This window comes from Paractinoplanes atraurantiacus (genome assembly GCF_900215205.1).
In the GTDB taxonomy this organism is placed as follows: domain Bacteria; phylum Actinomycetota; class Actinomycetes; order Mycobacteriales; family Micromonosporaceae; genus Actinoplanes; species Actinoplanes atraurantiacus.
In genome coordinates, this window is record NZ_OBDY01000017.1 from 69,381 (window position 1) to 126,177 (window position 56,797).

Sequence of the window (56,797 nt, forward strand, 5' to 3'; positions counted from 1 at the left end):
GACTTCGGATCCGGGCCGCTTCCTGGTCGGCACGGGCAGGACGGTGACTTCGGGTCCGGGCCTCTTCCGGGAGCGGCCGGGCGGCATGGGCAGGACGGGGACGACGACTTCGGGACCGGGCGGCGCAGCCGTCATGGGCAGGAGGACTTCGACCCTGAGGCTTCGGGTGAGCTGCCGCGTGGGCGCGGTGGGCGTGGGCCTGGTGAGCGCAGCCTGTCGCCAGGGCGCAAGCTCGGGCCGGGTGGTGGCTCAGGAGCATTCGCCGGCGGCGCGGCGGCCGGTGCCGCATCAGTGGGCCGGCCAGGTGGCCCCGTGCCGCGGGGTGGGCCGGCGGCCGGCTCCGCCTCGGTCGGCGGGCCGAAAACGGGTTCCGCCCCTGTGGGCGGTCCGGCGACCGGCGCTGCCTCGGTAGGCGGCCCGGGCGCGGCCCCTCGCGGCGGCCCGGCAGCGGGTTCAGCATCCGTGGGTGGCCCGGCGACTGGCGCTGCCTCGGTGGGTGGCCCGGCGACTGGTGGTTCCTCGGTGGGCGGCCCCGCGACTGGTGGTTCCTCGGTGGGCGGCCCCGCGACTGGCGCTGCCTCGGTAGGCGGCCCGGCGACCGGCGCCGCGCCGGTGGGCGGCCCGGCAGCGGGTTCGGCTTCCGTCGGAGGGCGGGCGTCCGCATCGGTGGGTGCCGCGTCTGTGGGTGCCGCGTCTGTGGGTGCCGCGTCTGTGGGGGCTGCGTCCGTGGGGGCCGCCTCCGTGGGGGCTGCTTCTGTGGGGGCGGCGCGCGTGGGCGGCGCCCCTTCCGACGTGCGGGCCGGGGCTCCGGGCGTACGTCAGACGGGTGAAGATGGAGCGCCGCAAGGCGCGAGAGTCAGTCCGGTTGTCGGTGCTCGGGCTGGGGCGGCCAAGGCCGCTGGGGTCGTGACGGCCGACGAGGACGACGGTGACGACGCCAAGGGCGGGTTCCTCGAGAAGCTGCGGACCCAGCGGCGCCTTCGGGTGGTGACTCTGGTCTCTCTGGCCGCCGTCGTGCTTCTTGTGCTGCCCGCCTTCTTCGGGCTCCGGGCCGCCGGCAACGATCCGGTCTTCGGGTCGCTGAACGCGCTCGACGTTCCGTCCTGGGCGGCGGAGAAGGTGGACGATCAGAGCAGCGGCAGCCGCTGGTGCTTCATGGACTGCACCTTCCGGGAGCGGATCGCCCAGTCGGCCAAGCCGTTCCAGGAGACCACCCAGGCCTACACCGCCGCGCTGAGCGCCGCCGGCTGGCAGCCGTGGAAGGTCGCCGAGTGTCCTGAGCAGCCCGTCGGCAAGGACGACGGCACGTACAGCTGCTGGAAGCGAGACGAGTTCACTTTGGACCTGTGGGTGCGGCTGCCCGAATGCCAGGTGGACCAGGTCGCCGCTCAGGAGACGGGCACCGAGCCGGTCGATCCGAAGAACTGCACCGGGTCAACGGTGAGCATCAAGGTGCAGAACGCGATCGCCGACACCCGGGGCGAGCCGGAAGTGCAGGAGAGCCCGCTCGTGGGCGAGACGCCGGACCCGGTTCTGTCGAATGATCCGCTCTTGGAGCCGACACCCTCGGCGTCGTGACGCGGCCCGCGGTCACGGACGGTAGGGTCTGCTCGTTGACTCGCCACCCGTGACCACGTAAGGGAGAAGCGCCTCATGGACGCCGGAGAAATCGCAGGCCTGATCGCGGCGGGCGCCTTCTTGATGCTCGTCATCGTGCTGGCCGTGCCGATCCTCAAGCTGGGCCGCACCGTCGACGCCGCCACCCGGGCGATCAATGACCTGACCGACCGGACCGGGCCGCTGCTCGGTGACGTCAACGACACGGTGCGTAACGTGAACTCGGCGCTCGGCCAGGTCCAGGTCTCTTTGGACGGTGTCAACGTCCAGCTGGCCAAGGTCGACACGATCACCGAGCACGCCGCGCACGTGACCGCCAATGTGGCCAACCTGTCCACGGTCGTCGCCGCGGCCGCCGCGAACCCGCTCGTCAAGGTGGCCTCGTTCGGGTACGGCCTGCGCAAGGCCGCCGCCGCGCGCCGCCGGGCCGACGAGGACCGCGCCGTGCGTACCGAGCTCAAGACCCGCCGCAAGGCCAACCGCTGAAGCCCGTCCCACCCACTCGGAGGAAAAAGCCATGAAGCGCCTGCTCTGGCTGGGCGTCGGCTTGGCCGTCGGCGCCATCGTCGTTCGCAAGCTCACGCAGAAGGCGAACGAGTACACCCCGTCCGGCATCGCCACCTCGCTGTCGCAATCCGCTGGCGGCCTGGTCGAGTCGATGCGTAGCTTCGTGGATGACGTCCGCGAAGGCATGGCCGAGCGGGAGCAGCAGATCCACCAGGCGTTCGCCGAGGGTGAGCTGTACGAGGACGAGCCGGACGAGGCTCAGGAGGGGAACCGATGAAGACGGCGGAGATCAAGCGGCGCTATCTGGCGCATTTCGAGGCCAACGGGCACACGGTCGTGCCGAGTGCCCCGCTGCCGGCCATCGACGACCCGAACCTGCTGTTCATCAACGCCGGCATGGTCCAGTTCGTGCCGTACTTCCTGGGCCAGCAGACGCCCGCGTTCAAGCGCGCGGTGTCGGTGCAGAAATGCATCCGGACGCCGGACATCGACGAGGTCGGCAAGACGTCCCGGCACGGCACGTTCTTCCAGATGAACGGCAACTTCTCGTTCGGCGACTACTTCAAAGAGGGCGCGATCAAGCTCGCCTGGGAGCTGTCGACGAAGTCGCAGGCCGAGGGCGGCTACGGGCTCGACCCCGAGCGCATCTGGCCGACGGTCTACCACGACGACGACGAGGCGTTCTCGTTGTGGCGCCAGATCGGCGTGCCTGAAAAGAGAATTGTCCGCCGGGGCAAGAAGGACAACTACTGGTCGATGGGCATCCCGGGTCCGGCCGGCCCCTGCTCCGAGCTCTTTTATGACCGGGGTCCGGAGTACGGCAACGACGGCGGCCCCGAGGTCGACGAGGACCGGTTCATGGAGTACTGGAACCTGGTCTTCATGCAGTACGAGATCACCGATGTGAAGTCGAAGACCGACTTCACGATCGTCTCCGAGCTGCCGAACAAGAACATCGACACCGGCATGGGCCTGGAGCGGATCGCCTCGATCCTGCAGGGCGTCGACAACCTGTACGAGATCGACGAGGTCCGCCCGATCCTGGCGCGCGCGGCCGAGATGACCGGCAAGCGCTACGGCGCCCACTCCGGTCACGTCGCGGGCGAGTCGCACCCCGATGACGTGCGCCTGCGGGTGATCGCCGACCACGTCCGTACGGCCCTGATGTTGATCGGTGATGGGGTCACCCCGTCGAACGAGGGCCGGGGCTACGTGCTGCGGCGCATCATGCGGCGGGCGATCCGGGCGATCCGCCTGCTGGGCTGGCAGGAGCGGGCGCTGCCCGAGCTGCTGCCGATCGCGCGGGACTGCATGGCGCCGTCGTACCCGGAGCTCGAGAAGGACTTCGAGCGGATCTCCACGTACGCGTACGCGGAGGAGGACGCGTTCCTGTCCACCCTGCGCGCGGGCACGACGATCCTGGACACCCACATCGCCGAGACGCGTAAATCGGGACAAAACGCGCTCAGTGGCGCTCAGGCGTTCCAGCTCCACGACACGTACGGCTTCCCCATCGATCTGACCCTGGAGATCGCGCAGGAGCAGGGTCTGGACGTCGACCAGGACGGCTTCCGGCGTCTGATGGCCGACCAGCGGGCCCGCGCGAAGGCGGACGCGGCGGCGCGCAAGACCGGCCACGCCGACCTGTCGGCGTACCGCAACGCGCTCGACGCCGGCGGCCCGGTCGAGTTCACGGGATATCAGGAGGTCTCCCGCGAGTCGCGGGTCCGCTCGATCATCGGTGGCGGCGGCTCGGTCGAGGTGGCCGGCGAGGGTGAGTTCGTCGAGCTGGTCCTCGACACGACCCCGTTCTACGCCGAGGGCGGTGGCCAGCAGGCCGACACCGGCATCATCAACGTCGGCGGCGGGCGGGTCGAGGTCGTCGACGTGCAGCAGCCCATCCCCGGCCTCATCGTGCACAAGGCCAGGATCATCCAGGGCGAGGTCCGTACGGGCGAGACGGGTTTCGCCGAGATCGACGTGACCCGCCGCAAGGCGATCTCGCGCTCGCACACCGCGACCCACCTGGTCCACCAGACCATGCGGGCGTTCCTCGGCGAGTCGGCGACCCAGGCCGGTTCGCTGAACGCGCCAGGCCGGCTGCGCTTCGACTTCAACACGCCCGGGGCCGTCTCGCCCGCGGTGCTGCACGACGTCGAGCAGCAGGTCAACGAGGTGCTGCTGCGTGACCTCGAGGTCCACTGGTTCCTCACCTCACAGGAGGAAGCGCGCCGGCTGGGCGCGATGGCGCTGTTCGGTGAGAAGTACGGCGATGAGGTCCGTGTGGTTGAAGTGGGCGACTATGCGCGTGAGCTCTGTGGTGGCACGCACGTCGACCGCTCGGGCCAGCTGGGCCTGGTGAAGATCCTCAACGAGCAGTCGATCGGTTCCGGTGTACGCCGGGTGGAGGCGCTCGTCGGCATCGACGCGTTCGGCTTCCTGGCCAAGGAGCACCTGCTGGTCTCGCGGCTCGCGGAGCTGTTCCGGGTGCCCGGCGACCAGGTCGCCGACCGGGTCGAGCAGACCGTGACGGCGCTGCGCGACGCCGAGAAGGAGCTCGAGAAGCTGCGGGCGCAGATGGTGCTGGGCGGTGCTTCGACGCTCGCGTCGCAGGCCAAGGACCTGCGCGGTGTGGCGTACGTCGGCACGGAGGCTCCCGAGGGCGCGGCCGGCAACGACGTGCGTACGCTGGCTCAGGAGATCCGCGGCAAGATCGACGCGGCTCGTCCCGCGGTCGTCGCGGTGGCGGCCCGGTCGAACGGCAAGGCGTCGCTGATCGTGGCGCTGAACAGCGCGGCCAAGGGCCGTGGCCTGTCGGCGGCGGATCTGGTCAAGGGCGCCCTGTCCGGCCGGGGTGGCGGAAACGCCGACCTCGCGCAGGGTGGCGGTCTCCCGGCCGACCAGGTTCCGGCGCTGCTCGCGGCCGTGGAAAAGGCGGTGGGTGACACCGCTTCGTAGTCGACAAATACGGGGAGTGGTCAGGTGAGCGCACTGTCGCGGGGTAGGCGGCTGGGCGTCGATGTCGGTAAGGTGCGCGTCGGGGTCGCGATCAGCGACCCTGACGGGATCCTGGCCACCCCCCTGGTCACGGTGCCCCGTGACATGGGCGCGGCAGACGATGCCGTGCCCGCTGACATTGCTGAGCTTGTCCGTCTCGTGGGGGAACACGAGGTGGTGCAGATCGTGGTGGGGCTCCCGGTTCGCCTGAACGGGGCCGAGGGACCTGCCGCCATCGACATTCGTGCGTACGCTGGGCGACTGGTGGAGGCGGTCGGTAGTGTGCCGGTCGTCCTGGCGGACGAGAGGATGTCGACCGTGGTCGCGACCCGCAGGCTCGCCGAGCGAGGCGTACGCGGCAAACGGCAGCGGGCAGTCGTCGACCAGGCGGCCGCGGTGGAGATCCTGCAGGGCTGGCTGGAAGCTCAGCGGAGGCAGAGATGATCGACGAGCTGGACCTCGCGTTCGACGAGAACGCCGAAAAAGGGAGACCCCGACATCGCCGGGGCTCTCGAGGCGGGAAGAAAAGCGGCGGTAAGTCCGGTGTCGCCTTTTTGATGGCCTTCGTCCTGCTCGCCGTCCTCGGTGGCGGCGTCTGGTTCGGCTACACCAAGGTCAAGGACTTCTTCGTCGCCGCCGACTACGACGGCGCCGGCGGCGCGGCCGTGCAGATCGACATCGCCAAGAACTCGACGCTCACCGACATCGGCAACGTCCTGGTCGACAAGGACGTCGTCAAGAGCACCAAGGCCTTCGTGAACGCGGCGGACGCGAACCCCAAGGGCAAGAACATCCAGTCGGGCACGTACAACATGAAGAAGCAGATGTCGGCCGAGAACGCCGTCACCCTGCTGCTCGACCCCAAATCGCGCGTCTCCAAGGGCGTCACCATCCCCGAGGGCAAGACCGCCAACCAGGTGTACGACATCCTGGCCAAGGCGACCGGCAAAAAGGTCGACGATTTCAAGGCGGCCGCCAAGGATCCCGAAGCGCTCGGCGTGCAGGACTTCTGGTTCAACCGCAGCAACAACGTGAAGGCGACGAAGTCGATCGAGGGCTTCCTGTTCCCCGACACGTACGAGTTCGACCCCAAGGCGTCGGCCGCTGACATGCTGACGACGATGGTCAGCCACTTCAACACGGTGGCCGAGGAGACGGGCTTCGTCGACAAGTCGCAGAGCGCCCGCAACCTGACACCGAACGAGGTGCTGACCGTGGCGTCGCTCGCGCAGGCCGAGGCGGGCAACAAGGACGACCTGGGCAAGGTCGCGCGTGTCGCGTACAACCGCCTTTACGTCGGCACACCCGAGATCGCCTGCGGCTGCCTCGAGTTCGACGTCGGCATCAACTACTACTACCAGCTCACCGGCCGGCCGACGAAGCCGTCCGGCAAGATGACGACCGCCGAGCTGAACGACCCGAAGAACCCGTACCGCCTGCACGGCAAGAAGGGCCTGACCCCGACGCCGATCAACAACCCGGGCAAGGCGGCCATGGAGGCGGCGCTGAATCCGCCGAAGGGCGACTATTTCTTCTTCGTGGCGATCGACAAGCAGGGCCATTCGGCCTTCGCGAAGACGTACGCCGAGCACCAGAAGAACATCGACAAGGCCAAGAAGGCCGGCGTCCTCTAGGGTCTTTAGCCGTGCAACGACCACGCCGGGCCGCCGTCTGCGGCAAGCCGATCGCCCATTCGCTCTCGCCGGTCATCCACACGGCGGGCTTCCAGGCGGCCGGCCTGACGAACTGGCGGTACACGTCGTTCGAGGTCGACGAGCTCGGGCTGCCCGAGCTCGTCGACTCCCTCGGTCCGGAGTGGGCGGGCCTGTCGCTGACCATGCCGCTGAAGGAGACAGCGCTTCGCCTGGCGGCGGAGGCGTCGCCGCTCGCGGTGGCGACGGGTGCGGCAAACACTCTCGTACGGCGTGAGGACGGCTCCTGGTACGCGGACAACACCGACGCGACCGGCATGATCCGGGTGCTCCGTGAGGCGGGGGCCGTGGCCCCGCGGTCGCTGACGGTGCTCGGCGGCGGAGGCACGGCCCGGGCGGCGCTCGCGGCGGCGGCGTCGCTGGGGGTGCCCGAGGTGGCGGTGGTGACCCGGCGGTCTTCGGCACAGCTCGAGCTGGCGCCCGCGGCGGAGGCTTTGGGTGTACGGCTGGTGGGGCGCGCCTGGGAGGACGCGGCGGCGGCCTTGACGGCGGACGCGGTGATCTCGACGGTCCCCAAGGGCGCGGCCGACCATTTGGCGATCGAGGCGGAGTGGCGGCCGGGCACGGTGCTGTTCGACGCGATCTACGACCCGTGGCCGACCCCGCTGGCGGCTTCGGCCGTGGCCCGCGGCCTCGCGGTGATCTCGGGGCTCGACCTGCTGCTGGCCCAGGCGTACTCGCAGTTCACGCAGTTCACAAAGGTCTCGCCGGCGCCCGAGACCGCTATGCGGGAGGCGCTTTTCACGGCCGCGGCGGCCCGCTGACGGCTCATGTGCCGCAGGTCACAGTGAAACCGCCAACCTTTTCCCGGCTCGCGCGTCCTCCCAGGCGACAGTGCACCGACTGACAGTGCTGGAGCTTGAGATGCGCAGATCCACCCGGGCCTTCGCGGTCGCCGCCGGAGCCGTGGCCGTCGTCGCCATCGGCGGGGTGGCCGCCGCCGCGGCCTTCGCCGACGACGCGACCCCCGCCCCGGCCCCGACGACATCACCGACCGCCGCGACCTCACCGGCGGGACCGGCCCCCTCCGCGTCCGCCCCCGGGCCGACGACCTCGGCCTCCGCCGGAAAGGCGACCGCTGCGCCGGCCCCCTCAGCCTCCACGAAGGCGACCGCTGCGCCCGCCCTCTCGGCTTCCGCAAAGGCGACCGTTGCGCCGACCCCGGAAAAGGCGACCACCGCAGTGCCGGCTTCGCCCGCGTCGGGCCGGAAGCCCACTGCTGTGCCGGCTTCGCCCGCGTCCGGCCAGAAAACCACCGCGAAGGCGACTTCGTCCGAGTCCGGGTGGAAGCCCGCCGCGGGGCCGGTCTCCACCGCACCGGCTCCTGCCGCAACGGGACGGAAGCCGGCCCGGGCCGCTTCCTGAGGTCTCGCGCGCCGGCCTCGTCGGCCGGCGCGCGACCGGTCCGCCCGCCCCACCTACCCACACCGCGAGGCCCTTTGTGATCTTCGTGCTGCCGATGCCCAGGTCGCTGCTGCGCTGGCGGCGAGGGGCCGCCGCCGGCCCGGTGGTGGCGGCGCCCGCCGCGCCCGCGATCGACGATCTGTATCGGGAGCGCCGCCTGCCGCTGGTCCGGCTGGCCGTGCTCATGGTCGACGACCTGCACACGGCCGAGGACATCGTCCAGGACGTCTTCACCCGCCTGTACCGCCGTCACGGCACCGGCCTGGACGCCGTCACCGACCCGGAGGCGTACCTCGTCTCCGCCGTCATGAACGCGGCCAGATCGGCCCTGCGCCGCCGCCGCATCGCCCGGGCCTACCTGCCGCCACGCCCGGCCCCGGCCCCCGCCGCCGAGGACGAGGCCCTGCTCGGAACGGCCGACGGCGACGTGATCCGGGCCTTGAGCCGGCTCACCATCCGCCAGCGCCAGGTCATCGTCCTGCGCTACTGGTCCGGCCTCTCCGAACGGGAGATCGCCGGCACCCTGCGAATCACCACGGGCACCGTCAAGTCGACCGCACACCGCGCGCTGACCCTGCTCCGAGCCCAGCTGGAGGAGAGATGACCGAAGCCGACCTGGAACGGCGCCTCCGCGAGGCCCTGTCCGCCCGAGCCGCCGCCGTGACAACCCAGGACCTGCGCCCCACCCCGGCTCCGTCCCGCCACCGATCAGCGGCCGCCCGCTGGTGGCTGCCCCTGACCGCCGGAATCGCCGCCGCCGCGGTATCGATCGTCGCCTTCGCCCTGCTCAGGCCGGCAAACCCAGACCCCGCACCGCCGGCCTCACCGGCAGTCCCCGCCTCACCGGCTTCACCCGCTTCCTCGACGATCCCCGCTTCGCCGACCTCTACCGCCATCCCCGCTTCACCGACCGCCCCGGCCTCGGCGAGCGGATCCGCATCGCCCACCTCGCCACCGGAAACCCCATCAACCGTCACCTCGCCCGGTCCTTCCATCTCATCGTCCAAGCCCGAGTCGACCCCTACCGCGTCCCATGGAAAGGCACCCGCCACGCCCGAAGGAAAACGGATGGTTGGTCCTATTTCGCGCTGAAAGGGCGGACAAAGTAGACGCGGATGGTTGAGGCCATTCCGCGCTGAAAGGGGCGGACTGGGGCACCCGGGCGGTTGGCTCGGTCCGGGGGCGGCGTGGGCCAGGTGGGCGGTTGCTCTCGGCTGGGGCGGAGCGGGAGACCCGGCGCGGTTGGGCTCGGTCTGCGGTGGAGGGGGCGAAGCGGGGGGACCCGGCGGTTGGGTTCGGTCCGCGCTGGAAGGCGTGGCGGCGGGGACGCGAGCGGTTGGGTTCGGTCCGCGCTGGAAGGGCCGGGAGTTGGGGACGCGGGCAGTTGGGCCAGTTCTGCGCGGCAAGGGCGGCGGTGGTGACGCGGCGGTTCGGCTCGGTCCGCGCTGGAAGGGCCGGGAGTTGGGGACGCGGGCAGTTGGGCCAGTTCTGCGCGGCAAGGGCGGCGGTGGTGACGCGGGTGGTTGGGCACGGTCCGCGCTGGCGGGGGCGGGAGTGGAGCACCCGGGCGATTTGGCGTATTTCGCGCCGGAGGGGCGCGGCCGGGGAACGCGGACCGTCGAGGCCGCTGTGCCGGAAGGGGCGGCCGCGGCTGGGGAACCCGCACCGTCGAGCCTGCTCTGTGCGCCGGAAGAGGCGGAGTGGGAGCCGGACCGTGCGCCCGGTCTGTGCCGGAAGGAGCGAGGCGGCTGTGGCGGGAGCGCGGACCGTGGAGCTCGGTTTGTGCTGGAAGGGGCGGAGGCTGCTGCGGCTTGGGGAAGCGTGGAACGTCGAGCCCCGTTCGCGTTGGAGGGGTGGGGGAGTGCGGACCGTGGAGCCCGGTTCGCAGGGGCGGAGCTGACGGCGGCCGGAGGCGCAGACCGATGGGGCTGGTCCGTGCTGAGTTGCCGTGAGAGGCCCTCCGCGGGTGCCGGCCGCGCAAGAAGGAAGCGGACCGTTGAACCAAAGGGCCGGCCGTGGGCCGTTGGGGCGGGCGTGCGGGCTGGTGAGGAGCGGTCTGCGGCGTTCCGGTTGGGGGCGGGCGCGCCATGGTTGAGGGGTCTGGGCAGTCCGGCTGGCGGGACGCGGGTGGGTGCGCCGGGAGGGCGCGGCGGGGCGTGGGAGAATTCTGGGGTGTTGCGCTGGCTTACCGCAGGTGAATCGCATGGACCGGCGCTCGTTGCGCTTCTCGAAGGCGTTCCGGCCGGGGTGGAAGTGACGAGTGCGGAGATCGGGCGCGATCTCGCGCGCCGGCGTCTGGGTTACGGGCGTGGCGCCCGGATGCAGTTCGAGCAGGATGAGATCGAGATCATCGGTGGCATCCGGCATGGGCTGACGCTCGGTTCGCCGGTGGCCATCCGGGTCGGTAACTCCGAGTGGCCCAAGTGGCAGACCGTCATGGCGGCCGACCCGGTCGACCCGGAGGAGTTGGCCTCGCAGGCCCGGAACGCTCCTTTGACGCGGCCCCGGCCGGGGCACGCCGATCTCGCCGGTATGCAGAAGTACGGGCACACCGATGCCCGGCCGATTCTCGAGCGGGCCAGTGCCCGCGAGACCGCGGCCCGCGTGGCCGTCGGTGTCGTGGCCAAGGCGCTGATCAAGCAGGCTCTGGGCATCGAGATCGTGTCGCATGTGATCGAGCTCGGGTCGGTGGCGGCCAAGGTCGGGCTCATCCCGACGCCGGAGGACGCCGGCCGCATCGACGCCGATCCGCTGCGCTGCCTCGACCCCGAGGCCAGCGCGCGCATGGTGGCCGAGGTCGACGCGGCCAAGAAGGACGCGGACACGCTCGGCGGCATCGTCGAGGTGCTGGCCTACGGTGTGCCGCCGGGCCTGGGCACCCATGTGCAGTGGGACCGCAAGCTCGACGCCCGTCTCGCGGCCGCGCTCATGTCGATCCAGTCCGTCAAGGGTGTGGAGATCGGCGACGGGTTCACGCAGGCCCGGTCGCGTGGTTCCGTCGCCCACGACGAGATCATCCCGACTGCGGACGGGGTGCGCCGGGTGACCGACCGGGCCGGTGGGCTCGAGGGCGGCATCACCAACGGCGAGCCGCTGCGGGTGCGGGCCGCGCTCAAGCCGATCTCGTCGCTCAACCGGGCGCTGCAGACGGTCGACGTGGTCACCGGAGAGCCGGCCACCGCCATCAACCAGCGGTCCGACGTCTGTGCCGTGCCGGCCGGCGGTGTGGTCGCCGAGGCCATGGTGGCGCTGACGCTGGCCGAGGCCGCCGTCGAGAAGTTCGGTGGCGACTCGGTGGCCGAGATCCGCCGCAACCTGGCCAGCTACCTGGAAAGCCTGGTCATCCGCTGATGGCGCCGCGGGCCGTGTTCGTGGGCGCGCCGGGCGCCGGCAAGTCGACCATCGGCGCCGCCGTGGCGGCGCTGTTGGAGACGGAGTTCGCCGACGCCGACACGATCATCGAGGAGCGGGCCGGCAAGCCCATCCCGGAGATCTTCATCGACGACGGTGAGGAGGCGTTCCGCGCGCTGGAGCGCCAGGTCATCGCCGAGACGCTGGGGAGCTTCGACGGGGTGCTGGCGCTCGGCGGCGGTGCCGTCCTGCACGACGGCACGCGCAAGCTGCTCACCGAGCACACTGTGGTCTACCTGTCGGTCGAGCTGAGCGACGCGGTCAAGCGGGTCGGCCTGGGCGCGGGGCGCCCGCTGCTCAACCTGAACCCGCGGGCGACGCTCAAGTTCCTTCTCGATCAAAGGCGTCCGTTGTACGCCGAGGTCGCCACCCACACGGTGCCGACCGACGGCCGTGAGCCGCACGAGATCGCGGCCGAGGTGGCGGGGCTGCTCAGGGCAGCCTGATCCGCACGGCCGGGGGCAGGCCCTTCCGGCCGGTGATCCGGTTGCGTTTGGAGAAGGCGATCTCCAGCGGGCCGCCGTGCCAGTCGAGGAACGGCGACAGGTCGATCGTGCGGCCCGTCGGGAGCCAGATGCCGATCTCGGTGAGCTGACTCAGACGTACGACCGGGGTCAGATCCACAGCGTCGTCCATGCTCAGCCACAGCATGCGCAGGCGCGGCGGCGGCCGCAGCGTCTGCAGCGCCGGCGACGTGGGGTCGCGGAGCACCAGGTATTCGACCTGCGGCAGGTCACCGGCGAAGGCGATGTCGGTCCACTCGGCGCCGGAGAGGGTCAGCACCCGCAGCCGCGGGAAGGCCTCGGCGAGCCGGGCCGGGTCGTCGGCGGTCAGGGTGCCGTGGCCGAGTTCGAGATGGCCCAGGGCGCTCGGCGGTCCGAAGTCCGCGATCGGCGCCCCTTCGAGGCCCAGCTCCTCCAGCGCGGGCATCGTGGTGAGGGCGGAGACGTCGGCCGGCTCCGGTCCGAGCCGGACGTGCAGGCTGCGCAGCCCGGTCAGGCCGGCGACCGCGGCGACCGCGTCCGGGTGCAGGGCCGCGCCGTCCGAGACGGCGAACGTCCGCAAGCCGGCCAGACCCTCCACATCTCGGCGGGTGACCGCGTCGCCGTTCCACAGGTGCAGCTCGCGCAGGCCGGGATAACGGTCGAGGAGATGCAGGTTGCGGTGGCCGCGGCCGACCAGGAACAGGTCGGTGAGGGCGGGCGCGGGCGCGAGGTCGGCCACGTCGACCGGGCGGTCGAACCGGGCCCGGAGGGTGCGCAGGTGGCGCAGATGCCGGGTGGCGCCGAGCAGCGTGGGCTCGGTGATGGTGACGCTGCCGTCGTCGAGGGGCGCCTCGGCCAGCACCCGGGTCGCGTACTCGGCGGGGTCGAAGGCGCGCCAGGCGTCGATCAGGAGCGTCTGCACCTTCGGGCGCGGGTCGGCGGCGTAGCCGGCCAGCATCGAGAGCGCGGCCGGGCTGTTGACCAAGGTCACCGTGTCGATGACGGCGGCCGCCTGCGACTCGGTGAGTCCGTCCAGACAGCGGGGCAATCGCGAAAGGATCGGCTCGCCGATCATCGCCAGTGAGCGGGCCTCCGACTCGCGGCGCGGCGGCAGCAGGGTGTCGAGGCGGCCGAGGATCTCCCCGATCAGGCTGGGCGGCTCCAGCGCGGGCATCGTCTCCAGGCAGGCCGTGGCCAGCAGGATCAGGGCCCGCCGATAACGCGGCTCGGTGTCGGCCCGGCGCAGCAGGCCCTCGATCAGCTCGGTGCGCATGGGCGCGTTGCCGTGCCCGGCCGCCATCACGATGATCTCGCGCCACGTGTCGAGGTGAGCCTGGCCGGCCAGCATGCCGCCCATGTTCTGCTCGGCCGCCTCGTGGGCGGCCAGATATTCGCCGAAGGTGCGGTGGACGAAGTCGACCCGGCCGCCGGCCGGCTCCCGGAGCACGCCGCTGCGCTCGATCAGGTGATCGAGGACCGGGCCGGGCTCGGCGTGCACGCGCGGCATGGCGGCGAGCCGCCGGGCCAGGTACGCCTCCGCCTCCGTACGGGAAAGCTCGGATCTGTTGTTGAGAGACAACCGCCAGGCCAGGTCCTGGAGAAGTTGGAGGCGCTCGCGGGCGGTCATGTCGGGCAGGGCGGACGGCACGCCGCGCTCGGTGTCCCGGCGGTGCAGCAGCATGTCGACCGCGGCCTGATAGACGCCCATCCGATCGGGTGGCAGGTGGGCCTCACGGTCGAGGTTGAGGGCGCACAGCATGGCGGCCAGCAGCGGGTTGCCGGCCAGACGGTAGAGGTGGCGGTTGGCGGCCAGCCGGGTCAGCAGCGACCGCTCGTACCGGGGCAGCTCGGCCGGCGGGCACGGCAGGGACGGCGAGTCACGGGCGGCCCGGTGCCACTGGCCGATCAGGGCGCGGACGTCGGCCGGGGAGAGCCGTTCCAAGGTGAGGGAGTCGAACCCGTCCAACCGCCCCACCGCCACCCTTGAATCGTGAGCGGCGGGCGGCCGTGAGGTGACGACGACGATTGATGGGGGGTACGTGTCGAGCAGGTCCCGCAGCCAGGTGCGCACCCGGGGGCGGCGGTCGGCCGGCAGTTCGTCGACGCCGTCGATCAGCAGCAGGGCGCGGCCCTCGGCGAGCTGCCGGTGCGCCCAGCCCGGCGGCATCGTGCCGGCGATCGGATCGGCCACACCGGTCAGGAACTGCTCGGGCGCGGGGAGGGCCGACGGCCAGCTCCGCAACTTGATCAGGAACGGGACGCGGCCGTTCCAGTCGGTGAGCGGGCCGGTGAAGCCGCCGCGGGCGGCGGTCACGGCCAGCCAGCGCAGGAGTGTGGACTTGCCGGCGCCGGCCTCGCCGCGGATCAGGGTGCGCCGGCGTTTGGCCAGGGCCTGTTCAACGCGCTCGGCGCCGGTGTTGTCGGGGCGGGAGTGCCGCAGCAGGGCCGGCTCCCAGTGGGGCTTGCCGGTGGGGCGGTCGCCGGTGACGGCGAGGCTGATGTAGGCGACGCTCAGTGTGGTGCGGGGGCGGAACTGGGTCTCGACGCCGACGAGCTCGAGGACGTTGAGTTTGGCGGTCAGCACATCGGCGTAAGAGCGAAGGAAGTCGGCCGGAACCGGACCGCCCACCGCGAGATGGCGCAGGGCCTCCGACATCGTCCGGGTGAGCTCGGTCAGCCGGGACAGCGTCTCGACGGCGGCGCGGTGGCCGAACGGGGCCGTCCGCACGACGAACTGGGTGAAGCAGCGGCTGCAATCGTCGAGCGCGACGTCGTACAGCCGCTGACCGAGCTCGGAGAGGCCGGCCGGCGGCGCGCTCCGCCGCAGGTGGGCGGCGAGGCGTACGGGGTCGAGGTCGGTCGCGAAGAGCGCGTCGTCGGTGAGATCGGCCCGGCGGAACGTGTCGGCGACGGCGTCCAGGGCGGCGACGGCCTCGTGCGGCGGCAGCGCGGCGAAACGGGTCGTGACCAGCGGTCCGAGCCGTTCGGCGACCTCGTCGACGACCGCCTCGATCTGGCGCTCGCCGCGGCGTCGGGTGAACTCGTCCTTCGCGGTCTGCTGGAGCAGGTCGGCCAGCGGCAGGGTGCGCTCGCGGGTCTGCCGCCGGCCGCTCAGCCAGCGCGTGAACAGGGGCGTGACGACGGCACGGCCCACATTGAGCAGTGCGGTCTCGACTCCCGTCACGTGGCGGACTGTACTCAGCCCACGCGACTTTCCAAGCGTTCGATGCGTTCGATCAGAGGAGCGAGCACCGCGGCCAGCGTCTCGCTCGGGCGAGCGTTGTTCGCGCGCAGGTGGGCGTATCCGGCGAGGGCCGCGCTGACCGCGCGGCGGGTGGCCCGGGCGTCGGCGCCGCGGGCGCGCAGGGTCTCGCCGGCGGCGCCGTCGGGCTCGGCGGCCAGGGCGATGAGCAGGTGCTCGCAGCCGACGTAGTTGTGGCCGAGGCCGATCGCCTCGCCGACGGCCAGTTCCAGGGCGATGGCGGCCGACCGGCTGAAGCGCGGGCCGGTGGCGTCGCTGGTCGGCTCGGCCGTGGTGGGCGCGGTCAGCGTGGTGGGCGGGATGTCCATCGCGGTGAGGATCTGCAAGGCCAGGTTGTCGCCCTCGGCCAGGATGCCGTGCAGCAGGGCGCCGCTGGTCACGGGCTCCCCGCGCTGGGCCGCCAGCCCCAGGACGGTGACCAGGCGGGCGGTGAAGCTGGGGAGGCGCTCGGCCAGGGCGGCCGGGTCGAGGTCGTGGGCGGTGGCGTCGCGGATGGCGGCGACCCGCTGGACGGCCTGTTCGAGGGCGCGCTGGCAGATCGCCGAGACGGGGATGCCGCTCTCGCGGACGGCGTCGGCGAGATCGTCGGGCAGGTACACGTTGATTTTCGGCATGGCTCATGTGTAACCCGTCTGGGGGTAGAAAGATATAACCCCATTCCGGGTGGTGGAACGGGCGCCATGGGGTGCGTCCCCCACGCGGCACGGGTCTAGGGTTTGCGCCGTGGTGACACGAATTCAGGTGGCCGGTGACCGTCCGTACGAGGTGCTTGTCGGCCGGGAGCTGTCGGGCGAGCTGCCGTCGCTGATCGGCGGGGCCGCGCGGGCCGCGGTCCTCTTCTCGGCCCCGCTGCGCGCGCGGGCGGAGCTGATCGCCGCCGCGACGGGTGTGAAAACGCTGCTCATCGAGGTGCCCGACGCCGAGGCGGGCAAGACCGTCGAGGTCGCGGCGCGATGCTGGGACGAGCTCGGCGCCAACAACTTCACCCGCACCGACGTGGTGATCGGCGTCGGTGGGGGAGCGGTCACCGACCTGGCCGGCTTCGTGGCCGCGAGCTGGCTGCGCGGGGTGCCGTGGGTGCCGTGCTCGACGTCGTTGCTCGGCATGGTCGACGCGGCCGTGGGCGGCAAGACCGGCGTCAACATCGCGGCCGGCAAGAACCTGGTCGGCGCGTTCCACCCGCCGGCCGGCGTGCTGTGCGATCTCGACTCGCTGGCCACGCTGCCCGCCGACGACCTGACGGCCGGGCTGGCCGAGGTGATCAAGTGCGGCTTCATCGCCGACCCGGCCATCCTCGACCTGATCGAGAAGGGCGATCTCGGCGACGACGTGCTGCGGGAGCTGGTCGAGCGGGCCATCCGGGTCAAGGCCGAGGTCGTCGGCGTCGACCTCAAGGAGTCGGGGCTGCGCGAGATCCTCAACTACGGGCACACGCTCGGGCACGCGATCGAGAAGCGCGAGCGGTACACCTGGAAGCACGGGCACGCGGTGGCGGTCGGCCTGATCTTCGCGGCCGAGCTCGCCCGGCTGGCCGGGCGTCTCGACGACGAGACCGCGCGGCGGCACCGGGCGGCGCTGGAGAGGGTCGGGCTGCCGACCTCGTACGCGGCGGACGCGTGGCCCGAGCTGCTGAGCGCCATGCGGGTCGACAAGAAGACGCGGGCCGCCACGCTGCGGTTCGTGGTGCTCGACGGCCTGGCCCAGCCGGGCATCCTGAGCGGTCCGGACGAGAGCCTGCTCGAGCGGGCGTACGCGGAGGTGGCGCGATGATCTACGTGCTGAACGGGCCCAATCTGGGACGGCTGGGCACAAGAGAGCCTTCGGTGTACGGCCACACGACGTACCCCGATCTCGAGAAGCTCTGCCTGGAGACCGCCGAGCGGCTCGGCGTGCGGGTGGAGGTGCGCCAGACCGACGCCGAGTTCGAGATGATCCGCTGGCTGCACCAGGCGGCCGACGAGGGCGCCGACGTGGTGCTCAACCCGGCCGGGTGGTCGCACTACAACATCGCGGTCCGGGACGCGGCGGCCCAGCTGGGCGGGCGGCTCGTCGAGGTGCACATCTCGAACATTCATACACGCGAGGAATTCAGGCATCATTCGGTCATCTCGGCCGTCGCCACCGGAGTCGTGGCGGGTCTGGGTGTCGATGGTTACCGGCTCGCGCTCGAGCACCTGGCCCGATTCGCAGGTTAGACGCGTCCGCCGGTAAACTCGGTCGGTCACCGACAGCTTCCATAGAAATCAAGGCAGGGCATGGCTTCCACGAACGACCTGAAGAACGGCCTGGTGCTCAACCTCGACGGCGGCCTCTGGTCCGTGGTGGAGTTCCAGCACGTCAAGCCGGGTAAGGGTGGGGCGTTCGTGCGCACCACGCTGAAGAACGTGCTGTCCGGCAAGGTGGTCGACAAGACGTTCAACGCCGGCACCAAGGTCGAGACCGCCACGGTCGACAAGCGCACGATGCAGTACCTCTACCAGGACGGCGAAGACTTCGTCTTCATGGACCTCGACACCTACGAGCAGATCACCGTGGCCGGCGCCACGGTCGGCGAGAACGCCAACTACCTGCTCCCCGAGGCCGAGGCGACGGTCGCGACGCACGAGGGCGTGCCGCTCTACATCGAGCTGCCGACCAGCGTGTTCCTCGAGGTCACCTACACCGAGCCGGGCCTGCAGGGCGACCGCTCGACCGGCGGCACCAAGCCGGCGACGGTCGAGACCGGCGCCACGGTGAACGTTCCGCTGTTCATCACCACCGGCGAGAAGATCAAGGTCGACACCCGCGACGGCCGTTACCTCGGTCGTTCCTGATCATGGCTGATGCCCCTCGCTCGACGCAGACGCCGGCTCGTCGCAAGGCCCGCAAGCGGGCCCTGGACGTGCTCTACGAGGCCGATCTGCGCGATCTCCCGCCGCGGGAGGTCCTCGCGACCTACCTCGAGCGCATCGCCAAGCCCCACCCGGACCACCTGGAATACTCGATCGGCCTGGTCGAGGGTGTGGCCGAGCACCTCGACCGGATCGACGAGCTGATCGCCAGCTACGCCGAGGGCTGGACCCTCGAGCGCATGCCGGTCGTCGACCGCAACCTGGCCCGGATCGCCGTCTACGAGCTGCTCTTCGTCCCCGAGATCGACGACCCGGTCGCGATCTCCGAGGCGGTCGAGCTGGCCAAGACGATGTCCACCGACGACAGCCCGCGCTTCCTCAACGGCATCCTCGGCCGCATCGCCGAGTTCGCCACGCGCTGAGCGCTTTCCGGCCCCGAGCTCTGAAGGAGCTCGGGGCTTTTCGCTGCCCTGATTCCTCGATCTACTGGCTTGATCAAACCGGTCGACATCACTCCGCGTGGCGATCACCACGTGGCGTGACCAGCTTTGCGGCGGTTTGACACCCACGGTGAGCAGCCGATCACGTGCCCTTGCGATCTCCTCGCGCGAAAGACGCGCTATGGCCCCGCGTGGCAGGCGGTCGCGTGGCGCCTCCGGGGCGGCGTTTTCTGCGGTTGGGGGAGCCGGCGAGGCGTACCTCTGCGGTTGAAGGGCGCGAAAAAGCCCGCGTGACAGGACGCGGGCTTTTCAGCGTGTGTGGACCCGGGGCCGGCGGGAGGCGGGGGGCCTGGCCGGCGGCGAGTCGATGGGGGAAGGGGGATGTGGCCGATGGGGAGATCGGCGTTGTGTTTCGCCTGGTGGGGAAACTCGGCCTCGGCGGAGGCCGGAACGTTTCAGTTGGCGAAAATCAGCTGGCGAAGAAGGCGCGCGGGTCGGCCACGAGAACGCCCTGCTCGGTGAGGCGCTCGATGAGGCCCGAGGGGGAGATGTCGTAGACGATGGCGAGCGCCCGCAGGTCGTCGGCGCGGATGGAGAGGACGCGGCCGTTGTAGTCGCCGCGCTGCTGCTGGATCGCACGGGCGTACCGCGCGACGTAGGCGAGGTCCTCGCCGGTGGTGTCGTACAGCTTCTCGAGGTCCAACACGATCTTGTTGGTGGCCTCGAGGCGGACACCGCTGCCGTCGGGCAGCAGCTCCGACACGGGAACGCGGTAGAAGTCGGCCAGCTCGGCGAGACGCGAGACGGTGACCGCGCGGTCGCCACGCTCGTACGATCCCACCACGACGGCCTTCCAGCGGCCGTTCGACTTCTCCTCCACGCCCTGCAGGGACAGGCCCTGCTGCTGGCGGATGGAACGCAGGCGGGCGCCCAACGACTTGGCGTACTCAGACGGCATTCGGAACACTCCCACTGTGCATGCCGCGGAGGGTTCTTCCTCCGCGATCGCTACGCAGCGTGACGGTACGGAGTTTGCGACTTCCGGTCAAGTGTCGGTTACCGATGAGTCGTGTGGCCCACGGTAGATCTGTCTGATTAGTCCGTCTGATGTGACCGTCAGCCACGTCACCATGGTCATCGCCGCGCGCACTGGTAACGTAGCGTCAGCCCGTTCGGTGACCCCCTCCGGGGGCCACCATGAACTTCCTTTAACGACCCGTCCCGTGAGGCGGGGAAGGAGGTCCGCCGTGGCGCAGCCACGTGCCGACACGCCCAGCAAGATCATTTTGAGCGCGTCCGACCTGCACCGGGTCGTCGACCGTGTCGCTCATCAGATCCTGGAGAAGACGTCCGGCGCCACCGGCACCGTTCTTCTCGGGATTCCCACCCGCGGCGTGCCGCTGGCCCACCGCCTGGCCGCCCGCATTCACGCGTTCGAGGGCATCGACGTGCCCGTCGGATCGCTCGACATCACCCTCTACCGCGACGACCTGCGGCTGCACGCCACCCGCGCGCTCGGCAAGACCGAGCTGCCCGGCGGCGGCATCGACGGCCTGCGGGTCATCCTCGTCGACGACGTGCTGTTCAGCGGCCGCACGGTCCGCGCCGCCCTGGACGCCCTGAACGACGAGGGCCGCCCCAGCTCGGTGCAGCTCGCGGTGCTGGTCGACCGGGGCCACCGGCAGCTGCCGATCCGCGCCGACTACGTCGGCAAGAACATTCCGACCGCGCTCTCGGAGAGCGTCCGCGTCTCACTGACCGAGACGGACGGGCTCGACGAGGTACGACTGACGGGGAGTGAGAAGTGATCAAGCATCTCCGTTCGGCCGCCGATCTCGACGCGGCCACCGCCACCCTGATCCTGGACACCGCGGGCGAGATGGCCGCCCTGGCCGGCCGCGAGGTCAAGAAACTGCCGACGCTGCGCGGCCGCACCGTGGTCAACCTCTTCTACGAGGACTCGACACGCACCCGCATCTCGTTCGAGGCGGCGGCCAAGCGCCTCTCGGCCGACGTCATCAACTTCTCGGCCAAGGGCTCCAGCGTCTCCAAGGGCGAGAGCCTCAAGGACACCGCGCTGACCCTGCAGGCCATGGGCGCCGACGCGGTCGTCATCCGGCACCCCGCGTCGGGCGCGCCGCACCGGCTGGCCCAGTGGGTCGACGGGTCGGTGGTCAACGCCGGCGACGGCACGCACGAGCACCCCACCCAGGCGCTGCTGGACGCGTACACGATGCGCTCCCGTCTCGGGAAGCTCGACGGGCTGAACGTCGCCATCGTGGGTGACGTGCTTCACAGTCGTGTCGCGCGATCAAACCTTCTGCTGCTCACGACCCTGGGCGCTTCCGTGACCCTGGTCGGGCCGCCGACGCTGATCCCGCTGGACGTCGCGGCCGCGCTGTCGCCCTCGGCAAAAGTGTCGTACGACCTCGATAGCGTCCTGCCCGACATGGACGTCGTGATGATGCTTCGCGTGCAGACCGAGCGCATGCAGGACTCGTACTTCCCGTCCGCGCGGGAATACAGCCGGCGCTACGGTCTCGACCTCGCGCGCATGCGCAAGATGCCCGAGCACGCGATCGTCATGCACCCCGGCCCGATGAACCGGGGCATGGAGATCACGCCCGAGGTGGCCGACTCCTCCCGATCCACCATCGTCGAACAGGTCGCCAACGGGGTCAGCGCCCGCATGGCCGTCCTTTATCTGCTGCTTGGGGGCAAGGCGTGAGCTCGTTCGTTCTTCGTGGGGTCTCGGTACTCGGTGGGGCGCCCACCGACCTGTTCATCCGCGACGGCGTGATCTCGTCGGAGGCGCCTGACGCGGAGATCATCGACGCCGCCGGCCTGGTCGCGCTGCCGGGCCTGGTCGACCTGCACACCCACCTGCGCGAGCCGGGCCGCGAGGACGCCGAGACGGTCGAGACCGGCTCCCGGGCGGCCGCGCTCGGCGGCTACACGGCGGTCTTCGCGATGGCCAACACCTCGCCGGTGGCCGACACCGCGGGCGTGGTCGAGCAGGTCTGGCGGCTGGGCCGCGAGGCCGGCCTGGTCGACGTGCAGCCGATCGGCGCCGTCACCGTCGGGCTGGCCGGCAAGCAGCTGGCCGAGCTGGGCGCGATGGCCACCTCGGCCGCCGGGGTGCGCATCTTCTCCGACGACGGCTTCTGTGTCGCCGACCCGCGCCTCATGCGCCGCGCCCTGGAATACGTGAAGGCGTTCGACGGCATCATCGCCCAGCACGCCGAGGAGCCCCGGCTCACCGAGGGCGCCCAGATGCACGAGGGCGAGGTCAGCACCCGCCTCGGTCTCACCGGCTGGCCCGCGGTCGCCGAGGAGGCGATCATCGCCCGCGACGTGCTGCTGGCCGAGCACGTGGGCAGCCGCCTGCACGTCTGCCACGTCTCCACCGCCGGCTCGGTCGAGGTGCTCCGGCAGGCCAAGGCCCGCGGCGTCCGCGTCACGGCCGAGGTCACGCCGCACCACCTGTTGCTCACCGACGAGCTGGCCGCGTCCTACGACCCGGTCTTCAAGGTCAACCCCCCATTGCGTACGGCCTCAGACGTGCACGCCCTGCGCGAAGCGCTGATCGAGGGTGTCATCGATGTGGTCGCGACCGACCACGCGCCGCACGCGGTGGAGGACAAGGAGTGCGAGTGGGCGTACGCCCGGCCCGGCATGGTGGGGCTGGAGACGGCGCTGCCGGTCGTGCTCTCGGTGCTGGGCGAGCGTTGGGAGCTGATCGCCGACCGCATGTCCCGCACCCCCGCCAAGATCGCGGGCCTCACCGGCCACGGCACCGACCTGGCGGTCGGCAGCCCGGCCAACCTCACGCTGGTGGACCCGTCCGCCCGCCGGGTCGTCGACCCGGCCGAGCTGGCGAGCCGCAGCCGCAACACACCGTACGCGGGCACCACCCTGCCGGGTCGCATCGTGGCGACGTTCCTCCGGGGAGTTCCTACGGTCCTCGATGGGAAGGCTGTTAAGTGACAAAAGCGATTTTGGTCCTGGAAGACGGACGGACCTTCTCCGGTACGGCATACGGCGCTGTCGGGGAGACGTTCGGCGAGGCCGTCTTCACGACCGGCATGACGGGATATCAGGAGACGCTGACCGACCCCTCGTACCACAAGCAGGTCGTCGTTCAGACCGCGCCGCAGATCGGCAACACGGGCGTCAACGAGGAGGACGACGAGTCCTCTCGCATCTGGGTCGCCGGCTATGTCGTGCGCGACCCGGCCCGCCGGCCCTCCAACTGGCGCTCCACCGGTGACCTCGGCGAGCGCCTGGCCGCCGAGGGGATCGTCGGGATCAGCGGCGTCGACACCCGGGCCCTGACCCGCCACCTGCGCTCGCGCGGCGCGATGCGAGTCGGCATCTCCTCGGTCGACCTCGACCCGCAGTCGCTGCTGGCGCGTGTCCAGGCTCAGCCGCAGATGGTCGGCGCCGACCTCTCGGCCGAGGTCTCCACACCGTCCCGCTACACCGTCGACTCGGTTGGCGAGCACCGCTACACGGTGGCCGCGCTCGACCTGGGCATCAAGCGCAACGTCACCCGGCGCCTGGCCTCGCGCGGAGTGACCACTCACGTCTTCCCGGCCTCCGCGACCATCGATGACCTGCTCGCGGTCAGCCCCGACGCGGTGTTCTTCTCGCCCGGCCCGGGTGACCCGGCCACGGCGGACGGGCCGGTCGCGCTGGCCCGCGAGGTCATGCGCCGCGAGAAGCCGCTGTTCGGCATCTGCTTCGGTTCGCAGATCCTCGGCCGGGCGCTCGGCTTCGGCACGTACAAGCTGGGCTACGGCCACCGCGGCATCAACCAGCCGGTGCTCGACAAGACCACCGGCAAGGTCGAGGTGACCAGCCACAACCACGGCTTCGCGGTCGACGCCCCGCTGAACAAGGTGATCGACACCGACTTCGGCGCCGTCGAGGTGTCGCACGTGTGCCTCAACGACGACGTGGTCGAGGGCCTGCGGGGCATCGAGGTCCCCGCGTTCACCGTCCAGTACCACCCCGAGGCCGCTGCCGGCCCGCACGACGCCGACTACCTGTTCGACCGGTTCGTCGAGCTCGTGGAAAAGAAGGGCTGACCCACATGCCGAAGCGTGAAGATCTCAAGCACGTGATGGTGATCGGCTCCGGCCCGATCGTCATCGGCCAGGCCTGCGAGTTCGACTACTCCGGCACCCAGGCCTGCCGCGTCCTGCGGGCCGAGGGCATCCGGGTCTCGCTGGTCAACTCCAACCCGGCCACGATCATGACCGACCCGGAGTTCGCCGACGCCACGTACGTCGAGCCGATCACCCCCGAGTTCGTCGAGCTGGTCATCGCCAAGGAGCGCCCCGACGCGATCCTGCCCACGCTGGGCGGGCAGACCGCGCTCAACACCGCGATCGCCCTGCACGAGAGCGGCGTCCTGGAGAAGTACGGCGTGGAGCTGATCGGCGCCGACGTCGACGCGATCCGCCGCGGCGAGGACCGCCAGCTGTTCAAGGAGATCGTGGCCAAGGCCGGCGGCGAGACCCCGCGCTCGCGCGTCTGCCACTCGATGGACGAGGTCAAGGCGACCGTTGCCGAGCTCGGCCTGCCGGTCGTCATCCGCCCCTCGTTCACCATGGGCGGCCTCGGCTCGGGCATGGCACACACCGACGAGGACCTCGAGCGCATCGCCGGCTCCGGTCTCGCCGCGTCCCCGGTGCACGAGGTCCTCATCGAGGAGAGCGTGCTCGGCTGGAAGGAGTACGAGCTCGAGCTGATGCGCGACAAGCACGACAACGTCGTGGTCGTCTGCTCGATCGAGAACATCGACCCGATGGGCGTGCACACCGGCGACTCGGTCACCGTGGCGCCGGCCATGACGCTGACCGACCGGGAGTACCAGAACCTGCGCGACCTCGGCATCGCCGTGCTGCGCGAGGTCGGCGTCGACACCGGCGGCTGCAACATCCAGTTCGCGATCAACCCGGACAACGGCCGGCTCGTCGTGATCGAGATGAACCCGCGCGTCTCCCGCTCGTCGGCGCTGGCCTCCAAGGCGACCGGCTTCCCGATCGCCAAGATCGCGGCCAAGCTGGCCATCGGCTACACGCTCGACGAGATCCCGAACGACATCACGCTCAAGACCCCGGCCGCCTTCGAGCCGGCGCTCGACTACGTGGTCGTGAAGATCCCGCGGTTCGCGTTCGAGAAGTTCCCCGGTGCCGACGCCGAGCTGACCACCACGATGAAGTCGGTCGGCGAGGCGATGTCGATCGGCCGCAACTTCGCCGAGGCGCTGAACAAGGCGATGCGGTCGATGGAGACCAAGGCCGCGGGTTTCTGGACGTCGCCCTCTTTTGAGACCGCCGAGGCCGCTCTCGAGGCGATGCGCATTCCGCACGACGGCCGGCTGTACACCGTGGAGGCCGCTCTGCGGCTGGGCGCCACGGTCGAGCAGGTGCACGAGGCCAGCGGGCGTATCGACCCCTGGTTCCTCGACGAGATCAAGGCGCTGGTCGACCTGCGCCGGGAGATCCTCGACGCGCCGGTGCTCGACGAGGAGCTCCTCCGTACGGCCAAGCGCTCGGGAATCTCCGACAAGCAGCTTGCCGCGCTGCGGCCCGAGCTGGCCGGCGAGGACGGCGTCCGCACGCTGCGGCATCGGCTCGGCGTGCGCCCGGTCTACAAGACCGTCGACACGTGTGCGGCCGAGTTCGAGGCGAACACGCCGTACCACTACTCCACGTACGACGAGGAGACCGAGGTCGCGCCCTCCGACCGGCCCAAGGTGCTGATCCTGGGCTCCGGGCCGAACCGCATCGGCCAGGGCATCGAGTTCGACTACTCCTGCGTGCACGCCGTCATGGCCCTGCGCGGGGTCAACTACGAGACCGTCATGGTCAACTGCAACCCGGAGACGGTGTCGACCGACTACGACACGGCCGACCGGCTCTACTTCGAGCCGCTCACCTTCGAGGACGTCCTCGAGGTGTTCCACGCCGAGGACAGCTCGGGCAAGGCCGCCGGCGGCCCCGGCGTGGTCGGCGTGATCGTGCAGCTCGGCGGCCAGACCCCGCTCGGCCTGGCCAACCGGCTCAAGGCGGCCGGCGTGCCGATCGTCGGCACCTCGCCCGAGTCGATCGACCTGGCCGAGGACCGCGGCCTGTTCGGCGCGGTGCTGGCCAAGGCCGGCCTGCGCTCGCCCGACCACGGCACGGCCACCAGCTTCGAGGAGGCCAAGGGGATCGCCGACACGATCGGCTACCCGGTGCTGGTCCGCCCGTCGTACGTCCTCGGCGGCCGCGGCATGGAGATCGTCTACGACGAGCCGACCCTGAAGGGCTACATCGAGCGGGCCACCGAGATCTCGCCCGACCACCCGGTACTGGTCGACCGGTTCCTCGACGACGCGGTCGAGATCGACGTGGACGCGCTCTGCGACGCCGACGGCGAGGTCTACATCGGCGGCGTGATGGAGCACATCGAGGAGGCCGGCATCCACTCCGGCGACTCGTCCTGCTCGCTGCCGCCGATCACCCTGGCCGGCTCGCACCTGGCCGAGGTGCGCCGCTACACCGAGGCGATCGCCCGCGGTGTCGGGGTGCGCGGCCTGCTGAACGTGCAGTACGCGCTCAAGGACGACGTGCTCTACGTGCTCGAGGCCAACCCCCGCGCGTCGCGGACGGTGCCGTTCGTCTCCAAGGCGACAGCGGTGCCGCTGGCCAAGGCGGCGGCCCGGATCATGCTGGGCGCGACGATCGGCGATCTGCGGGCCGAGGGCATCCTGCTGCCGGACAGCGACGGCGGGACGGTCCCGGAGAACGCGCCGATCGCCATCAAGGAGGCGGTGCTGCCGTTCAAGCGGTTCCGCACCCCGGCCGGCAAGGGCGTCGACAGTCTGCTCGGCCCCGAGATGAAGTCGACCGGTGAGGTCATGGGCATCGACGCCGGCTTCGGCCAGGCGTTCGCCAAGAGCCAGGCGGCGGCGTACGGATCGCTGCCCACCGCCGGGAAGATCTTCGTGTCGGTGGCGAACCGGGACAAGCGGGCCATGGTCTTCCCGATCAAGCGGCTGGCCGACCTCGGCTTCACGATCGTCACGACGGCCGGCACCGGCGAGGTGCTGCGCCGCTACGGCGTCGTGTGCGAGATCGTGCCGAAGCACTTCGAGAGCCCCGGCCAGAACGCCATCTCGCTGATCCAGTCCGGCGAGATCGCGATGATCATCAACACCCCGCAGGGCTCCGGCGCTTCGGCCCGCTCCGACGGGTACGAGATCCGCAGCGCGGCGGTCACCGCCGACATCCCGAGCATCACCACGGTGCCGGGCGCGGCGGCCGCGGTCATGGGCATCGAGGCGCTGATGCGCGGCGACATGTCCGTCCGCCCGCTGCAGGAGCTGCACGCCGCGTTGCGCGGCGGCACGGCATGACCCTCTTCGAGTCCACCGTCCGGCCGGTCCTGTTCCGGCTGGGCGGTGGCGACGCCGAGGCGGCGCACGAGTTCACGCTGCACCGGCTGGCTGGGCTGCCGGCGCCGGCGCGGTCACTGATGCGGGCCCGCTACGCGACGAGCGCGCCGGTCGAGGCGTTCGGGGTCCGCTTCCCGAACGCGGTCGGCCTGGCCGCCGGCATGGACAAGAACGGCATCGCGCTGCCGGCCTGGCCGGCCCTCGGGTTCGGCTTCGTCGAGGTCGGCACGGTCACCGCGAAGGCGCAGCCCGGCAACGACAAGCCGCGGCTGTTCCGCCTGCGCGGCAGCGAGGCGATCATCAACCGGATGGGCTTCAACAACGCCGGCGCGGCCGCCCTGGCCACCCGCCTGGCCGCGCTGGGCCCGATCGGGGTGCCGCTGGGCGTCTCGCTCGGCAAGTCGAAGGTGACCCCGCTGGAGGAGGCGGTCGAGGACTACTTGACCTCGCACCGCCTGCTCCACCCGTACGCGGACTACATCGCGGTCAACGTCTCCTCGCCGAACACGCCGGGCCTGCGCAGCCTGCAGGACAAGTCGGCGATCGCCGACCTGCTGAAGGCCCTGGTCGGCCCCAAGCCGGTGCTCGTGAAGATCGCCCCCGACCTGACCGAGCCGGCCATCGCGGAACTCCTCGAGGTCTGCCTGAGCCACGGCGCGGCCGGCGTGATCGCCACGAACACGACGCTGTCCCGCGACGGCCTGGCCCAGTCGGACCAGCCCCGGGCGACGGAGGCGGGCGGCTTGTCCGGCCGCCCCCTGACGGAGAAGGCCCGCAAGGTGGTCCACTTCGTCCACACGGAAACCGGCGGCCGCCTCCCGATCATCGGAGTGGGCGGCATCATGGAGCCGGACGACGCGGCCCGCCTGCTCGACGCGGGCGCCTCACTGGTCCAGCTCTACAGCGGCTTCATCTACCGCGGCCCGGCTTTGGTGCGGGCCGCGGCCAAGGCCGCCGCCAACCACCAGGCGGCCTCGGCGCGATGACCACCCCTCCGCCCCCGGGCAGCACGTCACCTCCGGCCGGCGGGTCGGGGCGGTTGCTCGCGCTGGATCGGGCGCATGTCTGGCATCCGTATGGGCCGATGCCCGGGCGGAGTGAGCCCTATCTGGTCGAGAGCGCTTCGGGCGTGCGGCTGAAGCTCGCCGACGGCCGTGAGCTGGTCGACGGGATGTCGTCGTGGTGGGCGGCGATCCACGGCTATCGGCATCCGGTGCTGGACGAGGCGCTGATCGAGCAGTCGCGGCGGATGAGCCATGTGATGTTCGGCGGGCTCACCCACGAGCCGGCCATCGAGCTCGCGGCCGAACTCGTCGAGCTCGCGCCTCGGGCGGGCGGCTCAGCGTCGTCCGGCTCAGCGTCGTCGGGCGCGCCGGGGTTGGAGCACGTCTTTCTCTGCGACTCGGGGTCGGTCAGCGTCGAGGTCGCCTTCAAGATGGCTCTTCAGGCGCAGCGGGCGCTCGGGCATCCGGGGCGGCGGCGGCTCGCGACCTGGCGGGGTGGCTATCACGGGGACACCTTCCATCCGATGAGCGTGTGTGACCCGGATGGTGGGATGCATTCGCTGTGGAGCGGGGTGCTGCCGGCGCAGGTCTTCGTTGACGCGCCTCCGGTTGAGTTCGACGAGGCGTACGCGGAAAAGCTCGTTGAAATGATTGCGCGGCACTCGGGGGAGATCGCGGCGGTGGTCGTCGAGCCGGTCGTGCAGGGCGCGGGTGGCATGCGGTTTCATGATCCGCGTTACCTGCGCGTGCTGCGGGAGGCGACCGAGGCGTACGGCATCCTTCTGATCTTCGATGAGATCGCCACGGGGTTCGGGCGGACCGGGAAGCTCTTCGCGGCCGAGCACGCCGGGGTCGTGCCCGACATCATGTGTGTCGGGAAGGCGCTCACCGGTGGCTACCTGACGCTCGCGGCGGCGCTGTGCACGACCGCGGTCGCCGAGGCGATCTCGGGCGGCGCGGGCGGGGGGCTCATGCACGGGCCGACCTTCATGGGTAATCCGCTCGCGTGCGCGGTCGCCAGAGCGTCGCTGCGGCTTCTGCGGGACGGGGCCTGGGTAGATCAAGTGCGACTGATCGGAAACGGTCTCAGGGACGGCCTGGAGCCGTTGCGTGGGCGGCCCGGCGTCGCGGACGTCCGGGTCCTGGGCGCCATGGGGGTGGTGCAGCTGGATCATGACGTGGACATGCACGCCGCGACGGCCGCGGCGGTCGCCGAGGGGGTCTGGTTGCGGCCGTTCCGCGACCTCGTCTACACGATGCCGCCGTACGTCACCGGGGCCGAGGACGTCGCCCGGATCGTCGCGGGGGTCGCCGCGGCGGCCACTGTCGGCTGATTTCGGCGCACTGCGGCGCAGAACACACTGAGATTTTTCGACTGCTTTGTCCGGCCGCTGCCCGGCCGGTTGATCCGACCGTTTTGTCCGGCTGAAGGCGTTGAGGCCACGCCGACCGAGCGCCCGTTTTGTCTGGCTCACCCGCGGGGCGCCGGTCCGGTTTGTCCCGGCCGCCTGGCCGCCCGTCAACGCAGGACTCGCATTACCGCATCGGCCGCCCGAGCGCTGGCGGCCACCCGACACGGAAGAGGAATGACAGCGATGGAGACCTTCGGCAAGCGCCTCGTGGAGGCGACCGCCAAGCGCGGCCAGTTGTGCGTCGGCATCGATCCGCACGCCGCCCTGCTGGCCAAGTGGGGCCTGTCCGACGACGTGGCCGGCCTGGAACGCTTCGCCCTAACGGTGGTCGAGGCCCTGGCCGATCGGGTGGCCGTGCTGAAGCCCCAGTCCGCGTTTTTCGAGAGATTTGGGTCACGCGGCATCGGCATTCTTGAGTCAACTATCCGACAGTCCCGGGAGGCCGGAGCCCTCGTTCTGCTCGACGTGAAGCGCGGCGACATCGGTTCGACCATGGCCGCGTACGCCTCCGCTTACCTGGATCCGGCGAGTTCTCTGCGTGCCGACGCGATTACTGTGAGTCCCTATCTCGGATTCGGATCGTTGCAGCCGGCACTCGACGTCGCGGCCGCCAACGGCGGCGGCGTCTTCGTCCTGGGACTGACGTCCAATCCGGAGGGACCGTCCGTCCAGCATGCCGTCGGCGCCGGCGGCAAGACCGTCGCGCAAACGATGATCGACGAGATTTCCCAGCTCAACAAGGGTGCGGAGCCCCTCGGGAGCTTCGGTCTGGTGATCGGCGCGACGATCGGCGAGACCGGTCACGACCTGTCCGCAGTGAACGGTCCACTGCTCGCACCGGGCCTCGGAGCGCAGGGCGCGACCCCCTCCGACCTGCGCCGCGTCTTCGGCGAAAGCCTGCGTAACGTGCTGCCGTCGTACTCACGGGAAGTTCTGACAGCGGGACCATCAGTGGCCGAGCTGCGTCTAGCAGCCGAGCGCGCCACAGACGAGTGCGCAGCTGCGCTCGGGTGAAAAGGTCCCTGCTTACCAGGGACGCGAACAGCGGGCGCGGGGGTACCCCCACGTTGCCGAAAGCGCCGTTGACCGCTAGTTTTCCCGGCGCCGGGGAACCACATGCCCCTTTGGTTACCTGGCACACCACGTTTCACAGAAGCGCCGGTATTGACCTACCGTCGCGATAGGGACCTGAGGAGAACTGGTGCCGCTCCCGTCACTGAGCCCCGAGCAGCGCGCTGCAGCGCTGGAGAAGGCCGCGGAAGTCCGCAAGGCTCGGGCTGAGCTGAAGGAACAGCTCAAGTCCGGCAAGACCACCCTCGCCGCGGTGCTCGACCGCGCGGAGGAGGACGAGGTCGTCGGCAAGCTGAAGGTTTCGGCCGTGCTTCAGGCGCTGCCGGGCATCGGCAAGATCCGCGCGACGCAGATCATGGAGAAGCTCAAGATCGCTGACAGCCGCCGGCTGCGCGGTCTCGGCGACCAGCAGCGCAAGGCCCTCCTGGGGGAGTTCGCTGCGAACTGACTCATGGGCTCGTGTTGAATGAGCCTTGTGAGCATGGATGACGACGCGCGCCCGGCGGCCCGACTCACCGTCCTCTCCGGCCCCAGTGGGGTCGGCAAGGACAGCGTGATCGAGTTGATCCGGGCGCGCTCGCCTTGGATCAAGCTGTCCGTGTCCGTGACGACACGGAAGAAGCGCGACTACGAGACCGACGGCGAGCACTACCACTTCGTGACCCGCCAGGAGTTCCAGCGGCTGATCGATGGCGGTCAGCTGTTGGAGTGGGCCGAGTTCGCCGGCAACCTCTACGGCACGCCGCGGGCGCAGGTCGAGGGCTGGCTGGGCCAGGGCCGCCCGGTCCTGCTGAAGATCGACCTGCAGGGCGCGCGCCAGGTCCGGGCCTCGATGCCCGACGCGCAACTGATCTTCCTGGCCCCGCCGAGCGTCGAGGAGCTGCGCCGCCGCCTGGTCGGCCGGGGCACCGACGACGAGGAGACCATCCGGCGCCGGCTCGCCCACGCGGACGAGGAACTGGAAGCCGAGAAGGAGTTCGACCGCACGGTCGTCAACGACTTCGTCGAGCGCGCGGCGGACGAGCTGGTAGGATTGCTCGGTTCGTCATTTCTGACGCCAGCGCAAGCCCCAGAGCATTAAGGATCTTGAGACTGTGGGAACCATCGCGAACCCCGAAGGCATCACCAACCCGCCGATCGACGAGCTGCTGGACAAGACCTCGTCGAAGTACTCGCTGGTGATCTTCGCGGCCAAGCGCGCCCGTCAGGTCAACGCCTACTACAGCCAGCTCGGTGAGGGCCTCCTCGAGTATGTTGGCCCGCTCGTCGAGACGACCCCGCAGGAGAAGCCGCTCTCGATCGCCATGCGCGAGATCAACGCCGGTCTCCTGACCGCCGAGGCGACCGACAACCCCTGATCGGGTCACGTCACCGAACTTGGCGGCCCCGCGCCGCACGCGATCCCGCGTCCCCGAGAATGGGGCGCGGGATCGATTCGTTTCTGGGGGTCGCGGTGACTGAGGTCGTGCTCGGGGTCGGTGGCGGCATCGCCGCGTACAAGGCGTGCGAGCTGCTCCGGCTGTTCACGGAGTCGGGCCATGGGGTGCGTGTGGTGCCCACGGCGTCGGCGCTGCAGTTCGTGGGGGCGCCCACGTGGGCGGCGCTGTCCGGGCGGCCCGTCGCGACCGAGGTGTGGGACGACGTGCATGAGGTGCCGCACGTGCGGATCGGGCGGGCGGCCGAGCTTGTCGTGGTGGCGCCGGCGACCGCTGATCTGCTGGCCAAGGCGGCGCACGGCATCGCCGACGATTTGCTGACGAACACGCTTCTCACGGCGACATGCCCGATCGTGTACGCGCCGGCCATGCACACCGAGATGTGGGAGAACCCGGCCACGCGGGCCAACGTGGCCACCCTGCGGGCGCGCGGCGCCGTCGTCATCGAGCCGGCGGTCGGGCGGCTGACCGGCAAGGACACCGGCAAGGGGCGCCTGCCGGATCCTTTCGAGATCTTCGAGCTTGCTCAGCGCGTACTCAAACGAGGTCTTGACCTTGATCTGCGAGGTCGTCACGTCGTGGTGACGGCGGGCGGGACGCGTGAGCCGCTCGATCCGGTCCGGTTCCTGGGAAATCGATCTTCCGGCAAGCAGGGGTACGCCCTGGCGAAGGCCGCCGCCGCGCGAGGGGCGCGCACGACGCTGATCGCGGCCAACGTGACGCTGCCCGATCCGGCGGGTGTCGAACTGATCAGGGTGGGTACGACCGAGGAGTTGCGCGCGGCGACCGTGAAGGCGGCGGCCGAGGCGGACGTGATCGTGATGGCGGCGGCGCCGGCGGACTTCCGGCCGGTGACCGTCGCGGCCGAGAAGATCAAAAAGACAGACAGTGGAACGCCGGCGCCGATCGAGCTCACCACCAACCCGGACATCGCGGCGGAACTGGGCGCGGCCAAGCGGGAAGGGCAGGTCCTGGTGGCTTTCGCGGCCGAGACGCACGACGCCCTGGAGAACGCTCGGGCTAAGTTGATCAAGAAACGTGCCGACCTGATCGTCGTTAACGAGGTGGGAGTGGACCGCGTGTTCGGTGCCGACCACAATGAAGTCACGCTGCTGGGGGCTGACGGGAGTACGGCGGTTCACGCCGAACTCCCTAAAGACGATGTGGCCGATATGATTTGGGACCGCGTCGCCGTCCTACTGGATGGGCAGGTGGGCGGCGGTGAGCCAGCCCGGGTGCGGTGACTACACTTCCCGGTTACGTTGTATTCGACAAATCTGAGGAGCACCGTGGCACGCCGCCTGTTCACCTCCGAGTCGGTCACGGAAGGCCACCCGGACAAGATCGCTGACCAGATCAGCGACGGTATTCTCGACGCGCTGCTCCGGCAGGACCCGCGCAGCCGCGTCGCGGTGGAAACGTTGATCACGACCGGCCAGGTGCACGTGGCGGGTGAGGTCACCACCCAGGCCTACGCCGACATCCCGAGCATCGTGCGCGACACCATCCTGCGCATCGGCTACGACTCGTCGAAGAAAGGCTTCGACGGCGCGTCCTGCGGCGTCAGCGTGTCCATCGGCTCCCAGTCGCCCGACATCGCCCAGGGTGTGGACAGCGCCCTCGAGCTGCGCGAGGGCGACAGCGAGCACGTGCTCGACTCCCAGGGCGCCGGCGACCAGGGCATGATGTTCGGCTTCGCCTGCTCCGAGACGCCCGAGCTGATGCCGCTCCCGATCGCGCTGGCGCACCGCCTGGCCCGCCGCCTGTCGAAAGCCCGCAAGGACGGCACGATCCCGTACCTGCGTCCCGACGGCAAGACCCAGGTCACCATCGAGTACGACGGTTTCAAGCCGGTACGCCTCGACACGGTGGTCGTCTCGTCGCAGCACGCGGCCGACATCTCCCTGGAGTCACTGCTCACGCCGGACATCCGCGAGCACGTGATCGCCCCCGAGCTCGAGGGCCTCGGCCTCGACATCGACGGCTACCGCCTGCTGGTCAACCCGACCGGCCGCTTCGAGATCGGCGGCCCGATGGGCGACGCCGGCCTCACCGGCCGGAAGATCATTGTCGACACGTACGGCGGCTACTCGCGCCACGGCGGCGGCGCGTTCTCGGGCAAGGACCCGTCCAAGGTGGACCGCTCGGCGGCCTACGCGATGCGCTGGGTGGCGAAGAACGTGGTGGCGGCCGGCCTGGCCGAGCGCTGCGAGACCCAGGTGGCGTACGCCATCGGCAAGGCCCACCCGGTGTCGCTGTTCGTGGAGACGTTCGGCACGGAGAACGTTCCGGTGGAGCGCATCGAGAAGGCCATCAACGAGGTCTTCGACCTGCGCCCGGCGGCCATCATCCGCGACCTCGACCTGCTGCGGCCGATCTACCAGCAGACGGCGGCGTACGGGCACTTCGGGCGGGAGATCCCGGAGCTGCTCTGGGAGAACACGGACCGTGCCCAGGATCTGAAGAACGCGGCTGCCTGAGGTTTCCGCTCTTGAGCCGGTGCCCCGCGTTTGTGGGGTGCCGGCTTTTGGCTTTCTTGCGCTGGGACGGTTGAGGGCCGGGTGTGGCCGACCCTGACTGGCTGGGGAGCGCTTTATGTCTGGGTCGGCCACACCCGGCCCTCAACCTTGCGTGGTGGTCGGCTGCGGCTGGGTGGGTGGTTACTCGCTGCTTGGTGGTACGACGGGTTGCTGCTCACCTTGCGCGGGATGCGGGAGATGTTCGCTGCCGCGCTGGGGTGCGGCCGGGGGAGCCGGTCGGGCGGGCGGGGCTGAGTGGTGGGTTGATCGGCAATTCCATGCCGGTCACGCGGGTTCGATGGCTGGGGAAGACCTTGCGGGCGTACGGCCTCCCGTGCGCGGGGCGTTCGTCTCGTCGCTCGGGTCTCGCTTGGCCGGGCCTTGTCCTGTCCCTCAGCCGCCTTGGCCTTCGTTCGGGTGCTTGTTGTGGTGGCGCTCGCTATTTGCCCGGCCGCACCCTTCTCGCATTGCCACCATTTCGCCGCCGTTCGGGCCGTCGGCTCGGCCGCGGTGTCGTAACCCGGCCGCTGTTCGGCTCGGCTTGCGCTTTGCCTTCGGTCGGCCGTAGGGCCGCTCCGCTTTACCCCGGCTGGCCGTTGCGCGGCACCGAGTCCGACCTGGCCTCCGTCCGGTGTTCGGTCGGCTCCGGCTCCACCGGCGTTCGGCCTACGGTTCGGCTCTGGGCTTGCCGGCCGCGCCGGTCTTGCGGCGCCCTTGCTCGCCTGCCTTTGCGCTTGCGTGGCTCCCCGATCGGTCGCGCGTGCATCCGGCGGTCGGCCGTCTGCGTCCTGCTTCCTGCGCCCGCGCGATCTGGCTCGGTCGCCGCGTACCACGCCGTCCGCCGTCTGCGCTTCGTCATCCTGCGCCTGCGTGCCCGCGCTGGGTCGCCTGCGCCTTGCCCCTGCGCCCTGACCCCCTGCGCCCGCGCTTCGGCTTCCTGCGCCCGCGCCCAGGCCTTTGCGCGTGCGCCCCGGGCCTCTGCGCCTCGGCTCCTTGCGCCTGCGCCTCGGCTCCTTGCGCCTGCGCCTCGGCTCCTTGCGCCTGCGCCTCGGCCCCCTGTGCCCGGGCTCTGCGCCCGCGCCCTGGGCCTTTGCGCTTGCGCCTCACCCTCAGCCTCTGCGCCCGCGCCTCGGCCCCTTGCGTCCGCGCCTCGGCCCCCTGCGCCCGGGCTCTGCGCCTGCACCCCGGGCCTCCGCGCTTGCGCCTTAGCCCTCTGCGCCTGGGCCCGGGCCCCCTACGCCCGCGCCCGCGCCTCTGCGCCCGCGCCCGCGCCTCGGCCCCCTGCGCTCGGGCCCGCACCTGCGCCTCCGCTCCCTGCGCCCGCGACCCGGCCCCTGCGCCTGCGCCCCGCGCCTCGGCCCCCTGCGCCCGGCCTCTGCGCCCGCGCCCGGCCTCTGCGCCCGCGCCCCGGCCTCTGCGCCCGCGCCCCGGCCCCTGCGCCCGCGCCCCGGCCTCCTCCGCTTGCGTGTTGCGGGCTCGGCGCCCGTGTGAGCCGCTCTCGGGCGCGTGGGGCACTGTCTTGGTTGCTTTCTGCTTTTGGGTGGCCGCCGGGATGCTCACTATCGGTTACGGGAAAGGGGCTTATGGGGGCTTGGGAGGAAAGGGGTTTGGGGTGTGTAAAGGGGGCAGGATGCATTCTGAGCTGGGGAGCGTGTGTTGTTGGGATGATCTTGGCGGTAGTCTCTCGGGGCATGGGTCAAGATCAAACTGGGGGAGCCGTCACGCTGTGGTGTGCGGTGGGGGTTGGGGAGCTCGAGGAGATCGAGGCCGGTGAGTGGCGGGGTCTGCCGGAAGGTGGGGACCGTCGGGTGTTCGCGTTCCGGGAGGCGGCGGAGCGTGTTGCCCGGGAAGAGTTTGTGGGTGAGGGCGGCGCGGGCTTCGTACTGAAGCTTGAGGTTGGCCCGGAGTTCTTCGCGGATGGTGCGGCGCCCGAAGAGATGCGGGTGGACACCGCGGAACTGAACACGCAGCTTGTGGGGGCTGTCGTGGAGGTTCTGGACTTTCGCGGGGCGGTTGATGACAAGGAGTTCGCCGAGGGGGCTGCGCTTCCGGCTGAGTGGCGCGCCTATCTGCAGTCGGACTCGTGGCTTCGGCGGGGGCTGCTGGCGTCGGGGAAGTACGTGTGGCTCTATCCGCCGGCAGAAGGGCGTGCGGTTCTGGCGATCTGGGAGGCCGAGGAGCGGTTTCCGGGGATCGCGCTCATCGGTGGGGATGGTGGGCTCGAGAACTTCGTCTTCGATCTGCGGCAGGACCCGGCTCCGGTTCTGATGGTGAGCAACGCCAGCGAGTCGTGGGATGACGCGATCGTTCAGGCGCCGGATGCGAAGGACTTCGTCAAGCGGCTCGAGGACGGCACCTTCGACTTGGTGGTCGGCTAGAAGAGAGCTGTGGGGTCGACCTCGATGCGTACGGGCTGAGGTGCCTTTTTGGCGCTGCGGACGGCGGCGGCCTCGTGCAGAGCGTGAGCGAGCGGGGCGGCCTTGGAGCGGGGGACCCGCAGGAGCATGCGCTCCTGGTCGTCGGGGGCGGGCACCGGGCCGAGCAGTTCCACGTCGGCGGGTAGACGGGCCGTGTCGAGGAAGTCGTTGACGGCCTCGGTCAGGCCGGTGACGCTGGCCATGCGGGCGGCGGGCGGGAAGCCGAGCTCGCGGCGTTCGGTCAGTTCGCGCGTGGCGAACCAGGCCGGATCCCAGCGGATCAAGGCCTGGACGGTGGCCAGGGAGCCGTCGGCGACGACGATGACGCGGCCGTGCGGCGCCGGCTTGGCCAGGGCGGCGGCGTTGAACCAGCGGCGCATGGTTTCCTCGGCGGCGCGCAGGTCGGAGCGGGTCAGCAGCGCCCACGTGTCGAGCAGGAGCACGGCGCCGTAGCCGCCCTCGGCGACCGGCTCGGCGCCGGGCGTGGAGACGACGACGCTCGCCTCGGCGGGGACGGTGTCGAGGACCTCGTCGCGGCCGGACGTGCGCACTGTCGCGCCGGGAAAGGCACGGCCCAATTCTTCGGCCGTACGCCGGGCGCCGGTCACCGAGGCGCGCAGGCGCCGGCCGCCGCAGGTGGGGCACGCGTACGCGGCGGCGGCCCGGCCGCACCAGCGGCAGGTGGGCACGTCGCGGGCGCCGGAGAGCTCGAGCGAGCCCGAGCAATGTGGACACCGGGCGGGCGTACGGCAATCGGCGCAGGCGATCGACGGCAGATAGCCCCGCCGGGGAACCTGGACCAGCACCGGCGTGCCGGCCTGCAAAGCTTGCCGCGCCGCCTGCCAGGCCAGACTGGGCAGCCGCGCGGTGGCGGCGCCCGGATCCCGCGCCAGCTGCGGATCGTCGCCGGTCGGCTGGATCGCCGGCGCCCGCTGCCGCAGCACATCCCGCCCGGCGCTGATCTCTTTAGCCCAGCCGGTTTCGAGGAGCAATTGCCCTTCGCCCGTACGCGCGAAGCCCGCCACAAGCGCAGCCGACCCCGCCAGCTGGGCCCGCGTCAGAAGCACCTCCCGCGCGTGCGGATAGGGCGCTCGCGGCTCCCCGTGCAGATCGTCCCCGTCGTCCCAGATGACCACGAGCCCGAGCTTGGCCACCGGCGCCCACATGCCCGCCCGCGTGCCCACCACCACCGGCACCTGATGCCGGCTGGCTGCGAGGAACCGCCGGTACCGCTCCGCCGGCCCGAGCGCCGCGTTCAGCGCCACATGCTGTCCAGGCCCCAGCGCCACCCCGAGGGCCCGATCCACCCGTTCGAGATCCCGCGCGTCCGCCACCACGATGACAACCCCGCGCCCACCCCGAACCGTGGCCGCGGCCGCCTCAGCGATCCGGGCCGCCCAGTCCTCACCCGGCAGCGCCCCCCAGACGGCACGCGCATCGCGCCCGTCCGCGAGCGCCCGCAGAAAGGCCGGCCCAGCGACATACGAACCCCAGCCACCAACCTCAACCGCAGTACGCGCCACGTGTTCCTCGTCCGCGCCGCTTCCGGCCGTGCTCTCCTCCCGGCCGACCGCGCTGTCTCCTGCCGCGCCGTCCTCGGTCCTGGCGTCGGTCGTGCCGGGCGATTCAGCTCCGAGGGCCGCGGCCGCGTCGCCGGTGTTCCCGCCAGCGACGGCGAGGTCGGCGACGGCGAGGTGGGCGACGGCGAGGTCGGTGGCGGCGAGGGGGGCTGAGGGCTTGGCGGGCTGTGCCTCCACCCGGGCGTGGCGTGGGGGGACGGCCAGGCGCAGGACGTCGCAGAGGTTGCCGGCGTAGCGGTCGGCTGTGGCTCGGGCCAAGCGGGCGATCTCGGGGTCGAGGACCTGCTCGGGGGAGACGACCTTTTCGAGGTAGGCGAGTTTGCCGCCGTGGGGGGACGTCTCCGCGCGCTCCAGCAGGAAGCCGCTCACCAGCTGGCCGGCGAAGCGGACCTTTACCCGCACGCCGGGCTGGGCGGCCTCGTCGTCGGTGGCGGAGACCAGGTAGTCGAAGGGGCGGTCCAGGTGGGGCAGCGGGACGTCGACGCAGACGCGGGCCACCGGCAGGGTCTCTGCCGGTACTCGGTCTGCTCGCGTGCCCTTGGTCGCCATCGCAGCCATTCTGCCCGGACCCCCTGACATTTCCCGGCGGCGGCCAGGGGATTCGGATCACACATCCGATCGGATAAAAAATCCGATGCAATGCTACGGTCGAGGCCGGATCTACGAACGGAGCTGGTCATGGACGTGTTTCTCACCGGAGGCAGCGGCTATCTCGGCGGTGTGGTGCTGGAGCGCCTGATCGAGGCGGGGCACCGGGTCGAGGCGCTCGCGCGGTCGGAGCGGGCGGCCGAACGGGTCGCCGAGCTGGGCGCGGAGCCGGTCCGTGGCGACCTGAGCGAGACCGGCGTGCTGGGGAAAGCAGCCGATCGGGCCGCCGCCGTGATCCACACCGCAGTCGACTACGTGGACCCGAACATGGCCGACATCGAGGCGGTCGCCCTGAACGCCATGCTCGCCGGCCGGCCTTTCATCTACACCAGCACCGGCCTCGTCTACGGCGAAGGGCAGCGGAGTGAGGACGACCCGGTCGGCGTGAGCACCGCCGCGCAGCCGCACAAGGTGCTGGGGGAGCGGACCGTGCTCGCGGCCGGTGGCACGGTGCTGCGGGTCCCGCTCATTCACGGGCGCGGAGGATCGGCGCTCATTCAAGGGCTGATGGGCTTCGGCCGTACGCGGGAAACCGTGCCTTTCATCGGCGACGGCAAGCAGATGTGGTCGGCGGTGCACGTGGACGATCTGGCCGATCTGTTCGTGCTGGCGCTGGAGAAGCCGCAACCCGGCCGGATCTTCAACGCCGCTTCGGGCGACACGTTCGAGATGGGGCAGCTCGTGCGGCTGATCGCCGAGCGCACCGGCGCGGCCGCGGTGTCGCTCAGCCCGGAGCAGGCGCGGGGGCAGCTGGGTGTGCTGGCGCGCAGCGGTGGCATGGACGCGACGCGGGCGCGGGAGACGTTCGGGTGGGCGCCGAGCCGGTCGTCGCTGCTCGATGATGTCCGTGGGGAGTCGTATTAGCGAGAATGTCCACCATGGATGCCGCTGAAGCTGTGAAGACCCTGCTGTCGCCGAGCGCCACCCACGACCCGGTGCCCGCCTACGCCGCGCTGCGGAAGTACGGGCCGGTGCTGCCGGTGGCCGACGGGTACTACTTCGTCTCCGGCTACGCGGCGGTGGACGGCATTCTGCGGGACGCGGCCATGGAGACGTACGACATCAAGCGTCTCGACAGCCGCTGGGACGACTGGCGTGACAACAAGGCGCTCGAGTTGTTCGCCGACTCGATGTTGCGGTCCAACCCGCCGGATCACACCCGGATGCGCCGGCTCGCCGCGGGGGTCTTCACCGCGCGGCGGGTCGGCACGCTCCGCGCGGTCATCGAGGAGCAGGTCGCCGAGGCGCTGGACGGGCTCGACGGCACGGCCGATCTGATGTCGGAGCTGTGCTATCCGCTGCCGATCGGGGTGATCACCGCCCTGCTCGGGGTGCCGGCCGAGGACCGCGGGCAGTTCCGGCGGCTGGCCGAGGCGCTCACCGCCGTGCTCGAGGTGCGGTGGACCCCGGAGGACGAGGCGAAAGCGCACGAGGCGGCGGTCGAGCTGGAGGACTACTTCATCCACCTCGTCGCTCAGAAGCAGCGGGAGCCCGGCGACGATCTGACCACCGCGCTGGCCAAGGGCGGCGAGCTGTCCGGGCGGGAGCTTCTCGGCAACCTGATGCTGCTGCTCGTGGCCGGCTTCGAGACCACCACCAACCTGCTCGGCAACGGCATCGTGCTCCTACTTGATCATGGAGCAACCCCGCCGCAAAGCTGTGTCGAGGAGATCCTCCGCTTCGACTCCCCGGTTCAACTGACCGAGCGCTACGCCACCCATGCCGTACAAATCGGAAATGTCCAAATCGAGGAAGGCGCCGAGCTCGTCCTCCTGCTCGGAGCGGCCAATCGTGACCCCGAGCGGTTCGAAAAGGCTGACGAATTCTGGCCGGAACGACCCAACAACACCCCACTGTCGTTCGGCGCGGGAGCCCACTACTGCCTCGGCGCACCCCTGGCGAGGCTCGAAGCGCAGATCGCCCTGCCCGCTCTCTTCCGCCGCTTCCCCGAGCTGCGCCTGACCGGGAAACCGGTGCGGCGACCGCGGATGAACCTGCGCGGCTGGGACGCCCTGCCGGTGACGCTCGGCACGCCGGAGCACTCCGTAGACTAGTTGGGTGCCAGCCCACGATGTCAGGAGCCTTGTCGCGTGACAGTCCAGCCCATCCGTCTGTTCGGCGACCCGGTGCTCCGGTCGCCGGCCGATCCCGTCGTCGACTTCGACAAGGAACTGCGCAAGCTGGTCAAGGATCTCACCGAGACCATGCAGGACGAGGGCGGCGCCGGTCTGGCCGCCCCGCAGCTCGGCGTCGGCCTGCGGGTGTTCGCCTTCGACGTGGATGACGTGGTCGGGCACATCGTCAACCCGGTGCTGTCGTTCCCGGACGACGAGGAGCAGGACGGTCCCGAGGGCTGCCTGAGCATCCCGGGCGTCTACATCGACACCAAGCGCCGCCAGCATGTGGTCGCCTCCGGCTTCAACCAGCACGGCGACCCCATCCAGCTGGTCGGCGACGGCCTGATGGCCCGCTGCGTGCAGCACGAGACCGACCACCTCGACGGTGTCCTGTTCATCGACCGGCTCGACGCCGCCGCCCGCAAGGACGCGATGAAGCAGATCAGGTCGGCCGAGTGGTACGACGCCGGCAAGCCGCCCATGATCAAAGAGAGCCCGCACGGCCGGGGCATCTTCGGCCTGGGGCGGTGACCGGGTGCGCCTGATCTTCGCCGGCACGCCGGCCGTCACCCTGCCCAGCCTCGACGCCATCGCCGCGTCCGGTCACGAGCTGCTGGCCGTGGTCACCCGCCCCGACGCGCCGGCCGGGCGCGGGCGGCGCCTGGTCCGCTCGCCCGCCGGCGCCTGGGCCGACGAGCGCGGCATCGAGGTGCTCACCCCGGCCAAGCCGCGCGAGCCCGAGTTCCAGGAGCGGCTGCGCCGGCTCGCGCCCGACTGCGTCCCGGTGGTGGCCTACGGCGCTCTGGTGCCGCCGAGCGCCCTCGAGATCCCCAAGCACGGCTGGGTCAACCTGCACTTCTCGCTGCTGCCCGCCTGGCGCGGCGCCGCGCCCGTGCAACACGCCGTGCTGCACGGTGACGAGGTGACCGGGGCCAGCGTCTTCGAGCTCGAGGCCGGTCTCGACACCGGCCCGGTCTACGGCACGCTGACCGAGGACATCCGCCCCACCGACACTTCCGGCGACCTGCTCGAGCGGCTCGCCACCGAGGGCGCGGGGCTGCTCGTGGCCGTGCTCGACGCGATCGAGTCCGGCGCCGCCCGGGCCCACCCGCAGCCGGCCGACGGTGTGACCATCGCGCCGAAACTGACCGTGGACGACGCGCGCGTCCGCTGGGACGACCCGGCGTTCGCCGTCGACCGCCGCATCCGGGCGTGCACACCCGCTCCGGGCGCGTGGACGACGCTGCGCGACGACCGGCTCAAGCTGGGTCCGGTGCGCCCGGTGGCCAACGCGCCACAGCTCGCGCCGGGTGATCTGCTCGTCGAGCGCACCCAGGTGCTCGTGGGCACGGCGACCACACCGGTGGCGCTGGGAGAGGTACGGGCCGCCGGCAAGAAGCCGATGCCGGCCACCGACTGGGCACGAGGGCTGCGCATCCAGCCGGGGGAGAAGCTTCAGTGACCGACCACAGGGCCAGCAGGCCGCACGGTTCCGGACGTCCGCGCCGCGGCGGCGAGGGGCCGGGCTACGACCGTGACTCCCGTTCCGGCCGGGCGCCACGGGCCGGCCGCCCGCCGTCCGACCCGGCCCGCCAGGCCGCGTACGAGGCCATTGCGGCCGTGCACCGCGACGACGCCTACGCCAACCTCGTCCTTTCCGAGATCCTGCGGGACATGGGGCTGGACGGGCGCGACGCGGCGTTCGCGACCGAGCTGACCTACGGCACGCTGCGCACGCTGGGCACGCTCGACCTGATCATCGCCTCGGCCGCCGGCCGGGAGGTGTCGCGCATCGACCCGCCGGCCCGCGACGCGCTGCGGCTCGGCGCCTACCAGCTGCTGCACACCCGGGTCCCGGCGCACGCCGCGGTCAACCAGACCGTCGACCTGGTGCGCTCGGTCGCGCCCGGCGCGGCCGGTTTCGCCAACGCGGTGATGCGCACGATCTCCGAGACGCCGCTGGAGGCGTGGCTGGAGCGGCTCGCCCCGTCGTTTGAGGAAGACCCGATCGGCAACCTGTCGGTGCTGCACAACCACCCGCAGTGGATCGTCCGGGCCTTCGACGAGGCGCTCGGCGGCGACCTGGCCGACACGACCCGCCTGCTGATCGAGGACAACCAGCCACCGGTCGTGCACCTGTGCGCCCGTCCCGGCCGGGCCGACGCGATCGAGCTGGCCGACGAGGTCGGCGGCGTCCCGGCCGCGTTCTCGCCGTACGCGGTCTACCTCAACGGCGGTTCCCCGCGCGAGCTGGCGGCCATCCGCGAGGGCCGCGCCCACGTGCAGGACGAGGGCTCCCAGCTGGTGGCGGCGGCGCTGCTGGCCGCGCCGGTCGAGGGCCGCGACACCCGCTGGCTCGACCTGTGCGCGGGCCCCGGCGGCAAGACGGGCCTGATCGGCGCGATCGCGTCGGCCCGGGGCGCCGAGGTGACGGCGGTCGAGGTGGCCGAACACCGCGCCCGCCTGGTGGAAAAGGCGACGGAGGGCATGCCGGTGACGGTCCTGCCGATGGACGGCCGTTCGGTGGGCCGCGACCCCGACCTGCCCGAGGAGTCCTTCGACCGGGTGCTGGTCGACGCGCCGTGCACGGGCCTGGGTTCTCTGCGCCGCCGCCCCGAGTCCCGTTGGCGCCGCCAGCCCGCCGACCTGCCGCCGCTGACCAAGCTGCAGCGAGAGCTCCTGGTGGCGGCCCTGCGAGCCGTCCGCCCCGGCGGCGTCGTGGCCTACGTGACCTGCTCCCCCCACATGGTCGAGACGCAGGTGACGGTCACCGAGGGCGCCCGCCGCAGCGGCGTCGAGGTCGATTTCGTCGACGCCCGCCCCCTGCTCCCGCCCGGCATGCCCGGCCTCGGCGCCGGCCCGACCGTCCAGCTCTGGCCCCACAAACACGGCACCGACGCCATGTTCCTGGCCGTCCTCCGCCGCACGGCCTGACCTCCCCTCCTCTCTCCAAGATCAACACCGCGACCTGGATACGCCTTCTCCGGCCACCAGACGGCGAGAGCGCTGTCTGAGCCACTTCCCGGGGCGCCTCGCGGCCTCTCTGCAACGAGAGGCCGCAGGGCGCGTCTCGCGTGTAGTTGTGGTTGGCGCGGCAGGTGGCCAGGGGCCGGCCGCGGCCGTCAGCAAGAGCTCGGCGAGGCGATGACCTGGTGGGCGGCGGGGTCGGTGGTGGCCTCGGCCGTGCAGTGGCGCGAAAGTCGCCCTGCGGCCTGAAGCCGCTCGGAGGTCGCGCTGACGGAGCGGGTGGTCGTCGCTGCGGTCGGGTGGGCGCGGATGCGTATGTCTGCGGTTATCGGTAGACGTAGTGGATTTTGAGTTTTCTGGTGCCGGCGTCGCGGTAGGAGCCCGTCATCTTCTCGCCGTTGAGCCAGAGGAAGCAGCGGATGGCGTGGTCGCCCTGGCGCCAGGAGTCCTTGTCGGGTGGGAAGCCGAGCCAGCCGACGCGGTTTTTGATGGTGTTGTCGTTGGGGATGCCGGTGAACTTCGCGATCGCCGCGTTGCAGCCCTTTTCCATCTCGGCCGACGTGACCGCGGCGGCGGTGGGGCGCTTGCTCACGAAGAGGCCGGCGAACTCCGACGTGTGCTTCGCGGCGCAGGGCATCGTGCGCAGGCCGGTCACCTGATCGCCCTCGACGGCGGCGTCGGCGCAGGTCATCTTCAGCTTGCCGGCGCCTTTCAGGCCGTCGCGGACGCTTCCCGAGCGGCGGACCAGCGTGCCGTCCGACGGCGCCGTCTCGGCCAGGTCGCAGCGGACCCAGCGGGCGCCGCCCGACCAGGCGCTGTCGCTGGGCAGGACGGGCTGCAGGAGGAGCCAGCCGGTGCGCCAGTCGCCGCCGACGAAGCCCGCGGCACGCGACGAGCACTCCTGGAAGGCCCGCGCCTCCCGGGCGGCGCTGGACACCTCGCCCAGGTCGGCCACCGCGAACGTCTCGGCCAGGTGGGGGTCGTCGCAGGAGACCGGGTCGTAGTCGTCGATCGACGAGGTCTCGGCCAGGTCGGCGTGGCAGCCGGCCGTCGGGCGGAACTGCAGGGCGGCCGGCGGGGTGTGCCAACCGTCGGTGAGATCGCCGTCGACCCCCTGGGGAAGCTCGCCGCACCCGGCCAGGGCGAGCATCAAGGCGCCGGCCAGGACGGCCGCCCACCTTCGCATGGTCTGTCCCCCACTCTCGAATCAAGAGGGGTCACTCTATCGGTTGTCCACAGGCCGTGAAGACCGGTGGCCGGAGGCCATACACTTCAGCCGTGACACCATCGCCGATCATCGCCCCGAGCATTCTGGCCGCCGACTTCGCGCGTCTCGCCGACGAGGTGCGCGCGATCGAGGGCGCCGCCGACTGGGTGCACGTGGACGTCATGGACAACCATTTCGTGCCCAACCTGACGATCGGGTTGCCGGTGGTGCAGAGCCTGCGCAAGGCGACGGAGATCCCGTTCGACGTGCACCTGATGATCACCGACCCGGAGCGCTGGGCGCCGGGTTATGCCGAGGCCGGCGCCTACAACGTCACCTTCCACGCCGAGGCCTGCGAGGACCCGGTGCACCTGGCCAAGACGCTGCGCGCGGCCGGGGCCAAGGCGGGCCTGGCCATCGACCGGGACACGCCCGTCGAGCCCTATCTCGAGCTCCTTCCCTATGTGGACACCGTGCTGATCATGACGATCAAGGCCGGTTTCGGCGGGCAGAAATTCATGCCCGAGATGCTGGACAAGGTGCGTGACGTGCGGCGGCGCATCTCGGCGAAAGACCTTGATGTGCGCCTCGAGGTCGACGGTGGCATCGCGGCCGGCACCATCGAGCAGGCCGCCGAGGCGGGCGCCGACGCGTTCGTGGCCGGCACGGCGGTCTACGGGGCGGCCGACCCGGCCGAGGCCATCCGTAAGCTCCGTGCCCTCGCGGAAGGAGTCTCATGAGCACTGGGGTCATCCCCGACAAGCCCGACGAGCTCGGTCGCGAGCCCGATGACCGGCCCGACCTCATCCTGGTCGTCGACGACGACCAGGACATCGCGAGTTTCGTGGAGTTCAACCTCAAGGTCCACGGGTATGACGTGGTCCGCGCCCGCGACGGGCAGGAAGCGCTCGAGGTGATGGACTCCCAGCGGCCCGACCTGGCCGTGGTCGACTGGATGATGCCGCGCATGGACGGCGTCGAGCTGACCCGCCGGCTGCGCGCCGAGCCGCTCACCTCGGCCCTCCCGGTGATCATGTTGACCGCCAAGAGCATGACCGTCGACAAGGTGGTGGGCCTCACCGCCGGTGTCGACGACTACCTGGTCAAGCCGTTCGACACCGCCGAGCTGATCGCCCGCGTCTCCTCCACGCTGCGGCGCAACAAAGAGTTCCGCGAGGTGTCGCCGCTGACCGGCCTGCCCGGCAACGCCCGGGTCCGGCGCGAGATCGCCGACCGGATGAAGGCCGGCGGGGAGTATTCGGTCGGGTATATCGACGTCGACCGGTTCAAGAGCGTCAACGACGTGTACGGCTTCGACCGCGGCGACGAGTTCATCACCGAGCTCGCCCGCAGCCTGCACCGCGCCGTGGTCGCGGTCGGGCCGCCCTCGATCTTCCTGGGCCACATCGGCGGCGACGACTTCGTCTTCATCTGCCACCCCGACCAGGTGCTGCCGCTGACCAAGCGCACGGTCACCGACTTCGAGCAGTCGGCCGACCAGCTCTACGACCCGGAGGACGCGCGGCGTGGCTACATCGAGGTGCCCGACCGCCGCGGCAACAAGAACCGGGCCGCCCTGGTGACCCTGTCCATCGGCGTGGCCCAGGCGACGGTCGAGGGCCGCCGTTTCACCGATCCCCGCGTGGTGATCGCCGTGGCCTCCGAGATGAAAAAGGTCGCGAAATCCCAGCCCGGGTCGTATGTCGCTATCGACCGCCGCCGCGCCGAGTCCGAGGACGAGGGCGACGCTTAAAGGTGTTGCAACATGTTCGTCAAGCTGAGGACATGTGACATGTCTCGCCCGGGGTCGGCAAACACGATCGCGCGTGTAAAACTCGTGGGTGACCCACCACGCGCTGGCGGGACTCGGTGAAATTCCGAACCGGCGGTGATCCGGCCTTCTCAGGCCGGTAAGCCCGCGACCCGGACGTCGACACCACGACGGACGGTGGATCTGGTGAGAACCCGGAGCCGACGGTTGATCAGGGCAACCTGATCAGACAGTCCGGATGGGAGACAGCGCGCGGAATCGGACCCTGCCCTCGGCGGGGCCGGGGTGCGCGAAGCGTACCCTCGTGTCCGATTCCCGGCGTTTCCTCCCTCTTTCTCCAGCGCTTGGCTAGTAGCGCGCGAGAGGAAGACGCGGATGGTGACCGAGGACGAGGCGATGCGCCGCGCGATCGCGCTGGCCGCCAGGGGCCTCGGCACGACAAGCCCCAACCCGGTGGTCGGCTGCATCCTGCTCGACGCCGACGGCGAGATCGTCGGTGAGGGCTTCCACGCGTACGCCGGCGGGCCGCACGCCGAGATCGTGGCGCTGGCCCAGGCCGGCCAGCGGGCCCGCGGCGGCACCGCGGTCGTCACCCTCGAACCGTGCAACCACACCGGGCGCACCGGGCCGTGCAGCCAGGCGCTGATCGGTGCCGGCGTGCGCCGGGTGGTCATCGCCGTCGACGACCCGACACCGGTCGCGGCCGGCGGCGCGGTCACGCTGCGGGCGGCCGGCATTCACGTCGAGACGGGCATCCGCCGCCAGGAGGCCAGCCAGGGCAACATCGCCTGGCTGACCGCGGTGCGGCGCGGCCGGCCGTACGTGACCTGGAAGTTCGCCGCCACCCTGGATGGGCGCGCGGCGGCCGCCGACGGCACCAGCCAGTGGATCACCTCGCAGCCCGCCCGCACCGACGTGCACGCGCTGCGGGCGACGGTCGACGCGATCGTGGCCGGCGTCGGCACGGTCATCGCCGACGACCCGCATCTGACCGTCCGTGATCTGCGCGACGGCTCGCTCGCCATCAAGCAGCCCCTGCGTGTGGTTGTCGACTCGCACGGGCGTACACCCGAGAACGCGCGAGTGAACGACGCCGCCGCGCCCACCTGGGTCGTCACCAACCAGGAGGTGGGCGACGGGCCGGACGGGCGCGTCGACCTGAACGCCCTGCTCACCGCGCTGCACGGCCGGGGGATCCGGTCGGTGCTGCTGGAGGGCGGCCCGACGCTGGCCGGCGCCTTCCTCGCGGCCGGACTGGTCGACCAGGTCGTCGGTTACGTCGCGCCCAAGCTGCTCGGCGCGGGCAAGACGGCCCTGCTCGACGCGGGTGTCGCCACGATCGGCGACGCCATCGAACTCGATCTCACCGATATCGCGCAGATCGGTCCCGACCTGCGCTTCACCGCCACGCTTCGCGACAAAACCCTGGAGGGCTGATGTTCACCGGCATCGTCGAAGAACTGGGTGAGGTCGTCGGCCTCACGGACACCGGCGGCGACTCGGCCGTGCTCGCCGTGCGCGGGCCGCTGGTCACGTCGGACGCGCGGCACGGCGACTCGATCTCGGTCAACGGGGTCTGCCTCACCGTCATCGACAACGTGGACGGGGTGTTCACCGCCGACGTGATGGGCGAGACGCTGCGGCGCTCGTCGCTGGGCGCGCTGGAGGAGGGCAGCCCGGTCAACCTGGAGCGGGCGGCCGCGCTCGGCAGCCGCCTCGGCGGCCACCTGGTGCAGGGGCACGTGGACGGCGTCGCCACGATCGTCGCTCGCGAGCCGGGCGCGGACTGGGAGGTCGTGCGGTTCTCTCTGCCCGCGTCGCTCGCGCGCTACGTCGTGGAGAAGGGCTCGATCACCGTCGACGGGGTGTCGCTGACCGTCATGGCGGTGGACGACGAGACGTTCAGTGTCGGACTCATCCCCACCACCTCCAAGCTCACCGTGCTGGGCGGCAAGGACGTCGGCGACCCCGTGAACCTCGAGGTCGACGTGATCGCGAAGTACGTGGAGAAGATGATCGGGGCGCGCAATGTTTGAGGACATCGAAAGGGCGATCAAAGACATCGCCGCCGGTAAGGCCGTCATCGTCGTCGACGACGAGGACCGCGAGAACGAGGGCGACCTGATCTTCGCCGCCGAGAAGGCCACCCCCGAGCTGGTCGCCTTCATGGTCCGCTACACCTCGGGCTACATCTGCGTGCCGATCCCCGAGTCGGAGGCCGACCGCCTCGACCTGCCCCCTCAGTTCCACACCAACCAGGACGCCCGGGGTACGGCGTACGCGGTGACCGTCGACGCCCGCGAAGGCGTGGCCACGGGCATCTCGGCCGCCGACCGCGCGCACACGATCCGCCTGCTCGCGTCGGCCGAGACCCGGCCCACCGACCTCACCCGCCCCGGGCACGTGGTGCCGCTGCGGGCCCGCGCCGGCGGCGTGCTGCGCCGCCCCGGCCACACCGAGGCCTCGATCGATCTGGCCGAGATGGCCGGGCTGCGGCCGGCCGGCGTGCTCTGCGAGATGGTCAACGACGACGGCACCATGCAGCGCCGCCCCGACCTGGAGAAGTTCGCCGAGGAGCACGACCTGGCGCTGATCACGATCGCCGACCTGGTCGCCTACCGCAAGCACCGCGAGTCGCAGGTGCAGCGGGTCGTCGAGACCCGGCTGCCGACCGAGCACGGCGACTTCACGGCCGTCGGCTACCGCGCGCTGGTCGACAACGGCGAGCACGTGGCGCTGGTCTTCGGCGAGATCGGCGACGGCCAGGACGTGCTGGTGCGGGTGCACTCGGAGTGCCTGACCGGCGACGTCTTCGGCTCGAAGCGCTGCGACTGCGGCCCTCAGCTCGACGCGGCCCTGGAGAAGGTGGCGGCGGCCGGGCGCGGGGTGGTGCTCTACATGCGCGGGCACGAGGGCCGCGGGATCGGCCTGCTGCACAAGCTCCAGGCGTACCAGTTGCAGGACAAGGGCTTCGACACGGTCGACGCCAACCTGGAGCTGGGCCTTCCGGCCGACGCGCGTGATTACGGCACCGGGGCGCAGATCCTGTACGACCTGGGCGTGCGCTCGATGCGGCTGCTCACCAACAACCCGGCCAAGCGGGCCGGGCTCGAGGGGTACGGCCTGACCGTCACCGGCCGGGAGGAGCTGCCCGTGCGGCTGCACCCGGAGAACGTGCACTACCTGCGCACGAAGCGGGACCGGATGGGGCACCTGTTCGAGGCGTTGGGCTGACTCCTAAGTTTTATGGCGCGATACTGTCCGATAAAGGGGGACTTACATGGCCGGCTTCGGTGATCCGCACCTGCAGACCGTCGACGCGAAGGGGCTGCGCCTCGGCATCGTCGGCTCCCGCTGGCACGCCGACCTGATCGATCACATGATCGAGCGGGCCAAGGCGGCGGCCGAGGCGTGCGGCGTCGAGGACATCGTGGTGCACCGGGTGGCGGGCTCGGTCGAGCTGCCGGTCGTCGCTCAGGCCCTGGCCCGCCAGTGCGACGCGGTGGTCGCCCTCGGCGTCGTCATCAAGGGCGAGACCGACCACTTCAAATACGTCAACGACTCGGTGACCGCCGGTCTGACCAGGATCGCCCTGGACGAGGCGACCCCGGTCGGCCACGGCGTGCTGACCGTGCACAGCCTGGGCCAGGCCCGCGACCGGGCCGGCCTGGAGGACTCGGTCGAGGACAAGGGCTGGGCCACCGCGGTGGCCGTGCTCGACGCGGCCCTCGTCCTGCGGGAGCTGTCGAAGCCCTAGGGCGTCTTGGTGACCCGGATCGTCTGGTTGAGCGGGGTGCTGAAGCACCCCCGCTCATCGCAGGCGACCACCTGCATGGCCAGGGTCGCCCGGCCCCGCTCGAAGGGCGCGCCGGTGACGTCCGCGGTGACCCGCTGGGTGTAGAGCAGCCCCGTTCCCGAGCAGGTCAGGGCGGTCACGGCGGTGCCCCGGGCCGGGAGCCCGTCAGAGGGGCGGGCCTGGGCCACGCTCACGGTGGCCGTGCCGGTGAAGCCTTCGGGGCATGCGACGCCGAACGCCACGTCGACCGCCGCGCCCTTCGCGGCGATGGTCGTCCACAGCACATCGATCGTGGCGGCCGGCGGGGCCAGGAGCAGCGCCGCCGCGAGCACCGGGGCGATCACTTCGTGATCCGGATGGTCTCGTCGAACGGGATGACCTCGCAGCCGGCCGCGTCGCAGACCGTTCGCACCGTACGGGCGGTGGCGGGCCCCCGGACGAAGAGCGCGCCGGCCGAATCGCGGTCGACCCGCAGGACGAGTTCCTGGGCGGCGCCGGTGCAGTCGGCCTTCTTGCGGTGGGTGCCCTGGGCGATCGCGGTGCCGTTGACGGCGGTGAGGGTCACCTCGACCCGGATCGTGGCGCCGGCCGGGCACGTGGCCGACAGGGTGACCCGCACCCGTTCACCGCCGAGGCGGAGCTCGGCGGCGTCGACTCTCGTGGTGGAAGCGGCCGATGGCGCTGTCAGGAGCGCGGCCAGAACAGCGGAGACAGGGTGCATGGCGGTCCTTCCCCGTGGGCAGGGGCCGCCGTCCCCGTATCAGGCGGTTCACCCCCGTGCCCGCCGTCACACCCTGTCATTGCGTGACTACGGTCGTCAATCTACAGGCGGCCGGCCTCGATGATGCGGGCCAGGAACTGGCGGGTGCGGGGCTCCACCGGCTCGCCCAGGACCTGGGCCGGTGGGCCTTCCTCCAGCACCTTGCCCTTGTCGAGGAAGGCCACGCGGTCGGCCACCTGCCGGGCGAAGCCCATCTCGTGGGTGGCCAGCACCATGGTCATGCCGTCGCCCTTGAGGTCGCGGATCATGGTGAGCACCTCGCCGACCAGTTCGGGGTCGAGGGCCGAGGTGACCTCGTCCAGCAGCAGTAGCCGCGGGTTGTTGACCAGGGCGCGCACGATCGCCACGCGCTGCTGCTGGCCGCCGGAGAGCCGGTCCGGATAGGCGCCGGCCTTGTCGGCCAGCCCGACCCGCTTCAGCCACTCGTGTGCCTGCTCGCGCGCCTCGGCCACCGGCCTCTTGTGCACGCGCACCGGGGCCAGCGTGATGTTGTCGAGCACGGTCATGTGCGGGAACAGGTTGTACGACTGGAAGACCAGGCCGATCTTCTGCCGTACGGCATCGGGGTTGATCCGGGGGTCGGTGATGTCCTCGCCGTCGAGACGGATCGTGCCGTCGTCGATCTCGGCCAGCAGGTTGACGCAGCGCAGCAGTGTCGACTTGCCCGAGCCGGAGGCGCCGATCAGCGCGACCACCTCGTGCTCGCCGACGTCGAGGGTGAGCCCGTCGAGCACGACGTTGGCCCCGAACGTCTTCCGGACGTCCTGGCAGGAGAGCACCATCTCAGGTCCCCGCGTTCTGGCGTCGGGCGGCGCGCAGCGTCACGAAGTCGGTGACCCCGATCAACGGCAACGCCAAAAGGACGAAGAGCACACCCGCGACGACGTACGGGGTGAAGTTCGCGTCCGAGGCGACGCCGATCTGCGCCGCCCTGATCGCGTCGATCGGGCCGGCCAGCGAGATCAACCCGACGTCCTTCTGCATGGCCACGGTGTCGTTGAGCAGCGGCGGCGCCGACCGCCGGACGGCCTGGGGCAGCACCACGTGGCGCATCGCCTGGCGGTAGCTGAGCCCGAGCGACCGGGCCGCGGCGACCTGGCTCGGATGCACCGACTCGATGCCGGAGCGGATCACCTCGGCCAGGTAGGCGCCGTAGGTGATCACGAGGGCCGCGCCGCCGAGCACGGTCACGCTGGGCGTGCCCTGAAGGCGCAGGCCCGGGATGCCGAAGGCGAACAGGTAGATCACGATGATCAGCGGCAGGCCGCGGAACGAGTACGTGTACGCCGTGGCGAGCGCGCGGACCGGGAAGAAGACGGGTCCCCGCAGCGTGCGCAGGATGGCGATCACCAGGCCGAGCGCGAGGGCGCACACGGCGCAGACCACGAAGAGCCGGATGTTGAGCCACAGGCCCTCGAGGATCGCCGGCAGGTACTCGCGGGCGACGTCGGGGTCGAAGAACGACTGCTTGACCCGGTCCCAGCCGGGCGCCCCGGTGACCAGCACGACCAGAACGGCGCCGATCACCGCCGTCGAGAGCGCGGCGAGCAGCACGGACCGGATGGCTTGCTTGCGTCGGTAAGCGATCCGGCCGCGCTGAATCTCGCTTGGTTGGTGGAGCTGGACCGTCACGACAGTTCTTTTGCTCCACCGGAGTCGGCCAGCCAGGTCTTCTCAAGCACGGCGAGGGTGCCGTCCTGGCGCAGCTGGTCGACCGCCTGGCTGACGCAGCTGGTCAGCACCGAGTCCTTGTCGAGCACCAGCCCGAACTGCTCCGGCGTGCCGACCTGCGGCAGCTGGCCGACGATGACGCCGTTGTCGAGCTCGGCCGAGGTCATGTAGAACGCGGTCGGCAGGTCGACCACGATGCCGTCGACGGTGCCGTTGACCAGGGCCGCCTTGGCGTCGTCGTTGTTGTTGAAGACCGACGGCTTGGCGCTCGGCTTGATCAGGTCGGTGATCGCCTGGTAGCTGGTCGTGCCGACCTGGGCGCCGAGCTTCGCGCCCTTGAGGTCGGCGATCGAGGCGGCCGAGGCGATCTTCGAGCCCTTGGTGGTGATCACCGTCTGGCGCACGAGGTAGTACGGCGACGAGAAGTCGACCGCGTTACGCCGTTCGGGTGTGATCGAGAACTCGTTGATGTCGAAGTCGAACGCCTTCGGGCCCGGGGCGATGGCGTTGTTGAACGTCACAGAGGTCCAGATCACGTTGTCCTGCGTGTACCCGAGGCGCTGAGCGACCTGGTACGCCACGGCCGATTCGAACCCTTTGCCGTTCTTGGGGTCGTTGTCGGAGAACCACGGCTCGTACGCGGGGTTGTCGGTGCCGATCGTCAGCTTGCCAGCCGTCTTGGTGGTGAGCGCGCCAGCAGGGCAAACGTTCCCCGAGGACGACGCGGACGCGGTGGGGGACGAGTTTTCGTCGGCGGGAGCGCAGCCCGCCAGGGCGGCGACCAGCAGCGCGGCGCCGCCGACCGAGGTGAAGGTGTTTCGGCTGACCATGTCCGGCAGCCTAGGCCACGTCTCACCTGCTGGGGCCGTTCGTCGCCATCCCGTGACGAGTTGGCAAAATGCTCGGCGTGAAGACGTTCGAAGAGCTGTTCGCCGAGCTTCAGGCGAAAGCGGTGGCCAAGCCCGAGGGGTCGTCCACCGTCGCCGCCCTGGAGCGCGGAGTCCACTTCATCGGGAAGAAGGTCGTCGAGGAGGCGGCCGAGTCCTGGATGGCCGCCGAGCACGAGGGCCCCGAGCGGGCCGCCGAGGAGATCTCCCAACTGCTCTACCAAGCCCAGGTCCTGATGATCGCCACTGGTCTCAAGCTCGAGGATGTCTACCGACATCTGTGACGTGCCGCCCCGATGAGTTCCCCCATCGATCAAGAGGAGCACGTCCACCATGCTGCGCATCGCCGTACCCAACAAGGGGACCCTGTCCCAGCCCGCGTCGCAGATGCTGCGTGACGCCGGCTACCGCCAGCGCACCGACCCCAAGGACCTCGCCTGCCGCGACGAGGCCAACCACGTCGAGTTCTTCTACCTGCGGCCCCGCGACATCGCCACGTACGTCGGCTCGGGCGACCTCGATCTCGGCATCACCGGCCGCGACCTGCTGGTCGACTCGGGTGTCCCGGCCAGCGAGGTGCTCGACCTGAACTTCGGCGGGGCCACGTTCCGCTGGGCCGCCCCGGCCGACAGCGACATCACGGCCGACGCGATCGGCGGCCGGCGCATCGCCACGGCGTACCCCGGTGTCGTCGAGCGTTATCTGGCCGAGCGGGAGCTCAAGGCCGACGTCGTGCGGCTCGACGGCGCGGTGGAAAATGCGGTCCGCCTCGGCGTGGCCGACCTGATCGCCGACGTGGTCGAGACCGGTGCCACGCTGCGCCAGGCCGGGCTGGTCACCTTCGGCGAGCCGCTGCTGCGCTCGTCGGCCATCCTGATCGGCCGGCCCGACGAGGAGGCCGCGGGCGCCGCTCAGCTGGTCCGCCGGCTCCAGGGCGTCCTGGTCGCCCGGAGTTACGTGATGCTGGCGTACGACGTACGGGCCGATCTGCTCGACGAGGCGACCGGGCTGACCCCGGGCTTCGAGTCGCCCACGGTCTCGCCGCTGCACCGCGAGGGCTGGGTCGCCGTGCAGGCGATGGTGCCGCGCCGCGACGTCCACCGGATCATGGACGAGCTGTACGAACTGGGCGCCCGGGCCATCCTCGTCACCGATATCGCGAATTGCAGGCTGTAAATTGACTGTTGTGGACGCAAAGCCGGTGGTTTACCGGCCCCTCAAAATTCGCTGGGTGGCTGTGCCGCTCGCCGTGGGTGTGGCGCTGCTGTTCACCGTGCTGAGCTTCGGCCTGCACGGGTCGGCCGGCTTCGACAACTCCGGCACGTTCCAGCGCGGCGACCAGGCCGCCATGATCGGCCTCGGGATCCTGATCGGCCTCGGCGTCCTGGCCTTCTGCCGGCCCAAGGTGACGGCCGACGCCGACCACATCAAGATCCGCAACGTGGTCGGCGGCTACGACCTGCCGTGGTCGGTGGTGCGCAAGGTGCGCTTCGACCGCAACTCGCCCTGGGCCCAGCTGGAGCTGCACGACGAGGAGCAGATCTCGATCCACGCGCTCCAGGCGGCCGACAAGGACTACGCGGTCGAGGGCGTGCGCACCCTGCGCGCCCTGCATGCGGCCTCCGTCGAGGCCTGACCTTCAGCACCTGATAGACTTCACGGCAGTCGACCACGCCCACACGAAAGTGGGGGCGCGAAAGAGGAGCCCGCCGGCTCCCACCCGCAGTCCTCGATTCATTCGGAGGGCCGGGTCCGGTCACCTGCGACGGGAATATTCTCGTCGCGGGGTGCGTCCTCCTGGACGCCGATGACCGGTCGAGCGGGCCCCGGCATGCGCTTTTGCAAGAAAGCGCGAGCGGGGCCTTCTGCTTTCCCGGCGCCCGGTAACCGAGGGTGCGGGGCCGACCGACATTGGCAATGATCTCCCGCGCCTGCGGGGGTGATCCACGTTCTGAGGAGGCCCCATCAGCGTCGAACCACGCGTTAACGAACAGATCCGGGCTCGTGAGGTCCGACTGGTCGGCCCCGAGGGTGAGCAGGTGGGTATCGTCCCGCTCGAGCGCGCTCTCCAGCTGGCCGCGGACGTCGATCTGGACCTGGTCGAGGTTGCTCCGATGGCGCGGCCGCCGGTGTGCAAGCTCATGGACTTCGGCAAGTTCAAGTACGAGAGCGCACTGAAGGCACGCGAAGCGCGGCGCAACCAGCAGCAGACCGTCATCAAGGAAATGAAGCTCCGTCCGAAGATCGACCCGCACGACTACGAGACCAAAAAGGGTCACGTGGTGCGGTTCCTCAAGGCGGGCGACAAGGTCAAGGTGACGATCATGTTCCGCGGTCGCGAGCAGAGTCGCCCGGAGCTGGGTTTCCGGCTCCTGCGCCGGCTCAGCGAAGAGATCTC

At 70.8% G+C, this 56,797-nt stretch carries 54 protein-coding genes and 1 riboswitch (1 of these 55 running past the window's edge); of the genes, 43 read left to right on the forward strand and 11 right to left on the reverse strand.

The genetic code is table 11. The annotated features are described in order from the left end of the window. The first annotated feature begins 906 nt into the window (after window positions 1-906). The 7 genes from CRP55_RS31130 (at window position 907) to CRP55_RS31160 (ending at window position 7,597) form a co-directional block, all read left to right on the forward strand. Window positions 907-1,578: a hypothetical protein gene (locus CRP55_RS31130; RefSeq protein ID WP_097324539.1), complete on the forward strand. Its 672-nt coding sequence runs from the start codon at window positions 907-909 to the stop codon at window positions 1,576-1,578. Window positions 1,579-1,653: 75 nt separating this feature from the next. Continuing rightward, window positions 1,654-2,103, forward strand: coding sequence for a DUF948 domain-containing protein (locus CRP55_RS31135; protein WP_097324541.1), 450 nt, complete (start codon window positions 1,654-1,656; stop codon window positions 2,101-2,103). A 31-nt stretch (window positions 2,104-2,134) separates the two neighbouring features. Further along, entirely contained in the window at window positions 2,135-2,401 is a 267-nt protein-coding gene (locus CRP55_RS31140) for a hypothetical protein (RefSeq protein ID WP_097324543.1), read from the forward strand. Next, window positions 2,398-5,082 carry an alanine--tRNA ligase gene (gene alaS / locus CRP55_RS31145; RefSeq protein ID WP_097324545.1) on the forward strand — a complete coding sequence of 895 codons (2,685 nt, stop codon included), beginning with the start codon at window positions 2,398-2,400 and terminating at the stop codon, window positions 5,080-5,082. The genes CRP55_RS31140 and alaS overlap by 4 nt, the downstream gene beginning before the upstream one ends. Before the next feature lie 24 nt (window positions 5,083-5,106). Further along, on the forward strand, window positions 5,107-5,565 hold the full coding sequence (ruvX, locus tag CRP55_RS31150; RefSeq protein ID WP_097324548.1) for a Holliday junction resolvase RuvX: 459 nt from the start codon (window positions 5,107-5,109) through the stop codon (window positions 5,563-5,565). Next, window positions 5,562-6,755, forward strand: coding sequence for an endolytic transglycosylase MltG (gene mltG, locus CRP55_RS31155; RefSeq protein WP_097324552.1), 1,194 nt, complete (start codon window positions 5,562-5,564; stop codon window positions 6,753-6,755). The genes ruvX and mltG overlap by 4 nt, the downstream gene beginning before the upstream one ends. 11 nt (window positions 6,756-6,766) lie before the next feature. After that, complete coding sequence (locus tag CRP55_RS31160) at window positions 6,767-7,597, forward strand: shikimate dehydrogenase (RefSeq protein WP_097324556.1); 831 nt, start codon at window positions 6,767-6,769, stop codon at window positions 7,595-7,597. Between the two features lie 18 nt (window positions 7,598-7,615). Here the strand turns inward: CRP55_RS31160 and CRP55_RS53350 are convergent, their stop codons facing one another. After that, window positions 7,616-8,146, reverse strand: coding sequence for a hypothetical protein (locus CRP55_RS53350; protein WP_097324560.1), 531 nt, complete (start codon window positions 8,144-8,146; stop codon window positions 7,616-7,618). Window positions 8,147-8,292: 146 nt separating this feature from the next. Here CRP55_RS53350 and CRP55_RS31170 point away from each other — a divergent pair, with 146 nt between their 5' ends. The 3 genes from CRP55_RS31170 to CRP55_RS31180 all read left to right on the forward strand — a co-directional run bounded on the left by CRP55_RS31170 (window position 8,293) and on the right by CRP55_RS31180 (window position 12,094). Beyond that, entirely contained in the window at window positions 8,293-8,841 is a 549-nt protein-coding gene (locus CRP55_RS31170) for an RNA polymerase sigma factor (protein WP_179855402.1), read from the forward strand. Window positions 8,842-10,409: 1,568 nt separating this feature from the next. Beyond that, window positions 10,410-11,588, forward strand: coding sequence for a chorismate synthase (gene aroC / locus CRP55_RS31175; RefSeq protein WP_097324566.1), 1,179 nt, complete (start codon window positions 10,410-10,412; stop codon window positions 11,586-11,588). Next, window positions 11,588-12,094, forward strand: a complete 507-nt coding sequence (locus CRP55_RS31180; protein ID WP_097324569.1) for a shikimate kinase — start codon at window positions 11,588-11,590, stop codon at window positions 12,092-12,094. The genes aroC and CRP55_RS31180 overlap by 1 nt, the downstream gene beginning before the upstream one ends. On the opposite strand, the gene CRP55_RS31185 is transcribed toward CRP55_RS31180, so the two are convergent. Together CRP55_RS31185 and CRP55_RS31190 are read right to left on the reverse strand one after the other, a co-directional pair. Then, window positions 12,081-15,317 (reverse strand): NACHT domain-containing protein, encoded by a 3,237-nt coding sequence (locus CRP55_RS31185; RefSeq protein ID WP_143235019.1) that lies wholly within the window; start codon window positions 15,315-15,317, stop codon window positions 12,081-12,083. The two genes, CRP55_RS31180 and CRP55_RS31185, sit on opposite strands and share 14 nt — an antisense overlap. Before the next feature lie 14 nt (window positions 15,318-15,331). Continuing rightward, complete coding sequence (locus tag CRP55_RS31190) at window positions 15,332-16,009, reverse strand: Clp protease N-terminal domain-containing protein (protein WP_097324576.1); 678 nt, start codon at window positions 16,007-16,009, stop codon at window positions 15,332-15,334. 109 nt (window positions 16,010-16,118) lie between these two features. Here CRP55_RS31190 and aroB point away from each other — a divergent pair, with 109 nt between their 5' ends. Genes aroB through nusB form a run of 4 tightly spaced genes read left to right on the forward strand, consistent with a single transcriptional unit; the run spans window position 16,119 to window position 18,648 of the window. Next, on the forward strand, window positions 16,119-17,165 hold the full coding sequence (gene aroB, locus CRP55_RS31195; RefSeq protein WP_097324579.1) for a 3-dehydroquinate synthase: 1,047 nt from the start codon (window positions 16,119-16,121) through the stop codon (window positions 17,163-17,165). After that, on the forward strand, window positions 17,162-17,590 hold the full coding sequence (gene aroQ / locus CRP55_RS31200) for a type II 3-dehydroquinate dehydratase (RefSeq protein ID WP_097324583.1): 429 nt from the start codon (window positions 17,162-17,164) through the stop codon (window positions 17,588-17,590). Before aroB ends, aroQ begins: the two co-directional genes overlap by 4 nt. 60 nt (window positions 17,591-17,650) lie before the next feature. Continuing rightward, the gene (gene efp / locus CRP55_RS31205; RefSeq protein WP_097324586.1) at window positions 17,651-18,208 is read left to right on the forward strand and encodes an elongation factor P; all 558 of its coding nucleotides are present in this window, start codon (window positions 17,651-17,653) and stop codon (window positions 18,206-18,208) included. A gap of 2 nt (window positions 18,209-18,210) precedes the next feature. Next, window positions 18,211-18,648 carry a transcription antitermination factor NusB gene (nusB, locus tag CRP55_RS31210; RefSeq protein ID WP_097324589.1) on the forward strand — a complete coding sequence of 146 codons (438 nt, stop codon included), beginning with the start codon at window positions 18,211-18,213 and terminating at the stop codon, window positions 18,646-18,648. A 487-nt stretch (window positions 18,649-19,135) separates the two neighbouring features. On the opposite strand, the gene bldD is transcribed toward nusB, so the two are convergent. Continuing rightward, the gene (bldD, locus tag CRP55_RS31215; RefSeq protein ID WP_020517563.1) at window positions 19,136-19,624 is read right to left on the reverse strand and encodes a transcriptional regulator BldD; all 489 of its coding nucleotides are present in this window, start codon (window positions 19,622-19,624) and stop codon (window positions 19,136-19,138) included. A 289-nt stretch (window positions 19,625-19,913) separates the two neighbouring features. Between bldD and pyrR the strand changes: the two genes are divergently transcribed. From pyrR to CRP55_RS31285, 14 genes are all read left to right on the forward strand, one after another. Next, window positions 19,914-20,474, forward strand: a complete 561-nt coding sequence (gene pyrR, locus CRP55_RS31220; RefSeq protein ID WP_097324591.1) for a bifunctional pyr operon transcriptional regulator/uracil phosphoribosyltransferase PyrR — start codon at window positions 19,914-19,916, stop codon at window positions 20,472-20,474. Beyond that, complete coding sequence (locus CRP55_RS31225) at window positions 20,471-21,394, forward strand: aspartate carbamoyltransferase catalytic subunit (protein WP_097324596.1); 924 nt, start codon at window positions 20,471-20,473, stop codon at window positions 21,392-21,394. Before pyrR ends, CRP55_RS31225 begins: the two co-directional genes overlap by 4 nt. Beyond that, on the forward strand, window positions 21,391-22,653 hold the full coding sequence (locus tag CRP55_RS31230; RefSeq protein ID WP_097324599.1) for a dihydroorotase: 1,263 nt from the start codon (window positions 21,391-21,393) through the stop codon (window positions 22,651-22,653). The genes CRP55_RS31225 and CRP55_RS31230 overlap by 4 nt, the downstream gene beginning before the upstream one ends. Further along, window positions 22,650-23,756: a glutamine-hydrolyzing carbamoyl-phosphate synthase small subunit gene (gene carA, locus CRP55_RS31235; RefSeq protein ID WP_097324602.1), complete on the forward strand. Its 1,107-nt coding sequence runs from the start codon at window positions 22,650-22,652 to the stop codon at window positions 23,754-23,756. Before CRP55_RS31230 ends, carA begins: the two co-directional genes overlap by 4 nt. Window positions 23,757-23,761: 5 nt before the next feature. Beyond that, on the forward strand, window positions 23,762-27,076 hold the full coding sequence (carB, locus tag CRP55_RS31240) for a carbamoyl-phosphate synthase large subunit (RefSeq protein ID WP_097324605.1): 3,315 nt from the start codon (window positions 23,762-23,764) through the stop codon (window positions 27,074-27,076). Further along, window positions 27,073-28,101: a quinone-dependent dihydroorotate dehydrogenase gene (locus CRP55_RS31245; protein ID WP_097324609.1), complete on the forward strand. Its 1,029-nt coding sequence runs from the start codon at window positions 27,073-27,075 to the stop codon at window positions 28,099-28,101. The genes carB and CRP55_RS31245 overlap by 4 nt, the downstream gene beginning before the upstream one ends. After that, window positions 28,098-29,453 carry an adenosylmethionine--8-amino-7-oxononanoate transaminase gene (locus tag CRP55_RS31250; RefSeq protein WP_097324612.1) on the forward strand — a complete coding sequence of 452 codons (1,356 nt, stop codon included), beginning with the start codon at window positions 28,098-28,100 and terminating at the stop codon, window positions 29,451-29,453. The genes CRP55_RS31245 and CRP55_RS31250 overlap by 4 nt, the downstream gene beginning before the upstream one ends. 261 nt (window positions 29,454-29,714) lie before the next feature. Beyond that, a complete protein-coding gene (gene pyrF / locus CRP55_RS31255) occupies window positions 29,715-30,545 on the forward strand; it encodes an orotidine-5'-phosphate decarboxylase (RefSeq protein ID WP_097324615.1) in 831 nt (276 codons plus the stop codon). Between the two features lie 187 nt (window positions 30,546-30,732). After that, complete coding sequence (mihF, locus tag CRP55_RS31260; protein WP_020517554.1) at window positions 30,733-31,050, forward strand: integration host factor, actinobacterial type; 318 nt, start codon at window positions 30,733-30,735, stop codon at window positions 31,048-31,050. A 33-nt stretch (window positions 31,051-31,083) separates the two neighbouring features. Next, entirely contained in the window at window positions 31,084-31,683 is a 600-nt protein-coding gene (gmk, locus tag CRP55_RS31265) for a guanylate kinase (protein WP_097324840.1), read from the forward strand. A gap of 13 nt (window positions 31,684-31,696) precedes the next feature. Next, entirely contained in the window at window positions 31,697-31,960 is a 264-nt protein-coding gene (gene rpoZ, locus CRP55_RS31270; protein ID WP_015623990.1) for a DNA-directed RNA polymerase subunit omega, read from the forward strand. A 59-nt stretch (window positions 31,961-32,019) separates the two neighbouring features. Continuing rightward, a complete protein-coding gene (gene coaBC, locus CRP55_RS31275; RefSeq protein ID WP_097324618.1) occupies window positions 32,020-33,282 on the forward strand; it encodes a bifunctional phosphopantothenoylcysteine decarboxylase/phosphopantothenate--cysteine ligase CoaBC in 1,263 nt (420 codons plus the stop codon). Window positions 33,283-33,327: 45 nt separating this feature from the next. Beyond that, window positions 33,328-34,518 (forward strand): methionine adenosyltransferase, encoded by a 1,191-nt coding sequence (gene metK / locus CRP55_RS31280; protein WP_097324621.1) that lies wholly within the window; start codon window positions 33,328-33,330, stop codon window positions 34,516-34,518. A 1,730-nt stretch (window positions 34,519-36,248) separates the two neighbouring features. After that, window positions 36,249-36,935, forward strand: a complete 687-nt coding sequence (locus CRP55_RS31285; RefSeq protein WP_143235021.1) for a hypothetical protein — start codon at window positions 36,249-36,251, stop codon at window positions 36,933-36,935. Here the strand turns inward: CRP55_RS31285 and CRP55_RS31290 are convergent. After that, complete coding sequence (locus CRP55_RS31290) at window positions 36,932-39,103, reverse strand: primosomal protein N' (RefSeq protein WP_097324629.1); 2,172 nt, start codon at window positions 39,101-39,103, stop codon at window positions 36,932-36,934. The two genes, CRP55_RS31285 and CRP55_RS31290, sit on opposite strands and share 4 nt — an antisense overlap. A 129-nt stretch (window positions 39,104-39,232) precedes the next feature. Here CRP55_RS31290 and CRP55_RS31295 point away from each other — a divergent pair, with 129 nt between their 5' ends. Genes CRP55_RS31295 through CRP55_RS31315 form a run of 5 tightly spaced genes read left to right on the forward strand, consistent with a single transcriptional unit; the run spans window position 39,233 to window position 44,253 of the window. Continuing rightward, a complete protein-coding gene (locus CRP55_RS31295) occupies window positions 39,233-40,066 on the forward strand; it encodes an NAD-dependent epimerase/dehydratase family protein (RefSeq protein ID WP_179855403.1) in 834 nt (277 codons plus the stop codon). A 14-nt stretch (window positions 40,067-40,080) separates the two neighbouring features. Continuing rightward, on the forward strand, window positions 40,081-41,256 hold the full coding sequence (locus tag CRP55_RS31300; protein ID WP_097324635.1) for a cytochrome P450: 1,176 nt from the start codon (window positions 40,081-40,083) through the stop codon (window positions 41,254-41,256). A 36-nt stretch (window positions 41,257-41,292) separates the two neighbouring features. Beyond that, window positions 41,293-41,850, forward strand: a complete 558-nt coding sequence (def, locus tag CRP55_RS31305) for a peptide deformylase (RefSeq protein ID WP_097324638.1) — start codon at window positions 41,293-41,295, stop codon at window positions 41,848-41,850. Window positions 41,851-41,854: 4 nt separating this feature from the next. Beyond that, on the forward strand, window positions 41,855-42,781 hold the full coding sequence (fmt, locus tag CRP55_RS31310; protein WP_097324641.1) for a methionyl-tRNA formyltransferase: 927 nt from the start codon (window positions 41,855-41,857) through the stop codon (window positions 42,779-42,781). Continuing rightward, a complete protein-coding gene (locus CRP55_RS31315) occupies window positions 42,778-44,253 on the forward strand; it encodes an RsmB/NOP family class I SAM-dependent RNA methyltransferase (RefSeq protein ID WP_097324649.1) in 1,476 nt (491 codons plus the stop codon). Before fmt ends, CRP55_RS31315 begins: the two co-directional genes overlap by 4 nt. A 358-nt stretch (window positions 44,254-44,611) precedes the next feature. Here the strand turns inward: CRP55_RS31315 and CRP55_RS31320 are convergent, their stop codons facing one another. Then, complete coding sequence (locus CRP55_RS31320) at window positions 44,612-45,472, reverse strand: septum formation family protein (RefSeq protein WP_097324654.1); 861 nt, start codon at window positions 45,470-45,472, stop codon at window positions 44,612-44,614. Window positions 45,473-45,564: 92 nt separating this feature from the next. Here CRP55_RS31320 and rpe point away from each other — a divergent pair, with 92 nt between their 5' ends. The 6 genes from rpe to ribH all read left to right on the forward strand — a co-directional run bounded on the left by rpe (window position 45,565) and on the right by ribH (window position 51,021). Further along, the gene (gene rpe / locus CRP55_RS31325; protein WP_097324657.1) at window positions 45,565-46,233 is read left to right on the forward strand and encodes a ribulose-phosphate 3-epimerase; all 669 of its coding nucleotides are present in this window, start codon (window positions 45,565-45,567) and stop codon (window positions 46,231-46,233) included. Continuing rightward, window positions 46,230-47,246, forward strand: a complete 1,017-nt coding sequence (locus CRP55_RS31330) for a GGDEF domain-containing response regulator (RefSeq protein WP_097324660.1) — start codon at window positions 46,230-46,232, stop codon at window positions 47,244-47,246. Before rpe ends, CRP55_RS31330 begins: the two co-directional genes overlap by 4 nt. Window positions 47,247-47,344: 98 nt before the next feature. Then, window positions 47,345-47,518: riboswitch (FMN riboswitch) on the forward strand. Between the two features lie 121 nt (window positions 47,519-47,639). Beyond that, window positions 47,640-48,701: a bifunctional diaminohydroxyphosphoribosylaminopyrimidine deaminase/5-amino-6-(5-phosphoribosylamino)uracil reductase RibD gene (gene ribD, locus CRP55_RS31335; RefSeq protein ID WP_097324663.1), complete on the forward strand. Its 1,062-nt coding sequence runs from the start codon at window positions 47,640-47,642 to the stop codon at window positions 48,699-48,701. Beyond that, a complete protein-coding gene (locus CRP55_RS31340; RefSeq protein WP_097324667.1) occupies window positions 48,701-49,300 on the forward strand; it encodes a riboflavin synthase in 600 nt (199 codons plus the stop codon). The genes ribD and CRP55_RS31340 overlap by 1 nt, the downstream gene beginning before the upstream one ends. Further along, the gene (locus tag CRP55_RS31345) at window positions 49,293-50,498 is read left to right on the forward strand and encodes a bifunctional 3,4-dihydroxy-2-butanone-4-phosphate synthase/GTP cyclohydrolase II (RefSeq protein WP_097324670.1); all 1,206 of its coding nucleotides are present in this window, start codon (window positions 49,293-49,295) and stop codon (window positions 50,496-50,498) included. The genes CRP55_RS31340 and CRP55_RS31345 overlap by 8 nt, the downstream gene beginning before the upstream one ends. A gap of 46 nt (window positions 50,499-50,544) precedes the next feature. Then, window positions 50,545-51,021: a 6,7-dimethyl-8-ribityllumazine synthase gene (ribH, locus tag CRP55_RS31350; RefSeq protein ID WP_097324673.1), complete on the forward strand. Its 477-nt coding sequence runs from the start codon at window positions 50,545-50,547 to the stop codon at window positions 51,019-51,021. Here the strand turns inward: ribH and CRP55_RS31355 are convergent. The 5 genes from CRP55_RS31355 to CRP55_RS31375 all read right to left on the reverse strand — a co-directional run bounded on the left by CRP55_RS31355 (window position 51,018) and on the right by CRP55_RS31375 (window position 54,342). After that, window positions 51,018-51,404 (reverse strand): hypothetical protein, encoded by a 387-nt coding sequence (locus CRP55_RS31355; protein ID WP_097324677.1) that lies wholly within the window; start codon window positions 51,402-51,404, stop codon window positions 51,018-51,020. The two genes, ribH and CRP55_RS31355, sit on opposite strands and share 4 nt — an antisense overlap. After that, window positions 51,401-51,781: a hypothetical protein gene (locus CRP55_RS31360; RefSeq protein WP_097324680.1), complete on the reverse strand. Its 381-nt coding sequence runs from the start codon at window positions 51,779-51,781 to the stop codon at window positions 51,401-51,403. The genes CRP55_RS31355 and CRP55_RS31360 overlap by 4 nt, the downstream gene beginning before the upstream one ends. A gap of 101 nt (window positions 51,782-51,882) precedes the next feature. Next, entirely contained in the window at window positions 51,883-52,623 is a 741-nt protein-coding gene (locus tag CRP55_RS31365; RefSeq protein ID WP_097324682.1) for an amino acid ABC transporter ATP-binding protein, read from the reverse strand. A 1-nt stretch (window position 52,624) separates the two neighbouring features. Next, window positions 52,625-53,473, reverse strand: coding sequence for an amino acid ABC transporter permease (locus tag CRP55_RS31370; protein ID WP_097324685.1), 849 nt, complete (start codon window positions 53,471-53,473; stop codon window positions 52,625-52,627). Continuing rightward, window positions 53,470-54,342, reverse strand: coding sequence for an ABC transporter substrate-binding protein (locus CRP55_RS31375; protein ID WP_097324687.1), 873 nt, complete (start codon window positions 54,340-54,342; stop codon window positions 53,470-53,472). The genes CRP55_RS31370 and CRP55_RS31375 overlap by 4 nt, the downstream gene beginning before the upstream one ends. A gap of 77 nt (window positions 54,343-54,419) precedes the next feature. Here CRP55_RS31375 and CRP55_RS31380 point away from each other — a divergent pair, with 77 nt between their 5' ends. The 4 genes from CRP55_RS31380 to infC all read left to right on the forward strand — a co-directional run. Continuing rightward, the gene (locus CRP55_RS31380) at window positions 54,420-54,683 is read left to right on the forward strand and encodes a phosphoribosyl-ATP diphosphatase (RefSeq protein WP_097324843.1); all 264 of its coding nucleotides are present in this window, start codon (window positions 54,420-54,422) and stop codon (window positions 54,681-54,683) included. A 49-nt stretch (window positions 54,684-54,732) separates the two neighbouring features. After that, a complete protein-coding gene (hisG, locus tag CRP55_RS31385) occupies window positions 54,733-55,575 on the forward strand; it encodes an ATP phosphoribosyltransferase (protein ID WP_097324690.1) in 843 nt (280 codons plus the stop codon). 10 nt (window positions 55,576-55,585) lie between these two features. Further along, window positions 55,586-56,035, forward strand: coding sequence for a PH domain-containing protein (locus CRP55_RS31390; protein WP_438865828.1), 450 nt, complete (start codon window positions 55,586-55,588; stop codon window positions 56,033-56,035). 328 nt (window positions 56,036-56,363) lie between these two features. After that, window positions 56,364-56,797 carry the 5' portion of a translation initiation factor IF-3 gene (infC, locus tag CRP55_RS31395; protein WP_097324695.1) on the forward strand. The gene runs 193 nt beyond the window's last position, so only the first 434 of its 627 coding nucleotides appear in the window; the start codon lies at window positions 56,364-56,366; its stop codon lies beyond the right edge, outside the window.

Coding starts and splice junctions, on each gene's coding strand:
- CRP55_RS31135 (WP_097324541.1), top strand. CDS start 1,654: ATGGACGCCGGAGAAATCGCAGGCCTGATCGCGGCGGGCGCCTTCTTG.
- CRP55_RS31140 (WP_097324543.1), top strand. CDS start 2,135: ATGAAGCGCCTGCTCTGGCTGGGCGTCGGCTTGGCCGTCGGCGCCATC.
- alaS (WP_097324545.1), top strand. CDS start 2,398: ATGAAGACGGCGGAGATCAAGCGGCGCTATCTGGCGCATTTCGAGGCC.
- mltG (WP_097324552.1), top strand. CDS start 5,562: ATGATCGACGAGCTGGACCTCGCGTTCGACGAGAACGCCGAAAAAGGG.
- CRP55_RS31170 (WP_179855402.1), top strand. CDS start 8,293: ATGCCCAGGTCGCTGCTGCGCTGGCGGCGAGGGGCCGCCGCCGGCCCG.
- CRP55_RS31180 (WP_097324569.1), top strand. CDS start 11,588: ATGGCGCCGCGGGCCGTGTTCGTGGGCGCGCCGGGCGCCGGCAAGTCG.
- CRP55_RS31190 (WP_097324576.1), bottom strand. CDS start 16,009: ATGCCGAAAATCAACGTGTACCTGCCCGACGATCTCGCCGACGCCGTC.
- aroQ (WP_097324583.1), top strand. CDS start 17,162: ATGATCTACGTGCTGAACGGGCCCAATCTGGGACGGCTGGGCACAAGA.
- efp (WP_097324586.1), top strand. CDS start 17,651: ATGGCTTCCACGAACGACCTGAAGAACGGCCTGGTGCTCAACCTCGAC.
- nusB (WP_097324589.1), top strand. CDS start 18,211: ATGGCTGATGCCCCTCGCTCGACGCAGACGCCGGCTCGTCGCAAGGCC.
- bldD (WP_020517563.1), bottom strand. CDS start 19,624: ATGCCGTCTGAGTACGCCAAGTCGTTGGGCGCCCGCCTGCGTTCCATC.
- carB (WP_097324605.1), top strand. CDS start 23,762: ATGCCGAAGCGTGAAGATCTCAAGCACGTGATGGTGATCGGCTCCGGC.
- CRP55_RS31245 (WP_097324609.1), top strand. CDS start 27,073: ATGACCCTCTTCGAGTCCACCGTCCGGCCGGTCCTGTTCCGGCTGGGC.
- CRP55_RS31250 (WP_097324612.1), top strand. CDS start 28,098: ATGACCACCCCTCCGCCCCCGGGCAGCACGTCACCTCCGGCCGGCGGG.
- pyrF (WP_097324615.1), top strand. CDS start 29,715: ATGGAGACCTTCGGCAAGCGCCTCGTGGAGGCGACCGCCAAGCGCGGC.
- gmk (WP_097324840.1), top strand. CDS start 31,084: ATGGATGACGACGCGCGCCCGGCGGCCCGACTCACCGTCCTCTCCGGC.
- coaBC (WP_097324618.1), top strand. CDS start 32,020: ATGGGGCGCGGGATCGATTCGTTTCTGGGGGTCGCGGTGACTGAGGTC.
- CRP55_RS31285 (WP_143235021.1), top strand. CDS start 36,249: ATGGGTCAAGATCAAACTGGGGGAGCCGTCACGCTGTGGTGTGCGGTG.
- CRP55_RS31290 (WP_097324629.1), bottom strand. CDS start 39,103: ATGGCGACCAAGGGCACGCGAGCAGACCGAGTACCGGCAGAGACCCTG.
- CRP55_RS31295 (WP_179855403.1), top strand. CDS start 39,233: ATGGACGTGTTTCTCACCGGAGGCAGCGGCTATCTCGGCGGTGTGGTG.
- CRP55_RS31300 (WP_097324635.1), top strand. CDS start 40,081: ATGGATGCCGCTGAAGCTGTGAAGACCCTGCTGTCGCCGAGCGCCACC.
- CRP55_RS31320 (WP_097324654.1), bottom strand. CDS start 45,472: ATGCGAAGGTGGGCGGCCGTCCTGGCCGGCGCCTTGATGCTCGCCCTG.
- CRP55_RS31330 (WP_097324660.1), top strand. CDS start 46,230: ATGAGCACTGGGGTCATCCCCGACAAGCCCGACGAGCTCGGTCGCGAG.
- ribD (WP_097324663.1), top strand. CDS start 47,640: ATGGTGACCGAGGACGAGGCGATGCGCCGCGCGATCGCGCTGGCCGCC.
- CRP55_RS31340 (WP_097324667.1), top strand. CDS start 48,701: ATGTTCACCGGCATCGTCGAAGAACTGGGTGAGGTCGTCGGCCTCACG.
- CRP55_RS31345 (WP_097324670.1), top strand. CDS start 49,293: ATGTTTGAGGACATCGAAAGGGCGATCAAAGACATCGCCGCCGGTAAG.
- ribH (WP_097324673.1), top strand. CDS start 50,545: ATGGCCGGCTTCGGTGATCCGCACCTGCAGACCGTCGACGCGAAGGGG.
- CRP55_RS31360 (WP_097324680.1), bottom strand. CDS start 51,781: ATGCACCCTGTCTCCGCTGTTCTGGCCGCGCTCCTGACAGCGCCATCG.
- CRP55_RS31365 (WP_097324682.1), bottom strand. CDS start 52,623: ATGGTGCTCTCCTGCCAGGACGTCCGGAAGACGTTCGGGGCCAACGTC.
- CRP55_RS31375 (WP_097324687.1), bottom strand. CDS start 54,342: ATGGTCAGCCGAAACACCTTCACCTCGGTCGGCGGCGCCGCGCTGCTG.
- hisG (WP_097324690.1), top strand. CDS start 54,733: ATGCTGCGCATCGCCGTACCCAACAAGGGGACCCTGTCCCAGCCCGCG.